A 57,671-nucleotide genomic window follows, 5' to 3' on the forward strand; every position below is an offset into this window, starting at 1 on the left:
TCCGGAGACTGACTGAGATCCACTCCATTTGCTGCCCAAACCGCGCCGCTCACCACCAGGGCCAGCAGGGCCGTCCATTGACACAGCACTTTTTTCAGGTCATGGCTTTTCATGATTTCGCTCCCGAACTCCATCGTGTAGTTATTGTAAAAACATCCTCAGAACAGACATCGACACAGCGACCGCAGGTCATGCAGTCACGGCTGGTCACCTGCACCGGGCTTTGCTCATCCAGCACCGGCGCACGTAGCACATGCGGTTCCGGGCAAACATGAAAACAATCCATGCAGCGGTTACATTTCTGTCTGTCAATCGCTGCAACCGTTAACGCACCTTTACTCCCTATCGCGCCGTACAGTGCGCCTAAGGGACAAAGATGCCCGCACCAGCCGTGTTCAACGACCAGTAAATCAAATAAAAACAGAGCGATAATCAGCAGAGCACCGCTACCGAATCCCATCACCAGGCTTCGTCCGAGCAGGGAAACGGGGTTGATCCATTCCCACAACAGCGTTCCTGTCAGCGCTGAACCTGTCAGCACCACGACCAGGAGGACGTACCGTATATGGCGAGGGATCGTCGCGGACTGATTCAGGTCAAACCGTCTGCGCAACCCGTTAGCTAAATCGGTAACAGGGTTTAGCGGGCAGACCCAACTACAGAACAATCGCTTTCCTGCCAGTGCATACAGCACCGTAATAATCACAGCCCCCGTCAGCGCAACCGTGGCGGGCAGATGTCCGCTCGCCAGGCTTTGCAGGGTAATGAGCGGGTCGGTCAGTGGGATGGTATCGAACAGCAGGCTGCTGCTGTAATTCCCATGCAGGATCCAGACACCTAGCCACGGACCGCTAAGAAACATCCCCAGCACCACCAGTTGACTGATGCGACGCAGTACCAGCCAGCGGTGACTGCGCCACCAGCCTTTTTTCGCCTGGGCTTCACGCCCGACGTCACGTTTACGGTTTGCCATCTTTCCCCTCCAGCCAGCCGAAGCGGTAATGGTGCCCCAACTCCCCTTTCGCCAGAGACAGCGGCAAAACTTTTATTGCCGGCTGCTCCAGGACGCAGACCTTCTCGCATTTGCCGCAGCCGGTACAGGCGTCGCTGTGTACGGTTGGCAAAAATCGTGCGTGCTTACCGGTACGCATATTGCGATCCAGCTCCAGCGTGATGGCCTCATCAATTTTCGGGCATTCGCGGTAACACACGTCACAGCGCAATCCCTGGAAGTTAAGACAGTTCTCCTGATCCAGCAGAACCGCCAGCCCCATACGCGAATCATCAATGGATTCGATTTCCCGATCTAACGCCCCGCTGGGGCAGACTTTGGCGCACGGAATGTCTTCACACATTTCGCAGGGGATATCACGAGCAACAAAGTAAGGCGTACCAGCCGAAAGCCCGGAGGCCAGCGTCGCCAGTTTCAACGTGTCATAAGGGCATGCCTGGACGCACTGCCCGCAGCGGATGCAGGCGCTGGCAAACGCATCCTCACTCAATGCGCCAGGCGGGCGCAACCGCACACCGGTTGCACGTGCGGTTTGCTGTTGTAACCCCAGCGCCACGCCAACGGCAACCAGCCCGCCCGCTGTGCGAACAACATCGCGCAGGAAGCGGCGGCGGCCATTTTGAGGTTTCGCTGACCGGGACATGACGGCTTACACCTTCGCCAGTTTAACGGCACACTTCTTGAAATCCGTCTCTTTGGAGAGCGGATCCGTCGCATCCAGCGTCAGGTTATTCACCAGCTGTGCGGCGTCGAAGAACGGCATATAGACCAGCCCCTGCGGCGGTCGGTTACGACCACGCGTTTCCACGATTGAAATCACTTCGCCACGACGGGAAATCACTTTCACCTTATCGCCACGACGCAGATCGCGTGATTTTGCATCCAGCGGATGAATAAACAGTACCGCTTCCGGGAACGCACGGTGCAGCTCAGGGACGCGGCGCGTCATGCTGCCGGTGTGCCAGTGCTCCAGTACGCGACCCGTGGAGAGCCACAGGTCATACTCTTTGTCCGGCGCTTCCGCCGCGGGTTCGAACGGCAGCGCGAAAATCACCGCTTTGCCATCTGGCTTACCATAGAATTTGTAACCCTCACCTGCTTTCACGTACGGGTCATTCCCTTCGCTGTAGCGCCACTGTGTCTCTTTACCGTCAACCACCGGCCAGCGCAGGCCGCGTGCTTTGTGGTAATCGTCAAACGGCGCCAGATCGTGACCGTGTCCGCGACCAAACCAGGCATACTCTTCGAACAGCCCTTTTTGCAGGTAAAAACCCAGCTCGCGGGATTCATCATTCAGCTGATCTTCCGCAATCTCGCTCAGCGGATATTTCGTCACTGCAGGCGTTGCAAACAGTACGTCGTACAGGGTTTTGCCACGCAGTTCCGGTTTTTGCGCCAGTAGCTCTTCCGGCCAGACCTCTTCCGTTTTGAAACGACGCGCAAACTGCACTAACTGCCACAGATCCGATTTCGCCTCGCCTGGCGCGGTAATCTGCTGATGCCAGAACTGGGTGCGGCGCTCGGCGTTGCCGTAAGCCCCCTCTTTTTCAACCCACATCGCGGTTGGCAGGATAAGATCCGCTGCCAGCGCGCTGACGGTTGGGTACGGATCGGAGACAATGATAAAGTTACGCGGATCGCGCCAGCCCGGCATACGCTCTTCATTGATGTTCGGGCCTGCCTGCATGTTATTGGTACACATTGTCCAGTAGACATTCAGCTTGCCGTCTTTCAACGCACGATCCTGTGCTATCGCATGCAGACCGATTTTTGCCGGAATGGTCCCGGCAGGAATATTCCAGTGTTTCTCACAGATTTCACGATGCTTATCGTTGGTCACCACCATGTCCGCAGGCAGACGGTGGGAGAAGGTTCCCACTTCACGGGCGGTACCACAGGCAGAAGGCTGACCGGTCAGGGAGAACGGTCCACAACCCGGCTGGGCAATTTTTCCCGTCAGCAGGTGGATGTTGTAAACCAGGTTGTTGGCCCACACGCCGCGCGTATGCTGGTTAAAGCCCATCGTCCAGTAGGAGATGACCTTCTTATTCGGATCGGCATACAGTTTTGCCAGCTGTTCCAGCTGATCTTTCGGCACGCCGGTCATTTCGGCGGTTTTATCCAGCGTGTACTCGGCAACGAAGGCTTTGTAGTCTTCAAAGCTCATCGGCTCGGAGGCATCGGAACCCGGGTTTTTCGCCGCTTTTTCCAGCGGATGGGTAGGACGCAGGCCGTAGCCGATATCCGTAACCCCTTTACGCAGGTTGACGTGCTTGCTGAAGAAGTCCTGATTGATCGCATCGTTCTGAATGATGTAGTTCGCGATGTAGTTGAGGATCACCAGATCGGTTTGCGGCGTGAAGATCATGCCGTTATCCGCCAGCTCAAAACTACGATGCTGGAAGGTGGACAGTACGGCGACAGTCACATTTTGGTCAGACAAACGACGGTTGGTGATGCGCGACCACAGGATCGGGTGCATCTCCGCCATATTGGCGCCCCACAGGACAAACGCGTCAGCCTGCTCGATATCGTCGTAGCAGCCCATCGGCTCATCCATACCAAAGGTACGCATGAAGCCCACTACCGCTGACGCCATGCAGTGACGCGCGTTCGGGTCGATGTTATTGGAGCGGAAGCCTGCTTTGAACAGTTTGGCGGCGGCATAGCCTTCCCAGATGGTCCACTGGCCGGAACCGAACATCCCGATGGACTCCGGGCCTTTCTCTTTCATGGACGTTTTGAATTTCTCTTCCATGATATCGAACGCTTGATCCCAACCGATCGGGGTGAAATCGCCATCTTTACTGTACTGACCCTCTTTCATACGCAGCATCGGCTGCGTTAAGCGGTCCTTTCCATACATGATCTTTGGCAGGAAGTAACCTTTGATGCAGTTAAGACCACGGTTAACCGGTGCCTCCGGATCGCCCTGGCAGGCCACAATACGACCCTGCTGAGTTCCGACCAGCACACCACAACCGGTACCGCAAAAACGGCACGGCGCTTTGTCCCACTTAATGGCTTCCTGCTGGCCCACAACCGCGCGGGCCACGCCCGGCACGCTTAGCCCGGCAGCCGCCGCAGCGGCCGCAACGGCGTTAGCTTTCATAAAGCTACGACGACTGAGTTTCATGGTGTTTCCTCACCTTGCTCATCCTGCTGGTGATAAACCAGCGACACCGCCAGTACGCCCGCAACGTTGCGCACCGACTCAATTGTTTGCATCAGCGTTTCGCTGTGTTCTGCCTCAACCACCACAATCAACTGACCGCTTTCCCTGTCACTCACGGCGACTTCACAGCCTGGAAATTCGCTCAGTTGTGTGCTGATATCCTGTAAATGCTGGCCTTTGGCCTGAACGATCAGGCTGCAGACCTGCCAGTTAGTGTCCATGGTTGTACTCCGCAGTAATGGCTGATACCGGACAGCTGGCGGCACAAGCCCCGCATCCGTTGCACGCCTGATTGTCGAGTTGTGGTTGATATATACCGGACAGCGTGGGACGAAAAGTAATCGCCAGGGGTTCACAACTGTCCTGACAGCGACGACATTCCACGGACTGATACGCCAGACAATCTTGCCCGATAGTGAAATCCAGCTCCCATGCCCTAGTGTGGCGCGGAGAAAAAAGGGATTCCGGGCAAGCCTGCGCACAGGCGTAGCAGAAGCTACATTCGTTTTGGGTGAAATTGATAACCGGATACCCACCCGAACCGCGTTGCAGAATGGCGTTTTCACAGGCCTGTATGCAGGCGTCGCAGCGGGTACAGTGACGCAGAAAGTGGGTCTCTTCGCCAGACCAGGGCGGACGGATCCCGATGCTGGCGTTGCGCCAGCTGCCGGTCAGTATGCCTCGACGGGATAGATCAACCATGACATTGTCCTTCCAGATACAACGCTCACCCAGGGCGGGTTAAAAATCGCACAACAACTACTCATTCATTATTATGATTGGTAAGATATTTCAGGATGTGTGGCAGATGCATACCCCGATTGGGGTAAATGCGGGAGTGGGATCAAAAGAGTGTGTATTTAGCCCGTTTTAACGTGCTTTTGCTCACATTTCAAAGTGTTATGTAATTATTTATATAACGAAGATTTAAAAAGAGAATAATCTTATTGGCAGAAATATATTCAGCATATAAAACCATTAAAATAAAAAAAACCAACCTGGCACTCTTTAAATATAAGTAAATGTAGATTAATAGGCGAAATGAATATGTTAATCTCAGGCCAAACCGTTCATGAGACAAAAAGGAAAAACTGTGAACAATAAAATGAAGACAATTGTCCCTGCCGTTCTGTTCGCCGCTTTCGCCAGCACCTCTGCGTGGGCAGCCAACAACGACGCCAGCGCGCAGCCTCTGGAAAAAGTCGCGCCTTATCCGAAAGCGGAAAATGGGATGAAGCGTCAGGTCATTCAGTTAACCCCACAGGAGGACGAATCTACCCTGAAAGTGGAACTGCTGATTGGTCAGACGCTGGAGGTTGATTGCAACCAGCATCGCCTGGGTGGAAAACTGGAAAGTAAAACGCTGGAAGGCTGGGGATATGACTACTATGTGTTCGACAAAGTCACCTCCCCGGTTTCCACGATGATGGCCTGCCCGGACGGTAAAAAAGAGCAGAAATTCGTGACGGCTTATCTGGGTGACGATGGGATGCTGCGTTATAACAGCAAGCTGCCAATTGTGGTCTACACCCCGGCCAACGTGGAGGTGAAATTCCGGGTCTGGAAAGCGGACGAAACCGTGCAGAACGCCGTAGAGCGTTAATTCAGAACGCCTGATGACAGCGTAAATGGCTTATCAGGCCGACACAGAGCAACGTGCAGGCCTGATAAGTGAAGCGCCGTTGGCAGTGCGATTACAGCGCGATATCCGCCACTTCTTTGCGCTCTGGCTGCGGCTGAGCCTGCGGTTTCAACTGCGGTTTTGGCGCGGCATCCACCACCTGCGGCTTGTCATATTTCAGCCCCAGCACTTCGCTGGTGTACTGCAACTCTTGCTCCGTTGCCTCCACGTCGCCGTTCAGCTTTGTTCCATAAGACGGAATAATCGCCTTCAGCTTCGCCTGCCACTCCGGCGTCGCTACTTTATCTTTGAACACGGTTTCCATCAGATGCAGCATGATCGGCGCAGCGGTAGACGCGCCCGGTGATGCGCCCAGCAGCGCCGCAATGGTGCCCTCTTTATCGCTCACCACTTCGGTCCCCAGACGCAGCACGCCGCCTTTATCCGCATCACGCCTGATGATCTGCACGCGCTGGCCCGCCTGCCATAAACGCCAGTCCTCTTTTTTCGCCTGCGGATAGTACTCCTTCAGCGCTTCAAAACGATCGTCATCACTGAGCATCACCTGCCCTATCAGATATTTCACCAGATCGAAGTTATCCATCCCGACGTTAACCATCGGCATAAAGTTCGACGTGGTGGTCGAACTCAGGAGATCCCACAGCGAACCGTTTTTCAGGAATTTGGTTGAGAAGGTGGCAAACGGTCCGAACAGCACGACGCGTTTGCCATCCAGTACGCGGGTATCAATGTGCGGAACAGACATCGGCGGTGCGCCAACGGAGGCCTGACCGTACACCTTCGCCAGATGGCGATTAACCACCTCCGGGTTTTCGGAGACCAGGAACTGCCCGCCTACCGGGAATCCGGCGTAATCTTTCGCTTCAGGAATACCGGACTCCTGTAGCAACTTAAGCGCCGCACCGCCAGCACCGATAAAGATAAACTTCGTCTTTATCGTATGCTCCGCTTCGCCGCTTTTCAGATCGGCAACGGTTACAGTCCAGGTGTTGTCAGCATTGCGTTTAAAGCCCCGCACTTCGGTGTTCAGCTTCAGCGCAAAGTTTGGTTTTTTCTGCAACGATGCAATTAACTGGCGCGTAATTTCACCGTAGTTGACGTCAGTGCCGATCTCCGTACGGGTTGCGGCGACCTTCTGCTGCGGATCGCGACCTTCCATCACCAGCGGCGCCCACGCTTTGATTTGCGCGTGGTCTTCGGAGTAACGCATTCCACGGAACAGTGTGCTCTGCTGCAACGCGGCGTAACGGGCGCGGAGGAAATTCACATTTTCATCGCCCCAGACAAAACTCATATGCGCAACCGTATTGATGAAGGTACGGGGGTCATGCAGCACGCCGCTGTTGACCTGATGCGCCCAGAACTGGCGGGAAACCTGGAAGGCTTCATTAATTTCGACTGCCTTTTCAATACTGACAGAGCCATCGGCCTTCTTCGGCGTGTAGTTCAGCTCCATCAGCGCAGAGTGCCCCGTACCGGCGTTGTTCCAGCCGTTGGAGCTTTCCTGTGCCACACCGTCAAGGCGCTCGACCATGGTCATAGACCAGTCTGGCTGAAGTTCCTGTAAGTACGTCCCCAGCGTGGCACTCATGATGCCGCCGCCAATTAACAGAACATCCGTCTCCTGCTCTTCGGTCGCTTTCGCTTTTGCCGCCATCGAGACAGCATTCAGCCCCACGGCCATTGAGAAGAGCATGGCAGTCACTTTTTTCATAATGTTAATGCCTTACTTTTAGTATCGTTTTTTGCTTTTTTGCAGGTGAAACTCGAGCGGCATTAACGGTAACACTTAAGTTAAAATATTTAAATATTGTTTATAAATTATATTAAATTTTTAAAAATATTATGAATAAGTTGATTTTTTATAGGGTTATTAACACTATTTTCTGGAAACCGATCGTCAGGCAGGGGCCATCTGCGCCTGCTGGTTCGCGAGACGCTGGCGGGAAATCCGTGTTGTTCTGTCATGCGGCATCTAACGCTAACGAGCGGCTACATCAGAAAAAGCGTCGCCAGCCCAAGAAAAATAAAGAACCCGCCGGTATCCGTAATGGCGGTGATCATCACGCTTGAGCCGACCGCCGGGTCGCGCCCTAGCTTGACCATTGTCATGGGGATGATCACCCCCATCAGCGCCGCCATCAGCAGATTAAGCATCATTGCCAGCGTCATCACTGCGCCAAGCGGCATATCATCATACAACCACCAGGTAACGCCGCCCATTATCCCGCCCCAGACAAGGCCATTGACCAGCGCCACGCCCATTTCACGCAGAATAAGAAACGTCAGGTTACCCGGCTGGATATTCTGCAACGCCAGCGCACGGACAATCATGGTGATGGTCTGATTTCCGGTGTTACCGCCAATCCCCGCCACGATGGGCATGAGTGAGGCCAGCGCTACCAGCTGTGAAATGGTATGCTCAAAGCCGTCAATAACCCGCGAGGCGATAAATGCCGTACACAGGTTGATCGCCAGCCACGCCCAGCGGGTTTTTACCGCTTTGGGAACAGGGGCGAACACATCCTCTTCCGTACTCAGGCCGCCCATCCGACGCAGATCGTTATCCGTCTCTTCGTACACCACATCGACGATTTCATCGATGGTCAAACGCCCCATCAGTTTTCCGGAAGGATCGACCACGGCAGCACTTACCAGGTTGTCACGTTCGAAGGTGCGCGCCGCGTTTTCCGCAATATCTTCCGGGGCAAACGTCAGCGGATCGTCATCCATCACTTCGCTGACTTTCTTTTGGACATCATTAAGCAAAATACAGGTCAGCGTCAGTTCGCCGACGAGGATTTTATTGCGGTTGATAACAAACAGTTTATCGGTATTCTCCGGCATCTTTCCCAGACGCCGGAGATAGCGCTGAACCACCTCCAGCGTTACGTCCGGCCGCACGGTGATAACGGCAAACTCCATGATCGCACCGACGCGATTTTTCTCGAAATGCATCACCTGCCGAACGCGGGCCCGCTCTTCCGGCGGTAACCGGGAAAGTAGGCGGCCAGTCAGGTTACGCGGCAGGTGCTGAACCAGGTAAATCTGTTCATCGATATCAAGATATTGCAGCGCATCCAGCAGCTCCCGGTCTGACATTTCGTCGATCAGGTCGTCCCAGACGTTCTCCGAGGCCTCAAGCAGCACGTGGCCACGTTTTTCACTATCAATCAGCCGCCATAATGCATGGCGTTCTTCGGAGGGCAGCGCTTCGAGGGTATCGGCCAGATCGGGCGGCGGAAGATGAGCAACCAGCACCCCTACCTCAGCAATATCGTCGGCCAACGTACCGACATCATATTGCTCAGCCAGGGTCAGCTTGCCTAACAGTGTGGAAATAATAGCTTTATCGGTGGTGAGCAACCAGATAAGGCGCGCACGCTCTTCATCGCGCAATCTGGCGCTGTTTTTATGTTTTGGCAGCATAAGTGATCAATCCATGGAATAAGATGCCATCAAGCATGGCTCCAGCTTATGTAAATAACAATAAACGTTGAAACTGAATGGATAAAAAAACGGCAAGGATAGTGATAATTCGTCGCCGGATGGCGGTTACCCACGATCCGGCCCGGCAATGAATCCATTATGTTGTTCGCGCTACCGCATCGCGGGATGCAGCGTCACGCTCATCTCCTGTCAGCTCGCTCAGCTGGCCGTTGCGCATTTCAAGCAGACGGTCAGCATGAATGAAGTAGTGATCATCATGGCTGATTGCGAAAATCGTTTTCCCCATCTCCTGCATGAGCGGCAGCAGCACCTGGTAGAATTCGCGGCGGAAATGCGGATCCTGGTCGGCGGCCCACTCATCCAGCAGGATGATGTCGCGCTCTTCCGCCAGCGCCAGCAGCAGCGCCACACGCTTTTTCTGCCCTTTCGATAGCTTCAGATTCAGAATACGTCCGTCATTCAACTCAAGCTTGTGCGCCATTTTCAGGTGCTCCAGCCATTTTTCGACCAGTGCAGGATCCGCCGGTTTTCCTTCTGGCCCCAGCAGCTGGTCAAACAGCCAGACATCGGTGAACACCGCCGAGAAAAGCTTACGATAATCTTCCGGTTTCTGTGCCGATACCGGTTTACCGTCAAGCAGGATCTCTCCGGATTGGGGCTGGTAAAGCCCGGTCAGCAGCATCGCCAGCGTTGACTTCCCGCTGCCGTTACCGCCGATCAGAAACAACAGTTCGCCGCGGTGAATCGTCAGATTGACCGGCCCTACGGAAAACGCATTATCCTGATAGTGGAAAACCACGTCACGCAGCGTCAGGGTTTTCCAGTCCGGGAACGCCTGCGGGCGCGGAAATTCTGCTTTAAACGGCGCGAGCGCAAACTTGTTCAGCTTGTTAAACGCCACCTGCGCGGTGAGCAGCGTGGGCAGCGCACCGACAGCAGAAAGCAGCGGCGTGCGCAGGAACAGCAGCGTCAGTGAGTACGTCGCCGCAACGGCGGTGTCCGCCCAGCCGAGGCTATTCGCCATCCAGAACACCAGCCCGATAGCGCCGAGCATCATAATATTCGACCAGTTTACTGCGCTCAGATGGAAGGTGTCGGCGCGAATAATATGGTGGCGGTACTCTTTGGCATCCGGAACATACAGGTGACTGAAGATATGCTCTGCACGTTCGCGGTTGAGGGTCAGCTCTTTGCGCCCCTCCAGCACCGTCTGGTAGTCGTTATACAGCTTATCCTCAGTCTCTCTGAGGGTCGCCATATGCCTGTAAACCCGCGCCACCAGCACAAATCCGCCCCAGATGGTTATCGCCATCCAGATAGCCGTCACCAGCAGCATTTTCGTCGAGAGCATGGCCAGATAGACCGCAGATCCGAGGGTCAGGATGATTCCCTGTACCAGTTCCGGCAGACGGACAAAGGCGATGGTGATGTTACGAATGTCGCTGGTCAGGCCGGCCAGCAGCGAGGCGCTGCCCAGTTGCTCAATCCGCTCGACGTGGGTATCGAGAATACGTTTAATGAATTCACTGCGCAGACGGTAAACAAAGTGATGCCCAAGCGTAGTCAGCGCCAGCTGCGATCCCAGCGTCACCGCCATCAGCAGTAACAGTAGCCCCAGAAACTCTGGCAATACCATCAGCGTGGTATCAACCGTTTCAATCAGTCGCTGATTGATAAAGGCTATCAGCCCAATCCCCAGCGCTGCGCTGGCGAGGCTGAGCGCCATTACGCTGATAAATGGCCAGCGATACTGCCGCCAGACAAGAAGAAGTAGTTCCATTCAGACAACCCGGACAACGAAAAACAAGCCCGCAGTTTAAACATCTCGCCGCACACAGCAATAATAATTCTTATTTTTATTCTTTATTACCCGCCTGGCGGAAGGTCAGATTATAGCGGCAGTCGGCGGTCAGAGGGTGAAATCCGGTTTTAAGCGGCTGGATCCCATGATAACGAAGCCGCGACTCGCCGCCCCAGACCACCACATCGCCATGCTCCAGCAGCAGACGTTTTAGCGGATCGCTACGCCGCAGCCCGCCAAACTGAAAAATCGCTGGCAGACCTAAAGAGACCGAGACGATTGGCGCACGCAGATCCGGCTCATCTTTATCCTGATGCAAAGAGAGCTTTGCCCCTGGCGTGTAGCGATTTATCAGACAGGCATCCGGCTGAAAATCCGGGTAACCGGCAGCCGTTGCCGCCTGATGACACAGGTGAGCAAACGACGCAGGAAGGGCTGGCCACGGATGGCCTGTGAGCGGATCGACAGAAGAATAAAGATACCCGTACCGATCGGTGGTCCAGCCAAGTTTTCCGCAGTTGGTCATCGCCACCGACATGGTATATCCGCCTGGCGTAACCATCTGACGAAACGGCGACTGCCGGGCTAGGATGTCAATCTCCTGCACCAGCTCTTGCGCGGTGCTGAAGGCAAAACGGCGCAAAATTAACGCGCCAGGGGCCAGCGGCTCCTGCCAGGGTTGCGTATCAGCAAAAAGATCCAGCATCAGCCCTCCTCACTCGCTGCCTCACGTTTCAGGAGCTGCGCTTTACGCGCCACGCCCCAGCGATAACCTGACAGTGAGCCATCACTGCGCACCACCCGATGACACGGAATCACAATTGCCAGCCTGTTGGCACCACAGGCGCTGGCGACCGCCCGAACCGCCTTCGGTTTACCCAGCACATTCGCCAGCTGCTGGTAGCTCACTGTTTCGCCGCATGCGATAGTGCGCAATGCCTGCCAGACCTGCTGCTGGAAAGCGGTTCCCTGAATATCTAATGGTAGCGTTAACGGCGCATTCCGCGCGTTGATACTGGCGATCACCTGACGAACGCGCTGTTGAAAATCCGGATCTGCCGGGGCGTACAGGGCGGCCGGAAAGAGTTGATGCAGTTCGGCAACCAGCGCGTCATCGCTATCGCCGAGTAAAATGGCACAAATCCCCCGCTCGCTCTCCGCCACCAGGCAACGTCCCAGCGAGCAGTCCACTACCGCATAGCGGACGGCAAGATTATCACCGCCTTTACGAAACTGTTTTGCCGTCATGCCCAGCGCGGCATCGGCCGTTCTGTAATAGCTGCTGCTGTTGGGAAATCCGGCATCAAAGACCGCTTGCGTCACGCTGTCGCCTTTCACCAGCGCCTCACGCAGACGACGGGCCCGGAACGACTGCTGCCATGCTTTCGGCGTCATCCCGGTGGTCGCTTTGAACAGGCGATGCAGATGAAATGGACTCATCGCCACCTCTTGCGCCAGTGCCTCAAGGGTGATGGGTTTATCCTGCTCCAGCAGCTGACAGGCGCGGGTGATTTTATCCAGACGGTGCTGCTGCGCATTTTGTTTATCCGGCTGGCAGCGCTTACAGGGACGATACCCGGCAACCTGCGCTTCGTTCGCACTGGTGAAGAATGTGACGTTTTTACGCAAGGCATGTTTTGCCCGGCAGGACGGACGACAGAAAATGCCCGTTGTCTGTACCGCGAAGACAAACTGACCGTCGGCGTCCGGATTACGTTCCAGCACCGCCTGCCAGCGTTGTTCATCATCTACTCGTAAAGCGTTTTTCATTATGGACTCCTTCGTTAAGCATAGCGCTTAGTCTCAGTCTGTCCGCAACTCACCCCAGGAAAACCCGCAATCTTGCTTTTTAATTTTTATCGCTGATAAGAAAGCTTTTAAACTGCGGTGACATCCAGGTTTTAAATCCGTCGCTCTCTTTGGTGATCATATAAACCGCCAGCCCTTCGCGACGGGCCACCTCTTTCGCCTTCTGCGCGCCAAGCACCATTAAACCGGTATCCCAGCCGTCGGCTTCCAGGGCGGTCGGTGCAATCACCGTCACCGAAACCAGATTGTGCTCGATCGGCCGACCGGTTTGCGGGTCGATCACATGGGAAATACGTTTCCCCTCAAGCTCATAGTAGTTGCGATAGCTTCCGGAGGTGCTGATGCCGTGACCATTAATGTCGACAACCGCCTGCACCGCATTTTCCTGATCCGTCGGTTTCTGAATCGCCACCCGCCACGGATGCCCTTCCGCATTCATTCCGCGGCTGTTCAGGGCTCCGCCAACCGAGACCAGATAACGGGCAATGCCTTCCTGCTCCATGAGACGCGCCAGATGATCCGCCGCGTATCCCTCGCCCACGGTTGAGAGGTCAACATACAGCTCAGGGATATTTTTTTGCAGATACTGCTGGTGAGATCCATTAATGACCGTCAGGTGTTGAAGCCCGGTTATCGCCTTCGCCGCATCGATTTGCGCTTGTTCCGGCACCTTAACCGGCTGCTTATCCGGACCAAATCCCCACAGATTCACCAGCGGCCCCACGGTCACATCCATCGCGCCGCCCGTTTTGTCACCAATGCGCAGCGCGGAGGTCACAATATCCGCCATGGCTTCACTAACAGGCCAGGGAGAGAGGCTCTGCGAGTGGTTAAAACGCATCAGCGCAGAATCATTTTTCCAGGTTGAGAGTAGCTGATCGTCGGCATCCAGTTGAGTCTGAATCCGGGTCTGTAATTCCGGGGCCAGCTTAGCATCGACCCCAACCACGCTGACACGCCAGAAGGTGCCCATCGTCTTCCCTTCGAGCACCGTTGTTTCAGGTGCAGAGGCGTTAGCGGATTTCGGGGCTTCATCACACCCAACAAAAAAAAGTGTGGTGGCTAATAGCGCTATACGAGCGAACGTCATTTCCATACGTAATTATCCTCATGCGAACGGGCGCAAGAGTACACCAAAATCCACTTTTTGTACGCTGGAATTGGGCACAAAAAAAGGCCCCGCAGGGCCTTTTGACGATTCAGGAAAGAATCAGAACTGATAAACCAGGCCCAGCGCAACGATGTCGTCGGTGCCAATATTTGCATCATTAGTGAAGCGGTTATCGTCCAGCAGGTTGATTTTGTAATCAACGTAGGTGGACATGTTTTTGTTGAAGTAGTAAGTCGCGCCAACATCAACATATTTCACGATGTCCCGATCGCCGTAGCTCCCCATGTCTTTACCTTTAGACTGCAGGTAAGCGACGGACGGACGCAGACCGAAATCGAACTGGTACTGAGCAACCACTTCGAAGTTCTGCGCTTTGTTAGCCCAGCCCAGTTCGCCCGCACGCGTTGCGTTATAGGTCTGGGTGTACTGTGCTGCCAGGTAAACGTTGTTAGCGTCGTATTTCAGACCACCGGTGTAAGTCTCAGCGCGATCGCCAGTACCGAAGTTAAGCTTGTTCTGCTCGTCAGTACGTTTGGAGCTGGTAACTGCAGTACCCAGAGAGAAGCCTTCACCGATATCATAAGTGATAGATCCGCCAACGCCGTCGCCGTTCTGTTTCAGCGCTTCACGACCATTGTTGGTCACACCGGTCATGCCCTCGCCAGACGGACTACCATTTTTACCCTGATACTGCAGGGCAAAGTTCAGGCCATCAACCAGACCGAAGAAGTCGGTGTTACGGTAGGTCGCGAAGCCGTTACCACGCTGCTGCATGAAGTTGTCAGCGCCATAGGTATCACCGCCAAATTCTGGCAATACGTCGGTCCAGGAGGTGACATCGTAAACAACGCCGTAGTTACGACCGTAGTCGAATGAACCGGCATCGGCGAATTTCAGACCAGCGAACGCCACACGGGTCCAGGAGTTATTTCCACTTTCAGCAGAGTTCCCCTGAATCTGGTATTCCCACTGGCCGTAGCCGGTCAGCTGGTCATTAACCTGAGTTTCGCCTTTGAAGCCGATACGCATGTAGGTCTGATCGCCATCAGCGCTTTTATCATCGGAGAAATAGTGCAGACCGTCGACTTTACCGAACAGGTCTAATTTGTTGCCGTCTTTATTGTAAATTTCAGCCGCATTTGCTGCGCCTGCTACCAGCAGAGCCGGTACCAGGAGGGACAGTACTTTAACTTTCATGTTATTAACCCTCTGTTATATGCCTTTATTTGATTTTTTATGCCACTGCGTACTGATTAACCCTCATTAATCAGTCGGCAACTTCATTCTCCTCAAAATGACAGAATAATCCAATACGAATATGATACGAAAACTTTTAAGATGTTTCATTCATGCCAATAGCTGTTTCAAAATGTAAAATCAGGGGAACTTTTTTAGAGAAACAGAAAGACAAAAATAAGCATCAATTAACAAGAAATAATGATATACGTTTTAAAACATGTAGTTACAAATACAAATACCGTCGCACTGAATGTTAAAACAAAGTTTTCACTCGCAACTAAAATAGTGTTGCTATCATCATTAACTTTATTTATTACCGTCATTCGTTTCTGAATGTCTGTTTACCCCTATTTCAACCGGATGCTCTGCATTCGGTTTTTTTTTACCCTTATCTTACCTCTCGATTTATCATCATTTGTTACCCCTGAAGAACAATAACGGTAATTTATCATTAAGTTTGTTTAATCAAACTTATAACTGTCTGAATATTTTCCTGTTATTAAGGATAATTTTATGGCACACCCGGTAAATATTTGTACTCGCCACCTGAATTTGTACACTTTCACAGCGTAACAACGGCAACAGCGTCACTGGCGAAAAATGCGCCACGGTGGCGCGTAGAGAGTCTGGAAATTCACACCGTTCCCTTTATACTGCCCTTTCACCTTTTGCGTTGTTTTAACAGGTCATAACCACGAATGAGTCAGTCTGATACAACGGCCACGTCCCGATTCTCCCTTCTGCCGGGAAGCATTACCCGTTTCTTTTTACTACTGATCATTGTGTTGCTGGTGACCATGGGCGTCATGGTACAAAGCGCCGTCAATGCCTGGCTGAAGGACAAAAGCTATCAGATCGTCGATGTCACTCATGCGATTCACAAACGGGTGGATACCTGGCGTTACGTCACCTGGCAAATCTATGACAACGTTGCAGCCACCGCGAATCCCTCCACCAGCGAAGGATTACAGGAGACGCGTCTGAAGCAGGATGTTTACTACCTTGAAAAACCGCGACGCAAAACGGAAGCGTTGATTTTTGGCTCCCATGATAGTTCCACGCTGGAAATGACCCAGCGCATGTCGACGTATCTGGATACCTTGTGGGGGGCGGAAACCGTACCCTGGTCAATGTATTACCTGAATGGACAGGATAACAGTCTGATTCTGATCTCCACGTTACCGCTTAAAGATCTCTCTTCCGGATTTAAAGAGTCGACGATTGGCAACATTGTCGACTCGCGCCGAGCGGAAATGCTGCAACAGGCTAATGCGCTGGATGAGCGAGAGAGCTTTTCCTCGCTGCGTCGGCTGGCCTGGCAGAATGGGCGCTACTTTACGCTACGAACGACTTTCAACCAGCCGGGTCATCTGGCGACGGTGGTCGCGTTTGACCTGCCGATTAACGATCTTATTCCGCCCGGGATGTCGCTGGACAGCTTCCGTCTCGAACCAGACACCTCACCAACAACGGCCCGTACCAGCGATAAAGAGTCACCGGACAGTGTGAGCATCAGCTTCAACAGTTCCAAAATTGAGATTTCATCATCGCTGAACTCAACGGGTATGCGCCTGGTCTGGCAAGTTCCATTCGGCACGCTGCTGCTGGACACGTTACAAAATATTCTGCTACCGCTGTTGCTCAACATCGGCCTGCTCGCCCTGGCCCTGTTTGGTTATACCACTTTTCGCAATCAGCCCGGGCGAACGACGGAGGTCCCCCCCGCAACGGCGGCTAACAATGAGTTACGTATACTGCGGGCGATTAACGAAGAGATCGTCTCCCTGCTTCCGCTTGGTCTGCTGGTTCACGATCTGGAGGTGAACCGCACCGTCATCAGCAACAAAATCGCCGATCACCTGCTGCCACACCTGAACCTGCAAAATATCACCAGCATGGCGGATCAGCATCAGGGAGTGATTCAGGCAACGGTCAACAATGAGCTTTATGAAATTCGCTTGTTCCGCAGCCAGGTCGCCCCCCGGACGCAGATCTTTATTATTCGCGATCAGGACAGGGAGGTTCTGGTTAACAAAAAACTGAAGCAGGCGCAGCGGCTGTATGAGAAAAATCAGCAGGGTCGCGCTGCCTTTATGCAGAACATCGGCAACACACTGAAAGATCCCGTACGCGCGCTCGCCGTGAGCGCAGCAGAATTAAATACGCCGGAGAGCCAAAAGCTCGCCAGCCAGGCCGATATGCTGGTACGCGTCGTCGATGAGATTCAGTTAGCGAATATTCTGGAAAACGACAGCTGGAAAAGCGAGCCAACGCTCTTCTCGATTCAGGATCTGATTGATGAAGTCGTCCCGGAAGTTCTCCCGGCGATGAAGCGTAAAGGTCTACAGCTGCTGATAAATAACCCTCTGAGCGCCAGCGACGAACGTCATGGTGATCGCGAGGCCCTGCGACAGATTTTACTGTTGCTAATGCAGTATGCGGTAACCACAACCCAGATTGGTAAAATCACGCTGGAAGTGGAAAGCGATGAATCCGTTGCGGAACGCCTGACTTTCCGTATTCTCGATACCGGCGAAGGGGTGACGCTCAGCGAAATTGATAACCTGCATTTCCCGTATATCAGCGAAACGCAGGGCGACCAGTATGGCAAAGCGGATCCGCTGGCCTTCTGGCTGTGCGATCAGCTGGCGCGCAGGCTAGGCGGTCATCTGAATATTAAAGCGCGCGATGCGCTAGGCACTCGTTACATCGTTCATGTTAAGATGACTCCCCACGACCAACATGTGGAAAATGAAGAGCGTCTGCTGGACGATGTCAGCGTGATGATAGACGTCACGTCGAATGAAGTGCGCAATATCGTACTTCGTCAGCTAGAAAACTGGGGAGCGACTTGCCTCACGCCGGATGAAAGAGTCCTGAGTCAAGAATATGACCTCTTTTTAACTGATAATCCGTCTAATCTTACTGCCTCAGGGTTGCTTTTAAGCGATGATGAGCCAGGCGTGCGGAAAATGGGTCCTGGTCAGCTGCGCGTCAACTTCAATATGAGTAACGCGATGCAGGAAGCGATACTACAACTGATTGAAGAGCAACTGGCACAGGAAGAAATTCCTGAATCCCCTCTCGGGGGAGATGGAAATGCCGAGCTTCATGCCAGCGGTTATTACGCGCTATTTGTAGACACAGTTCCGGATGATGTTAAGAGGTTGTATACTGAGGCAGCAACCAGTGATTTTTCCGCGCTGGCACAAACGGCTCACCGTCTGAAGGGTGTGTTTGCCATGCTAAATCTGGTACCCGGCAAGCAGTTATGTGAAACGCTGGAACATCTGATTCGTGAGAAAGATGCTCCAGGTATAGAAAAATATATCAGCGACATTGACACCTACGTCAAAAGTTTGCTGTAGCAAGGTAGCCTACTACATGAACAATATGAACGTAATTATTGCCGATGACCACCCGATTGTACTGTTCGGTATTCGCAAATCACTTGAGCAGATCGAGTGGGTGAATGTTGTTGGCGAATTTGAAGACTCCACAGCACTGATCAACAACTTACCGAAATTAGACGCGCACGTGTTGATTACCGATCTCTCCATGCCAGGAGATAAATACGGTGACGGGATCACCCTGATCAAATACATCAAGCGTCATTTCCCGAGTCTGTCGATCATTGTTCTGACGATGAATAATAATCCGGCGATCCTGAGCGCCGTGCTCGATCTGGATATCGAAGGGATTGTACTGAAACAGGGTGCCCCGACCGATCTGCCGAAAGCGCTGGCCGCCCTGCAAAAAGGCAAGAAATTCACGCCGGAAAGCGTCTCTCGCCTGCTGGAGAAAATCAGCGCGGGTGGGTATGGCGACAAGCGTCTGTCACCGAAAGAGAGCGAGGTACTGCGCCTGTTCGCTGAAGGTTTCCTGGTCACCGAAATCGCCAAGAAGCTGAACCGCAGTATCAAAACTATCAGCAGCCAGAAAAAGTCGGCAATGATGAAGCTGGGCGTCGAGAACGATATCGCCTTGCTGAACTATCTCTCATCCGTGACCCTGAGCCCAGCCGACAAAGACTGACCCCATTTAACACCGAAATGCCTGATGGCGCGCAGCCTGAAGGCCTACAAATAACACATCGTTGTGCATTTTCTGTAGGCCGGAGAAGTGAAAGCGCCATCCGGCATTTTTTATGCCCGCGTTTTCCTGACCCGCTCCGCATACACCGCCAGCGTCTGTTTCAGCACATCTAACGTCACCGGCTTGGACAGACAACTATCCATACCCGACTCAAGGCAACGCTGCTTCTCTTCCGCCAGCGCGTTAGCCGTCACCCCAACTACCGGCAGCGTCAGCCCCAGCTGGCGAATACGCTGGGTCAGCCGGTAGCCATCCATATTGGGCATATTGACGTCGCTTAAAACAATGTCGATATGGTTTTTACTCAGCACATTAAGGGCATCAACGCCATCATTCGCGGTCTTGCACTGATACCCCAGCGATCCAAGCTGATCGGCCAGCAGGCGACGATTGATCGGATGATCGTCCACCACCAGGATCATCATATCGTCGTTAGAGGTCAGCATTTTCTCCGGCGCAGGCAGCGCTGCGGAAAGCTCTTCGCTGCTCAGTTCAATGCTGTAGATCCGCGCCAGCAGCGCCGGGAGTTCATGCGGAGACGCCACGCTATGGACCCACTCGCCTGGCGCTCTTTCCAGCGGGATGCCAATATGGCGACGGCAGAAGGTGACAGCCGCTCTCCCCTGCCATTTCTGCTCAAGCGCGTCATCGGTAATCAGTACGTCGTCCGCCGATGGCTCCTGCCCTTCATAGCGCAACACGTCCACATCACTACGTTGCAGGCTGGTTTCGATAAAATGACACAGCGATGCGTTACGCACGGCCAGCCAGCAGCGCGTCCCGGCCAGCCCTTCGACGCCTTTTTTCACCGGGTACTGCGCGCCATACAACGGAATGCGTAGCGTAAACTGGCTTCCCATGCCCGGCTCGGAATCGACAGAGATATCGCCATCCATCATGCTGATCAGCTTCTCGCAGATAGCCAGCCCCAGCCCGGTCCCCTGGAAATTGCGCTGCACGCCGGTTCCTACCTGGAAGAAGGGATCAAACAGGCGCACCACTTCTTTAGCCGGTATCCCTACTCCCGTATCGCGGACACGAATGCTCAGGTAGTCGCCATCGCAGCGCACGTGCAGAACGATACAGCCGATATCCGTGAATTTAATCGCATTACTGAGCAGGTTGGAAATGACCTGCTGCAAACGCATCGGATCGCCATTGAGCGCAACCGGTACATTCGGATCGATAAAGCAGTACAACCCAAGCTGCTTACGCACCACCAGCGGCAGATAGTTGGCGGTAATGTGATTCATCACCTCTCTGGGTGAGAACTCACGTGGCTCAATCTTCAGCTGTTCAGATTCAATTTTCGAGAAGTCCAGAATGTCGCTGATGATCTTCAATAGCAGGCTTGACGAGTTATTCATCGCCGTGACCAGCCGGTCGACCCCTTTCGGCAGCTCTTTCGTTTGCAGCAGGTCGAGGTTACCGATAATGCCGTACAGCGGCGTGCGCAGCTCGTGGCTCACGGTTGCCAGGAACATCGATTTTGACTGGCTCGCCTGCTCCGCCGCCTGCGCCATTTCCTGTAAAGACTCTTCCATCTTGACGCGCGCAGAAACATCAACCAGCACGCAAATGGCTACGTTTTCATTGCGATAGCGGGAATGAACAAAGCTGATTTGCAGGTTGGTATTATTGCTGGTCAGCACATCCACAAAGTTAACCTGCTGGCCACAGATAATCTGGGTTAATCGTTGCCGATCCTCATGGGTGAGCATATTCAGATAAGTATGCGCCAGCTCATTACTGAGGATATTTACGCCATCAATGGTGCGCAAAATACAGATCCCCACCGGGGCAGAGGCAACAATTTTACGGTTGAACTGTTCATGCTCTTCCAGTCGTTGGGCATCGCTTTCCGCCGGAATAAAAATCCGCCGTTCATACATACGTGCCAGCGTGAACAACGCCGCCCCGACCAGGACGTTCAGTACAATCGCGTTGAGGATAAGCATCCGGATACGTTCAAGCACTAAATCAACGGGCACCGAGTAGACGATGCTTAATGACGACGGCGGCAGGTTTTTCTTTAACACCAGTTCACGAAAGCCGGGCGTGTAACCGAACCAGGAACGCTCCTGCATCCAGCGCGGCTCTGCTTTGATACTACTATCCGGCCCGGTCAGCGAAATCAGGGCATGACCGTTTTCATCGAGGATGGTCACTCCCATCGGCAGGTTGCCCGGCGTAAAGAAGTTTTCCATGCGAATCGACTGCTCAACGCCGACCATCGCCTGCAGGCGATTGGCAAGATAAACCGGCGTCAGCGCATAGAAATAACCGATTCCAGGACGCGGCCCCTGGTCAATCCAGAAAATGTTATTACCGGTTTCATCCTGCGGCGTATTGCGGTATTTCACAATTCTCTCATGCAGCGCTTTCAGGGCGCTGTCGCGTTCCACCGGCATATCGCGCAGACCAAAGTTCGCCATGCACAGATTGTCGCTGCCGATCAAAAAAACGCGATTCAGATCGTAAGCCGCAGAAAAGTTGTCGCGCCAGTAGCGCATAAACCACGCCAGCGATTCCAGCGAACCGCGCCAGGCGTTGCCCATTGCCGCACAGTCAGAATCGGCAAACAGCGGCTCAAAGGTCGGCACCACGGTTTTATCATCACGCTCCCGCGAGGCCATCATCACGCCGCCTTCCATTATCAGGCGATTCTCAGCGACATATTTCAGCTCTTTCATCACATCAGATGTGCGCTGAATATAGCGCTGAGCCTGATCGGAACTGAGGTTAAACTCCTGGCGGATCTCAGATTCCTTCTGGTGCAGCGCGTTGACAATGTAAAATACCGAAACAAAGGCAATCAGCAGCCAGATCAATAGCGCCAACGCTCTGAAGAGGTAGCGTGAAACTTTCAGGGTTGTACGAAAGGAAGCAAGGTATTTCAAAAGGGCGATGCTCCGCCTCAGGCGATAAATAGAGTGTGGTTAAGGTAGCGGTAAATGCCCGACGTCGCAATGCCCTCTCTTTGCGGGAATATGATACTCCGCTGAGAAACCTGCGCCTCACCCCCCGATAATAGGCGTTTGCTGAAAGGACCACACGGATGTCTGCATGCGCTACCTGAGACGAATGTACCCACGCCGCTTACGCAATCAAATGATTCTGATGGCTATCCTGATGGTCATTGTGCCAACGCTTTCTATTGGTTATATCGTAGAAACCGAAGGCCGGTCAGCGGTGCTGTCTGAAAAAGAGAAAAAATTGTCAGCGGTTGTACACCTGCTCAACGAGGCGCTGGGCGATCGCTTCGCTCAATTCGCCGGACTTCCCCGCGAGGAGCGTATCCGCGCGCTGAATGCGGAATTAGCGCCAGTAACCGAAGGGATCACCCGCGCTTTTCCAGGGATCGGAGCCGGCTATTACAACAAGGCGCTGGATGCGATTATCACCTACGCCCCTTCAGCGCTGTATCAAAACAATGTAGGTGTCACCATCGACGTCGACCATCCCGGAAGAGAGGTCATGCGCACCAACGCGCCGGTGGTGTTTTCCGGCAGACAGGTGCGCGGCGATATCCTCAATTCCATGATCCCGATAGTCCGCCATGACGAGGTGATCGGCTACATCTGGGCGAATGAGCTGACGGAAGATATTCGCCAGCAGGCCTGGAAAATGGATGTCCGTATCATCGCCGTTCTGGCGGCAGGTCTGATTAGCAGCCTGTTGCTGATCGTCCTCTTCTCGCGCCGTCTTAGCGCCAATATCGACATCATCACCGACAGCCTGCCAACGCTTGCGCAAAAGACCCCGGCGCAATTACCCGAGCTGCCGGGCGAGCTGGGGCAAATCAGCCGCAGCGTTAACGCTCTGGCGCAATCGCTGCTGGAAACCAAAACGCTCAACGATCTCATCATAGAAAATGCCGCCGACGGGGTTATCGCTATCGACAGGCAGGGAAATGTCACCACGATGAATCCCGCGGCGGAGATGATCACAGGCTACAGGCTGGATGAACTGGCCGGGCGTCCCTACGCAACGTTATTCGCCGATCCCCACTTCTCCAGCCCCGTGCTTGACACTCTGGAGCACGGCACCGAGCATCTGGCGCAGGAGGTCAGTTTCCCTGCCCATGACCGCACAATAGAGCTTAGCGTCACCACCAGTCGTATCCACAACGCCAGCGGCGAAATGATTGGCGCTCTGGTCATTTTCTCCGATTTAACCGCCCGCAAAGAGACGCAGCGCCGTCTGGCGCAAACCGAAAGACTCGCCACACTGGGCGAGCTGATGGCTGGCGTGGCCCACGAGGTGCGCAACCCGCTTACCGCGATCCGGGGCTACGTGCAGATTATCCGCCGGCAAACCAGCCTGCCGGTGCATCAGGAGTATCTGTCGATCGTCCTGAAAGAAATCGATTCGATTAATAAAGTCATCCAGCAGCTGCTGGATTTCTCCCGCCCACGACAAAGCCAGTGGCAGCAGGTACCGATCAATGCCCTGATCGAGGAGGCGCTGATCCTGGTACAAACCTCCGGGGTTCAGGCGCGGATCGACTTCAATACAGCGTTCGATACAACGCTCCCTTCGCTCGTTGCCGATCGCGAACTGCTCAAGCAGGTGCTTCTGAACATGCTCATCAACGCCGTACAGGCGATAGGCGCACGCGGCGAAATCCGCATCCGGACCTGGCGCGACACGCCGACGCAGCTGGCGATCGCAATTGAAGACAATGGTTGCGGCATTGATACGGCCCTGCAGAAAAAGATCTTTGATCCCTTCTTCACCACCAAGGCGTCAGGAACCGGACTAGGGCTGGCGCTCAGCCAGCGCATCATCAATGCGCACCAGGGCGACATCCGCGTAACCAGCCAGCCCGGATGTGGCGCGACCTTTATCCTTATTTTACCGATTAACCCGCAGGAAACCTCGTCAGAATGAAAACCCGCTACCGTATTCTCATCGTCGATGACGAAGATAACGTTCGCCGTATGCTCGCCACCGCGTTTTCGCTACAGGGGCATGAAACCCACTGCGCCAGCCACGGTCTGGCGGCGCTACAGATTTTTACCGACGCCCCGCCTGACGTGGTGTTGATGGATATTCGTATGCCGGAAATGGATGGTATTGAAGCGCTGAAAGTCATGCGCACCCGGCACCCGCGAATCCCCGTTATTCTGATGACCGCCTATGCCGAAGTGGAAACCGCAGTAGAAGCGCTACGCAGCGGCGCATTTGATTATGTGATTAAGCCATTCGATCTGGATGAGCTTAATTTGTTGATTCAGCGCGCCCTGCAACTGCAGGCGATGAAGCAGGAAATCCGCAGCCTGCATCAGGCATTGAGCACCAGCTGGCAGTGGGGACATATCCTGACCAACAGCACGGCAATGATGGATATCTGCAAAGATACGGCGAAAATCGCGCTTTCCCAGGCCAACGTGCTGATCAGCGGGGAAAGCGGCACCGGGAAAGAGCTAATTGCCCGCGCTATTCACTATAATTCGCGGCGGGAAAACGGTCCCTTTATCAAAATAAACTGTGCGGCGCTGCCGGAATCACTGCTGGAGAGTGAGCTGTTCGGTCACGAAAAAGGGGCGTTTACCGGAGCACAAACTGTACGTCAGGGGCTGTTTGAACGAGCCCATCAGGGAACGCTACTGCTGGACGAAATAGGTGAGATGCCGCTGGTATTGCAGGCTAAGCTGCTGCGCATTCTCCAGGAAAGAGAGTTTGAACGTATTGGCGGTCATCAGACCATTCAGGTTGATATCCGCATCGTGGCTGCCACCAACCGTGATTTGCAGGCAATGGTAAAAGACGGCACCTTCCGCGAAGATCTGTATTACCGGCTGAACGTCATCCATCTGACGCTTCCTGCGCTTCGCGAGCGGCGGGAAGATATTCCCCTGCTCGCCAACCATTTTTTGCAAAAATTCAGCTCAGAAAATCAACGGGATATTATCGAAATCGATCCCGCCGCCATGTCGCTACTCTGCGGCTGGTCGTGGCCGGGTAACATTCGTGAATTATCCAATGTGATTGAACGCGCGGTGGTTATGAGCACCGGTGCGGTGATTTTCGCGGAGGATTTCCCCGCCCCGTTCCGCCACCCGACAAGCCACTCCACCGAGGCTAAACCGACGCAATCAGGTGAACGCAACCTGAAAGAAGAGATTAAACGTGAAGAGCGACGAATCATTATGGAGGTGCTGGAGCAACAGGAAGGAAACCGGACGCGCACCGCATTGATGTTAGGCATCAGCCGACGTGCGCTGATGTACAAATTGCAGGAGTACGGTATCGAACCGGCGGGTCTCTGATACCAGAATTTGCTATGCAGAATTTTGCGCACTGTGCAAAATTCTGCAACCTTCTCAACGCATCCCCCTCATCCTGACATCATAAATTAATCTTTATATTCAGATAGTTAATTATTTTATTTGCGATTTGTCCGTTCTGGCATCCCGCTTGCTATTCCCTTCGTGCACCCAAAATGGAGTATGCAAAAGGGAAACATAATGAAAACAAAACTGATTACCTTACAGAATGCCTCAGACTTCTTTCGTGACGGCATGACCATCATGGTTGGCGGCTTTATGGGGGTAGGCACTCCCCCCCGCCTTGTTGAAGCCCTGCTTGAATCTGGCGTCAGAGACCTGACGCTTATCGCCAACGATACCGCCTTTGTCGATACCGGTATTGGCCCGCTCATTGTTAATGGTCGCGTCAGCAAGGTTATCGCCTCACATATCGGGACTAACCCGGAAACCGGTCGGCGAATGATTGCCGAAGAGATGGAGGTTCAACTGGTTCCGCAAGGCACCCTGATTGAACAAATCCGCTGCGGCGGCGCAGGACTGGGCGGTTTTCTCACTCCAACCGGCGTCGGCACCGTCGTCGAAGACGGCAAGCAAACCCTTCAGCTTGACGGCAAAACCTGGCTGCTGGAACGTCCGTTACGCGCAGATTTAGCGCTGATCCGCGCCCACCGCGCCGACCCGCTCGGCAACCTGACCTACCAGCTCAGCGCCCGCAATTTTAACCCACTCATTGCTCTCGCCGCTGACATTACGCTGGTTGAGCCTGACGAAATGGTTGCGACAGGCGATCTCCTGCCCGACCAGATTGTCACCCCAGGCGCGGTTATCGACCACATCGTCATCCCACAGGAGAGCAAATAATGGATGCTAAACAACGTATTGCGCGCCGCGTGGCGCAGGAACTGCAAGATGGCGATGTCGTCAACTTAGGAATTGGCCTGCCGACGATGGTCGCAAATTATCTGCCGGACGGTATTCACATCACGCTGCAATCTGAGAACGGCTTTCTGGGGCTGGGGCCGGTCACGACCGCGCATCCGGATCTGGTGAATGCCGGGGGCCAGCCCTGTGGAATTCTGCCCGGTGCGGCAATGTTCGACAGCGCCATGTCATTTGCGCTGATTCGCGGTGGTCATGTTGACGCCTGCGTTCTCGGCGGTCTACAGGTGGATGAACAGGCGAATCTCGCCAACTGGGTCGTTCCCGGCAAAATGGTGCCCGGCATGGGAGGCGCAATGGATCTGGTCACCGGCGCGCGTAAAGTGATTATTGCGATGGAACATTGCGCGAAAGACGGCTCTGCGAAGATCCTGCGTCAGTGCACCATGCCGCTGACCGCCCAACATGCCGTGCATATGCTGGTCACCGAGCTGGCTGTATTCCGCTTTATCGACGGAAAAATGTGGCTGACTGAAATCGCCGAAGGGTGTGATCCTGAAACCCTGCGGGCAAAAACGGAAGCGCACTTTGCGATTGCCGCCGATCTGGCGATCCTGCGGGGTGACGCATGATTGGTCGTATCTCACGCTTTATGACGCGAGTTGTCAGCCGCTGGCTTCCCGACCCGCTGATCTTCGCAATGCTGTTGACCCTGCTGACGTTCGGTATCGCCCTTTGGCTGACGCCGCAAACGCCGGTGAGCATGGTGAAATTCTGGGGCGACGGCTTCTGGAACCTGCTGGCGTTTGGTATGCAGATGGCGCTGATCATCGTAACCGGCCATGCGTTAGCCAGTTCCGGGCCGGTGAAAAGCCTGCTGCGTACGGCGGCATCCGCCGCCAAAACCCCCGCTCAGGGCGTCATGCTGGTGACTTTTTTTGGTTCTGTCGCCTGCGTGATTAACTGGGGATTTGGTCTGGTGGTCGGGGCGATGTTTGCCCGTGAGGTGGCCCGGCGCGTGCCGGGTTCCGATTATCCGTTACTGATTGCCTGCGCCTACATCGGGTTCCTGACCTGGGGCGGCGGTTTCTCCGGCTCAATGCCTTTGCTGGCGGCAACGCCTGGCAACCCGGTCGAACACGTAGCGGGGCTCATTCCTGTCGCGGATACCCTGTTCACCGGATTCAATATTTTCATCACGCTCGGCCTGATTGTGGTGATGCCGTTTATCACCCGGATGATGACGCCAAAACCATCTGACGTTGTCAGCATCGATCCGAAACTGTTACTGGAAGAAGCTGATTTTCAGAAGAAACTGCCGCCAGATGCGCCGCCATCTGAAAAACTGGAAGAGAGCCGCATTCTGGCGCTGATCATCGGTGCATTAGGGATTGCCTATCTGGGTATCTACTTCGCCGGGAAAGGTTTCAACATCACCATCAATACCGTCAACCTGATGTTTATGATTGCCGGTCTGCTGCTGCATAAAACGCCGATGGCCTATATGCGCGCCGTCAGTGCTGCCGCACGCAGCACCGCCGGAATTCTGGTGCAGTTCCCCTTCTACGCCGGGATCCAGCTGATGATGGAACACTCCGGACTCGGCGGTCTTATTACTGAATTCTTCATCAACGTCGCCAACAAAGACACCTTCCCGCTGATGACCTTCTTCAGCTCTGCGCTGATTAACTTTGCCGTGCCATCCGGTGGCGGACACTGGGTTATCCAGGGACCGTTCGTCATGCCTGCCGCTCAGGCGCTGGGGGCGGACCTCGGCAAGTCGGTGATGGCCATCGCTTACGGCGAGCAGTGGATGAACATGGCGCAACCGTTCTGGGCGCTACCCGCGCTGGCCATCGCCGGTCTCGGAGTACGCGACATTATGGGCTACTGCATCACCGCCCTGCTCTTCTCCGGGATCATTTTTGTCATTGGTCTGACCTTGTTCTGACGACAATCCCCTCACTTTTAAGGAACAGAAGATGAAAAACTGTGTCATCGTCAGTGCGGCACGTACCGCAATCGGCAGCTTTAACGGCGCACTGGCCTCCACCAGCGCTATTGACCTCGGCGCAATCGTCATTAAGGCGGCACTTGAACGTGCGCAGCTTGACCCCCGGCGCGTGGATGAAGCGATTATGGGCAATGTGCTGCAGGCGGGGCTGGGACAAAACCCGGCCCGTCAGGCACTGCTCAAAAGCGGCCTCGCCGAAACGGTTTGCGGTTTTACCGTCAACAAAGTATGCGGCTCCGGCCTGAAAAGCGTGGCGCTTGCCGCACAGGCGATTCAGGCCGGACAGGCGCAGGCGCTTGTTGCAGGCGGGATGGAAAATATGAGTCAGGCACCGTATTTGCTCGATGCCAAAGCCCGCTGGGGCTATCGCCTCGGTGACGGGCAATTGTCAGACGTTATTCTGCGCGATGGTCTTCTGTGCGCGACTCACGGCTATCATATGGGCATTACCGCAGAAAACGTGGCCCGGGAATACGGCATCAGCCGGGAGATGCAGGATGAACTGGCCCTGCTTTCACAGCGTAAAGCCGTTGCCGCAATAGAGTCTGGCGCATTCCAGGCTGAAATTGTGCCGGTCAGCGTCACATCCCGCAAAAAAACCGTTATTTTCGAGCGCGACGAGTTCCCTAAGGCCGACTCCACCGCAGAAGGTCTTGCCGCATTGCGTCCGGCCTTCGATAAAGCGGGCACGGTGACGGCAGGTAATGCCTCAGGGATCAACGACGGTGCAGCGGCATTAGTGATAATGGAAGAATCTGCCGCACTGGCGGCAGGGCTAAAACCGCTTGCGCGTATCAAAGCGTATGCCAGCGGCGGCGTCGCCCCGGCGTTGATGGGCATGGGGCCGGTTCCCGCCACGCAGAAGGCACTGCAGCTGAGCGGCTTACAGCTTTCTGATATCGATCTGATCGAAGCCAACGAAGCGTTTGCCGCACAGTTCCTTGCCGTCGGTAAGACGCTCGGTTTTGATCCGCAGAAGGTGAACGTGAACGGCGGGGCTATCGCGCTCGGACACCCTATCGGCGCCAGCGGCGCGCGCATTCTGGTGACATTGCTGCACGCCCTCTCCGCACGTGATAAAACGCTCGGACTGGCCACACTATGCATCGGCGGCGGTCAGGGCATTGCGATGATAGTGGAACGAATGAATTAAACTCTGCGGTCCCTTCGGTTAGACACAAAGTCATTCAGGATGCATCTGTCGGGTAAGAATGGCGAGTCTCAGGGATGAGACGAGTCATTCACCAACCAGCACAGAGGCTGCCTGAAGAATGAAGTGTATACTCGCCATACTTCAGGTTGCTGCTGCGCTGGCTTTGTTACCCGGCCTGTCCCCGGGCCTCGCCCCTTCGGGGCCAGCGCAGGCGCTGTTCAAAACGACGATGCCGTTTTGTCCCGCAACTCGAATTATTTAGAGTATATATGTCATAATAAACAAAACCGACCGGGGGACCTTAATGAACATTATCGAACAACTTCAGTTATTGGTAAAAACAGGTTCGCATACCGAACAAACTATTAGCCGTTACATTCTTGCTACATTATCGGCTGCGGAAAAACTGACGTCGACGGCAATTTCAAAAAAGGCCCATACCAGCCAACCTTCTATCGTCCGTTTTGCTCAGGCTCTCGGTTATACCGGATTTACGTCATTTAAATATGATCTCATTAAATGTTTGCGTAGTCAGCCTGAAGTACTGCTTCCGGCTCAGGCGAGTAAAAACAACGCTATTCCTGGCGAGTTTATTAATAATAATAATCCTGCGGCACTCAATACATTTTTTGAAATTATTAATTCCAGCCGTCATCTTTATTTCTGTCATCCACGGGAACTGAGTTCTTTACTCAGCGAGATCATTCAGGATTATAGTGATATTGGTAAGGTTTGTATTCCCGTGGAGTATAAAAACGCCCATTTGCTGCTGGCAAATAGCCTGACAGATTGTGATTCGGTGATCCTGCTGCCGGGACTCAAAGAGGAGCCGGATAATCAGCTGATTACATTGATTCGCGAGCACGAAGCGGCTTCGCTGGCTGTCGCCTGTCATCAAAGCGGAACGTCACTGGCCGATGTGACGCTGTACACCCCGCAGTCCAGCGCCAGTCCACTTAGCTTCGCCGCACTGAAAGTGTCATTACACACGCTTTTTTTCCATGCGCTGCAATACTGCTACCTGAATATGAATAATGAAAAAACGTCCCATAAGCGATGATAATTGGCCAGGGTCAGGGGGAATATAAAACCCGGCCTTAATCAGAGAAGTTAACGTCAAAAAATGCTTATGAGACGTATACCCAATGGATTTCGGGTTGCATCAAGGCGGCAACGCAGCGAGTCTCCCGGAGCGTACATGAGTGCGTGACTGGGATGGGCCGGGTAACAAAACCAACGCATCTGCAACCTAAAGTATGACGAGTATAAAAATTAAATTTATTGCAGATGAATAACCGTTCCTGTTGATAACGAGTGATGCACCGCTTCACAAATTAATGTGGCCTGCAACCCGTCATCTGCGGTTGCCAGATAAGGTGTATCAAATAATATATGCTCTACAAAATCATGGATTGGCTGAATACCGTATCCACTGGCCCTGTTATTAACGTAATTTATAAAGTTATAATTTGGCGTTGCACTACGTTGTGGCGTAAACATTTCATAGCCGCGCAGCTGCGCATCGGCACGATAATAATTATTCTCGGTGATCACAAAACTACGGCCATCATTCGCTTTGGGAAAGGAAGGGGGTAAACACCATCCCACTTCAACGGTCCACTGCGCCCCATTGTCAAACGTCACAAAGGACTGAATGGTGTCCCAGGTATCGATGCCTTCCGCAATCAGCTTCTTTTTTTGCCCAATCGCGTAGACGCTCACCGCATTGGCGCCGTTCATGTAATAGCGAATTAAATCAAAACAGTGTGTGCCAAGAAAATGGACGGGAGAGCTCTCATTCGCCCACGACAGCCAGTTTTTCGGCACGTCGATAATATCATCCATGCTCATATAGCCGCGCAGCACCTGACCGGTTTCGGGCTTCAACAGTTCATGATGGATATGCTGCGCCATCCCGTCCCAACGTTTATGGTAATCGACGCCAATTTTCACGCCCCACTCGTCGGCACAGCGGATAATTTCCCGACATTCCGCGGACGTTGTCGCCATCGGTTTCTCAATCAGCACATGTTTACCCGCCTTGATTGACTCAATTGTGGCATCAAAGTGGAAAGGGTCCGGCGTGGCAATCGACACCAGATCGACCTCCGTGGCGGCAAACAATTCTGCGAGCGAGCCATAGCCGGGAACATCAAATTCAGCCGCGACCTTTTCGCGGATCTGCGGATTTATCTCGCAAAAACCCACCAGATTAACCAACGGGTTATAGTGATAGGCGTTAATGTGATGTTTGCCGTAAATACCAGCCCCAACTACGGCGGCATTGATTTTGTTCATGACACAATTCCTCAGTTAAACAAGCCAAAAGAGAACAGGTAGCCGATGGCAACCGCCAGCGGGGCGGTGATCATCCGTGAAAGCAGGAAAGAGGGAACCCCAAGCCGAATGGTTTTTTCTTTCGCCTCCTGCATGGAAAGCCCGACGGGAATAAAATCAGCGCCGACCTGTACGTTGATAGCGAACAGCGCCGGTAACGCCATCAGGGGCGAAACCACCCCGCTACCGATTAACGTCCCTACCAGCACGCCCACGACCTGTGCAATGGCTGCGCCGGGCGCCAGAATGGGAGAGATAAACGGCAGACCACAAATAATGGCAATCACAAACAGACCGGTTAACGATCCGGCAAGCGGTGACAGTGCATTCCCGGTCCACTGACCAATCGCCGTTTCCTGAACCAGGGCTATCAGAACTGAGATAAAAGCCATAAACGGGATAACATTTTTAATACACAGCTCCACTGACTCACGCGCAGAGGAGTAAAGAAGGCTGACAAAGTTACCGATGCTCGTCGCGAAACGGGTCATCAACTCCAGCGCCGTATTGGCTACTGAACCGCGCGGATTTGCGTCTGCACGAGGACTGGCCGCGGTCGGGGCGCTACCTGCGGGCAATGGCTCGACAAGATCAACAACGTCACCGGCATTAACCGACTGATTAATGGTTTCAATCAGCGAAAGTGAGTCGCTGCAGACATCCGAAATGTAGATATCCTCAGTGATGTACTTCGCCAGGGGCCCCATTGCCCCGGTAGGGAGCACGTTGATCGTCTTGATTCTTTTTTGCGGATAGATGCCACAGCGTAAGGACCCCCCGCAGTTGATCACCACGCAGAGAATTTTCTTGTCATCCGGCATTGCATCAAAGCCGTTAACAACCGGCATCTCCAGCATTTCGCCCAGCTTTTTGGCAACCGGATCGATAGTTTTCCCGGTCAGAGACAGGATCACTTTGCTGGTATCACGAGATAAATACATATCGTCGCCAATACCTGAATGACCTTTTTTAATCAGTACCGTTTTCATTGGTTTTCCTCATTATTGTTAATGGGCCAATCAATTCATTAATCGCTGGGGAACAATGACTCTTTACGTGTAATGATCCATAGGCTATTGGTTTTTCTGCCCCGTCAAATACCACCGTCATATGACCAAGCTCGCATAAATTTTGCCATGCGGCATCGCCCCAGCAGGTTATATTCCAGCGCTGGTTATTCATCTGTAATACATAGTCCGCTATTTTTTCTGGCGGGGCGGTATCACAGACAATATTCTTAATAACCAGCACATAGTCGAGATAATCTTTCGGGGCCAGCTCGTTAAATGTTATCAACATGCCATTAAGCAGCCCCTCTTCCACTTTCCTTCCAGCCTTTACAACGTCAGCCGAAAATAATACTTTCATTGTTTTCCCTTATTGCTGATTAAGTTCGCGCTTCTCCAGTCTGGTGAAGATATATTCGGTTAGAAAACCACGGATAAAGCCGAGTAAAATGCCAGCGGCGATATAGCGCAATGCCAGATCGGCAACGGGCAGGTCCAGTCGGGTAATCCCCGCCGCAACCCCCAGCCAGATAAACAGCTCCGATGGCACAATGTGCGGAAACAACGAAGTCAGCGGATGTACAGTGCTGCCCAGCGCATCCTGGTACGCCGGCTTACAGCGTTCCGGTAAAAATTTGCCCATTGTCAGCGCGCCAGGGCTACTGAGGAAGAACCAGGCAAAACTGGGTAAAATCCCATAGGTCAATATTTTGGATTTCCCCATCAGGGTTGCGACTTTTTCCATTCGCTGTTGACCAATTAACTTCATAATGAAATTAACCGTCAGAATTAACGTTATCAGCATCGGAATGGTACTGACGATCATCCCGGAGAATATCTTGCCCGCGCTCTGGAAAAGATGGATAAAGCCTTCCGCTATTTCAACTATCATAGTTAACTCCCAACGCCGAGGTAAAAGTATATTCATCCATCAGAAAGGAACTGACAGATAAAGGCAGCCAACGCTTTTGTCTTTAACGCTTCAGGTCTTTTTTAAATAGTTTTCAGTTCTCCTGTTCGCAATGAGTCTTATACTTTAAATAATTCGGGTTGCGGGACAAAACGGCATCGTCGTTTTGTACAGCGCTTGTGCTGGCCCCGAAGGCCGGGTAATAAAGCCAGTGCACCAGCAACCTGAAGTATGACGAGTATATAAATTTGTTATCTTCCAGAGGCAAGTTAACGGTAAAAGACTGAACAAACAGTGAGCACCTTCACAAACTAATAATTATTCATTAATTTGTGTATTTTTATACATGACATACATGGATACCCATAAATGCGTAGCAACAGAGCGTAAAATAAATCTTCAGGACGTAAAAAAGGGAGGCTAAGCCTCCCTTTTGTGCAGTATTTACAGCAGAAAATTACTCGTCAGCGTCGTCCGCTACGTCGTCGTCACTTTCCGCTTCCGGGGCAATATCGTCATCCCCTTCTGCGACGCTACCGTCGATAGAATCAAGTTCTTCATCATCAACCGGTTCAGCAACGCGTTGCAGACCCACAACGTTTTCATCTTCCGCTGTGCGGATAAGGATCACGCCCTGAGTATTACGACCCACCACGCTGATTTCCGACACGCGAGTACGCACCAGCGTCCCCGCATCGGTGATCATCATGATCTGGTCAGCATCGTCTACCTGCACCGCGCCGACCACGGAACCGTTACGTTCGGTAACCTTGATAGAGATAACGCCCTGGGTCGCACGCGACTTGGTCGGATACTCTTCAGCAGCAGTACGCTTACCGTAGCCGTTCTGCGTAACGGTCAGGATTGCACCCTCACCGCGCGGAACGATCAGGGAAACCACAGAGTCCTCACCCGCCAGTTTGATACCGCGCACGCCGGTCGCCGTACGACCCATTGCACGCACGGCGTTCTCTTTAAAGCGCACCACTTTACCGGCGGCAGAGAACAGCATGACTTCATCAGAACCGGAGGTCAGATCCACGCCAATCAGCTCGTCACCGTCGTTCAGATTCACCGCGATAATACCGGCAGAGCGCGGACGGCTGAATTCGGTCAGCGCCGTTTTCTTCACGGTACCGCTGGCGGTCGCCATAAAGACGTTCACGCCCTCTTCGTACTCGCGTACCGGCAGGATGGCGGTGATACGTTCATTCGCCTCCAGCGGCAGCAGGTTAACGATCGGACGACCACGCGCACCACGGCTCGCTTCCGGCAGCTGATAGACTTTCATCCAGTACAGACGACCACGGCTGGAGAAGCAGAGGATCGTATCATGGGTGTTGGCCACCAGCAGGCGGTCGATAAAGTCTTCTTCTTTAATACGTGCAGCTGATTTACCTTTCCCACCACGACGTTGCGCTTCGTAGTCGGTCAGCGGCTGATATTTGACGTAACCCTGGTGAGACAGCGTTACAACAACATCTTCCTGGCTGATCAGGTCTTCGATATTGATATCAGCGCTGTTGGCAGTGATTTCAGTACGACGTTCATCGCCAAACTGATCGCGAATTAGCTCCATCTCTTCGCGGATCACTTCCATCAGGCGATCGGCGCTGCCCAGAATGTGCAGCAGTTCTGCAATCTGTTCCAGCAGCTCTTTGTACTCATCGAGCAGTTTTTCATGCTCCAGACCGGTCAGTTTTTGCAGACGCAGATCCAGAATCGCCTGTGCCTGCTGTCCGGTCAGGTAGTACTGGCCGTCACGCACGCCGAATTCTGGCTCCAGCCACTCCGGACGCGCGGCATCATCACCGGCACGCTCCAGCATCGCAGAAACGTTACCCAGCTCCCACGAACGCGCGACCAGCGCCGCTTTCGCTTCTGCCGGGGTCGGCGCACGACGGATCAGTTCGATGATCGGATCGATATTCGCCAGCGCAATCGCCAGTGCTTCAAGGATATGCGCACGGTCACGCGCTTTACGCAGTTCGAAAATGGTACGACGCGTCACCACTTCACGACGATGGCGCACGAACGCTGAAATGATGTCCTTCAGGTTCATGATCTTTGGCTGACCGTGGTGCAGCGCAACCATGTTGATACCGAAGGAAACCTGCAGCTGAGTCTGGGAATAGAGGTTGTTCAGCACCACTTCCCCGACCGCATCACGCTTAACTTCAATCACGATGCGCATCCCGTCTTTATCAGACTCGTCACGCAGCGCGCTGATGCCTTCAACGCGTTTGTCTTTCACCAGCTCGGCGATTTTCTCGATCAGGCGCGCTTTGTTTACCTGATACGGAATTTCGTGAACGATGATGGTTTCACGACCGGTTTTGGCGTCAGCTTCCACTTCTGCACGCGCACGGATGTACACTTTGCCGCGACCGGTACGATAGGCTTCTTCAATACCGCGTCGACCGTTGATGATCGCCGCCGTCGGGAAGTCCGGACCCGGAATGTGTTCCATCAGCCCTTCAATGCTGATGTCTTCATCGTCGATATAGGCCAGACAGCCGTTGATCACTTCCGTCAGGTTGTGCGGCGGAATGTTGGTCGCCATACCCACTGCGATACCGGACGAACCGTTCACCAGCAGGTTAGGAATTTTGGTTGGCATAACGTCTGGAATACGTTCGGTGCCGTCATAGTTATCGACGAAATCAACCGTTTCCTTTTCCAGGTCAGCCATCAGCTCGTGAGCGATTTTCGACATACGGATTTCCGTATAACGCATCGCTGCGGCGGAGTCGCCATCGACAGAACCAAAGTTACCCTGACCATCCACCAGCATATAACGCAAGGAGAATGGCTGCGCCATACGAACAATGGTGTCGTAAACGGCGGTATCACCATGAGGGTGGTATTTACCGATTACGTCACCAACAACACGGGCAGATTTTTTATAGGCTTTATTCCAGTCATTGCCCAATACGTTCATGGCGTAAAGTACGCGACGGTGTACCGGCTTCAGGCCATCTCGGACATCTGGTAACGCACGGCCAACAATGACCGACATCGCATAATCCAGATAAGAGCTCTTCAGCTCCTCCTCAATGTTGACCGGTGTAATTTCTCTCGCAAGGTCGCTCATCTAACCGCTATCCCTCTACTGTATCCCGGATTCAAAGGTCGCAAATTATAACACAACCGCAGGGTTATAAACCAATTTGGTTTACTAACTGATATACTTTGCTGTCTTGCTAAACTGAGGAGTAGAAGTCCCCATGAATGCCGAAAAACCGCCGGTAAACCACAACGTTGACCACGAAGAAATTGCCAAGTTTGAAGCAGTCGCGTCACGCTGGTGGGACCTGGAAGGCGAATTTAAGCCGCTGCATCGTATAAACCCGCTGCGCCTGGGCTACATTGCGGAGCGTTCTGGCGGTCTGTTTGGTAAAAAAGTGCTCGATGTCGGCTGCGGCGGCGGCATCCTGGCCGAGAGCATGGCGCGTGAAGGCGCGACGGTCACCGGGCTGGATATGGGTTCTGAACCGCTGCAGGTGGCAAAACTGCACGCTCTGGAAAGCGGGATTCAGGTTGATTATGTGCAGGAGACGGTGGAAGAACATGCGGCTAAACACGCCCATCAGTACGACGTCGTAACCTGTATGGAGATGCTGGAGCACGTTCCGGATCCGCAATCGGTGGTCAGGGCCTGCGCACAGTTGGTCAAACCGGGCGGCGACGTCTTTTTCTCGACCCTTAACCGTAACGGCAAATCCTGGCTGATGGCCGTTGTGGGCGCAGAATACATTTTGCGCATGGTGCCAAAGGGCACGCACGATGTGAAAAAGTTCATAAAACCCGCCGAGCTGTTGAGCTGGGTCGATCAGACAGTGTTACAGGAACGTCACATTACCGGTCTGCATTTTAACCCCATCACTAACATCTTTAAGCTTGGCCCCGGTGTTGATGTTAATTATATGTTGCATACAAGCGCAAAAAACGCCTGACGTTAGTAAAAAATCTTATAAAGATTGTGTCTGGTCATAAGGCACAATCTTTACCTTCGATGAAGAAATCAGCACTCGATCAAATTTTCTATTTTTTTTATGAATTATTGACATCCCCGCCAGCCCTTATAAGACGCGCACTTAGCGATTCTTACCCTTTTGCAACCTCAAATTAACCTCAAAATCAACTCTTGTACTGAAAAGATTCCCTACTAGAATACTCACCATATAGCGTTTTCATTAACACCCAACCCCTATATATAGTATTTATCCACAGAGTTAGTCACAAGCCGACATTGTGGATAATACAGGGGACATTTTTCTTTCACGGACAGGTAAAAAACCCCATGAATCAGAGTCTGCTGGTGACAAAGCGTGATGGTAGTACAGAGCGCATCAATCTCGACAAAATCCACCGCGTTCTGGATTGGGCGGCAGAAGGACTGAATAATGTATCGATTTCTCAGGTCGAACTGCGCTCCCATATCCAGTTTTATGACGGTATCAAGACGTCCGATATCCATGAAACTATCATTAAAGCCGCCGCAGACCTGATCTCCCGCGACGCGCCGGACTATCAGTACCTGGCCGCCCGCCTGGCGATTTTCCATCTGCGTAAAAAAGCCTACGGTGAGTTCGAGCCGCCTGCGCTTTATGACCATGTAGTGAAAATGGTGGAGATGGGCAAATACGACAATCATCTGCTGGAAGACTACACGGAAGAAGAGTTCAAGCAGATGGACTCGTTCATCGAGCACGATCGCGATATGACCTTCTCCTACGCTGCCGTTAAGCAGCTGGAAGGTAAATATCTGGTGCAGAACCGCGTGACCGGTGAGATCTACGAAAGCGCCCAGTTCCTTTATATTCTGGTGGCGGCCTGCCTGTTCTCCGGCTATCCGCGTGAAACACGCCTCGATTACGTAAAACGTTTTTACGACGCGGTTTCGACGTTCAAAATTTCTCTGCCGACGCCCATTATGTCCGGCGTGCGTACCCCTACCCGCCAGTTCAGCTCCTGCGTACTGATTGAGTGCGGCGACAGCCTGGACTCCATCAACGCAACCTCCAGCGCGATTGTGAAATATGTCTCCCAGCGTGCCGGTATCGGCATTAACGCGGGCCGTATTCGTGCGCTCGGCAGCCCGATTCGCGGTGGCGAAGCGTTCCATACCGGCTGTATTCCGTTCTACAAACACTTCCAGACCGCGGTGAAATCCTGTTCTCAGGGCGGCGTACGCGGCGGCGCGGCGACGCTGTTCTATCCGATGTGGCATCTGGAAGTGGAAAGCCTGCTGGTGCTGAAAAACAACCGTGGCGTCGAAGGCAACCGCGTTCGTCACATGGACTACGGCGTGCAGATCAACAAACTGATGTACACCCGTCTGCTGAAAGGCGGCGATATTACGCTGTTCAGCCCGTCCGACGTTCCGGGGCTGTACGATGCTTTCTTCGCTGACCAGGACGAATTCGAGCGCCTGTATGTGAAATACGAGAACGACGACAGTATCCGCAAGCAGCGCGTTAAAGCCGTTGAACTGTTCTCTCTGATGATGCAGGAACGTGCCTCTACCGGACGTATCTACATCCAGAACGTGGATCACTGCAACACCCACAGCCCGTTCGATCCGCAGGTCGCCCCGGTACGCCAGTCCAACCTGTGCCTGGAGATCGCCCTGCCGACCAAACCGCTGATGGACGTGAATGACGAAAACGGTGAAATCGCGCTGTGTACCCTCTCCGCATTCAACCTGGGCGTCATCAATAGCCTCGACGAGCTGGAAGAGCTGGCAGTGCTGGCGGTACGCGCGCTCGACGCGCTGCTGGATTATCAGGATTACCCGATTCCGGCGGCCAAACGCGGGGCAATGGGTCGCCGCACGCTGGGCATCGGCGTGATTAACTACGCTTACTGGCTGGCGAAAAACGGCAAACGTTATTCCGACGGCAGCGCCAATAACCTGACCCACAAGACGTTTGAAGCCATCCAGTACTATTTGCTGAAAGCCTCTAACGAGCTGGCCAAAGAGCAAGGCGCGTGCCCGTGGTTTAACGAAACCACTTACGCCAAAGGCATTTTACCTGTCGATACCTACAAGAAAGATCTGGATGCGATCGTCAGTGAAGCGCTGCATTACGACTGGGAAGCCCTTCGCGAATCCATCAAGACCCACGGCCTGCGTAACTCCACGCTCTCTGCCCTGATGCCATCCGAGACCTCTTCGCAGATCTCCAACGCCACCAACGGCATTGAGCCGCCGCGCGGCTATGTCAGTATTAAGGCCTCGAAAGACGGTATTCTGCGTCAGGTGGTGCCGGATTATGAGCATCTGGGCAACGCTTATGAGCTACTGTGGGAGATGCCGGGTAATGACGGGTATCTGCAACTGGTCGGCGTGATGCAGAAATTTATCGATCAGTCGATATCTGCCAACACCAACTACGATCCGTCACGCTACCCGTCCGGGAAAGTGCCGATGCAGCAGCTGTTGAAAGACCTGCTCACCGCCTACAAGTTTGGGGTGAAAACGCTGTACTATCAGAACACCCGTGACGGTGCGGAAGATGCTCAGGACGATATGGTGTCTTCCATTCAGGACGATGGCTGCGAAAGCGGCGCATGTAAGATTTAATCTTTTGCCGGATGGCAGCATAAATGTCTTATCCGGCCTGCAAAGCAATTCGCGGTATTGCAGGCCGGATAAGCAGAGTGTCATCCGGCGTTACCTTCCAGACAGGACTCACTTCAATGGCATATACCACTTTTTCACAGACGAAAAATGACCAGCTTCTGGAACCGATGTTTTTCGGCCAACCGGTGAACGTGGCGCGTTACGATCAGCAAAAATATGACATCTTCGAAAAACTGATCGAAAAGCAGCTCTCTTTCTTCTGGCGTCCGGAAGAGGTTGACGTCTCCCGCGATCGTATTGATTACCATGCGCTGCCCGAACACGAAAAACATATCTTCATCAGCAACCTGAAATATCAGACTCTGCTGGACTCCATTCAGGGACGCAGCCCGAACGTGGCGCTGCTGCCGCTGATCTCCATCCCTGAGCTGGAAACCTGGGTGGAGACGTGGGCGTTTTCCGAGACCATCCACTCACGCTCTTATACCCATATCATCCGCAACATCGTCAACGATCCGGCGATTGTGTTTGACGATATCGTCACCAACGAGCAGATCCAGAAACGTGCGGAAGGGATTGCCAGCTACTACGACGAACTGATTGAGATGACCAGCTACTGGCATCTGCTGGGCGAAGGCACGCACACGGTGAACGGTAAAACCATCACCGTCAGCCTGCGGGCGCTGAAGAAAAAGCTCTATCTGTGCCTGATGAGCGTTAACGCACTCGAAGCCATTCGCTTCTACGTGAGCTTTGCCTGTTCGTTCGCTTTTGCCGAACGTGAACTGATGGAAGGTAACGCCAAAATCATTCGTCTGATCGCCCGTGATGAAGCGCTGCACCTGACCGGCACCCAGCACATGCTGAATCTGCTGCGCAGCGGCGTGGACGACCCGGAGATGGCGGAAATTGCCGAAGAGTGCAAACAGGAGTGCTACGATCTGTTTGTTCAGGCTGCACTACAGGAAAAAGAGTGGGCAGACTATCTGTTCCGCGACGGTTCGATGATCGGCCTGAACAAAGATATTCTTTGCCAGTACGTCGAGTACATCACCAATATTCGTATGCAGGCTGTCGGACTCGATCTGCCGTTCCAGACCCGCTCGAATCCCATTCCGTGGATTAACACCTGGCTGGTTTCGGATAACGTACAGGTCGCTCCGCAGGAAGTGGAAGTCAGCTCTTACCTGGTCGGCCAGATCGATTCGGAAGTCGATACCGACGACCTGAGCAACTTCCAGCTCTGATGGGACGCGTCACGCTTCGCATCACTGGCACACAGTTGCTGTGCCAGGATGAACACCCTTCCCTGCTCGTCGCGCTCGAATCGCATAATGTTGAAGTGGAATATCAATGTCGCGAAGGCTACTGCGGCTCCTGCCGCACGAGGCTGCTCGCCGGTCAGGTTGACTGGATAACCGAGCCTTTAGCGTTTATTCAGCCGGGTGAAATTTTGCCCTGCTGTTGCAGGGCAAAAGGGGATATTGAAATCGAGATGTAGTGCAGGTTACAGCGCGTAGTAGAAGGCTTTCACCTGCTCCCAATCCGCCTTCGGGATCGGATCCAGATACTTTTCCAGCTGTCTGAAATCGTGGTTAGCCGCCTTGTGGCGGCGAAGACGGCGACGCGATTTTTCCAGATCGAGAAACCCCGCCTCCACCACGCCTTCAGTTTTAACGTAAATATGCCGCACATAGCAGCAGCCATGCTGGCGGTTAACGCTGTGCATTTTTTTGAACGCCAGCGCAACCGCTTTGAGCATCGCGTTGCGCACGTCATCCGGCCAGGGAGTGACGGCATGGCGTTTATACCAGTCAGCAATACAGATAAACCCTGCCATATCTTCCGTGACCAACAGCGCGCGCCACTCTCCCTCAACCTTCATCGCCTTACCGTAGACGATTTTCGGCACAATCACGCCAGCCTTTTCCAGCTCTTTGATCACATCAATTTCGCGCACGATGGTCGGACGCCCAAACGGATAACGCACGGAGTGAAAAAGATGCTGAGTCATTCGCTTTACGTATAGTTTCTGGCCATTGCGCTCGACACACTGCACACCACTCATTCCCTTACGACGATAGTTAGGTTCTTCAACCCAGTCGCCTTCCGTCGCCCACCACTGGCTAAATTCATCGTCTTTTACTGCCAAACTCATACGATACCGTCCGTTATAGTGCCTGTAGAAACATTCAGACGGTAAATATAAATGTTTCTCTTAAGGAAATCTTAAGCTATTTATGTTTGTTCCCGGACTTATATTGCTAAAAGCTGCGGCGGTAAGGGATTTTCCCCTCATCTGTGCGGTGTAAATCTCTACGACGAGGGGTAGTAAAGGCAGGAAATAAGCCGGATGGCGGCGTAAGCACCATCCGGTCAGACTTTTACTCTTTTTTCAGAAACATCACGGCTTTATCGGGGAAGTCGGTGAACAGCCCGTCAACGCCCGCCTGGTGATACAGAATCTCATACAGCTGATTAACGTCCGTCGCATAATCAGGAAGCTGGTCAGCACGTACGGTATACGGATGCACCACCATCTTATTCTGGTGAGCATCTTGTACCATGCCGGTCAGCGCAATTTTCCCTTTCTGTGACGACTCATCTACCAGCATATGGTAGTCCGGTCCGATGCCGTCCGCATATTCCGCGACCTGCTTCATCGCCCCCGGCTTAAACATCCAGTCGTAGCTGTAATTTACCCAGCTACCGTCCGGCTGTTTCTGCTGCGTCTCATTCCAGTCGGTATACGCAATCAGCTGTACCAGATTGAGATCCATCCCCATCTTCGGTTCCAGCTCATTTTTAATGCGCTTAAGCTCAGCCACATCAAAACATTGCAGATAGACCTTATCCTGCTTGTTGGTGTAGCCGTACTTTTTCAGCACTTCCAGCGTTTTTGCCGCAATGTCCTTCCCTTCCTGGTGGTGGAACCACGGCGCTTTAATTTCTGGATAGATGCCGATATTTTTGCCCGTTGAGTGATTCAGCCCCTGAACAAATTCAATCTCCTCTTCGAAGGTATGAACCCGAAAGTCAGATTTACCCATCGGGAATCGTCCCGGATAACTCTGTACCTTCTTACCGTTTTCAATGTCGAACCCTTCGGTGAACTTCAGGGATTTAATTTCGTCCAGCGTAAAGTCAATGGCGTAATAGCGCCCGTCTTTACGCCCCCGGTCCGGGAAACGTTCGGCGACATCGGTTACCCGGTCAAGATAATGGTCATGCAGGACGACCAGCTGGTCGTCCTTTGTCATCACCAGATCCTGCTCCAGATAATCTGCGCCCTGTGCATAGGCCATCGCTTTCGCTGGCAGCGTATGTTCAGGCAGATATCCGCTGGCGCCACGGTGAGCAATCACAATCTTATCGCCAGTATCGGCGGCAACCGCGCTGCTTCCCATCACCATTCCGGCCATCATCAGCGCCATGCTCAGGTTTTTCAGCGTCGTTTTCATCCGGTTAGCCTCCGTTGCGTTTCAGCAACATCTGATCGTGATGACGTTTTTCCCCGATCATTACGACCACCAGCAGGATCACCGCGAGGATGCTACCGCCGATCATCACCATAAAGCCGCCATCCCAACCGAAGAAGTCAACGGTATAGCCGACAATGGCGCTCGCCGCTACGGAGCCACCGAGGTAACCAAACAATCCGGTGAAGCCCGCCGCCGTACCCGCCGCTTTTTTCGGTGCCAGCTCCAGCGCGTGCAGGCCGATCAGCATTACCGGGCCGTAGATCAGGAAGCCGATGACGATCATGCAGATCATATCAACGTTTGGATTGCCAGGAGGGTTCATCCAGTAAACGATAGTCGCGATAGTCACCAGCGTCATAAAGAACACACCGGTTGCGCCACGGTTGCCACGGAACACCTTATCCGACATCCACCCGCACAGCAGAGTGCCCGGAATCCCCGCATACTCATATAAGAAGTAGGCCCAGGAGGATTTATCCAGCGCAAAGTGCTTCACTTCTTTCAGGTAAGTTGGTGACCAGTCGAGAATGCCGTAGCGCAGCAGATAGACAAACACGTTGGCAATCGCGATGTACCACAGCAGTTTGTTCGGCAGCACGTACTGCATGAAAATCTGCTTCGCAGTCAGCTCTTCTTCTGCTTTTTCGTTGTAATCGTCCGGATAATCGTTTTTGTACTCTTCAATCGGCGGCAGACCACAGGACTGCGGCGTATCGCGCATCAGAGCGAAAGCGAAAATCGCGACCAGGATCGCGCCAAACGCAGGCATATACAGCGCGGCCTTCCAGTCATTGAACCAGGCCATACCGAGCAGGAACAGCAGCGGAGGAATACCGCCCCCGACGTTGTGCGCGCAGTTCCATACCGACACAATCCCGCCACGCTCTTTCTGCGACCACCAGTGCACCATCGTACGACCGCACGGCGGCCACCCCATTCCCTGGAACCAGCCGCAGAGGAACAACAGCACGAACATCACCGCAATGCTCGATGTCGCCCATGGCACAAAGCCCATAAACAGCATGACTGCCGCAGCAAGAATCAGACCCGCAGGAAGGAAAACGCGCGGATTCGAACGGTCAGATACGGACCCCATGATAAATTTCGAAAATCCGTAAGCGATAGAGATTCCCGACAGGGCAAATCCCAAATCACCACGAGAGAATCCCTGCTCAACCAGGTATGGCATCGCCAGATGCAAAGTTCTTGCGCACCAGATAGTACGCGGCATACCCAAAGAAAATCCCCAAAAAAATCTGCCAGCGCAGCCGACGATATGTCGGATCGATCTCCGCAGCAGGCAAGCGCGCTTTGTGTGGCGCGGGTTTAAATATACTCATCATAATGTCGCCTCCGTGGCCCGTCTCTTTTAGTAGTAAACACCGCAGTTCGTGCAAACAACCCCGTTGTTCCTGGTGTGGCCGCGATGTTAAGTAAAGATTCATGCCGTTAATGTGAATTACAGCACATATTGTTACAGATTTATGACAAATGTTCAGAAAGGCGCACGGAATCACGTTTCATTTTCGAATAGCGAGCGATTATGCGCGAAATCAAACAAAACATGTTTTTTCTGTGGCTAAATGATAAAAAACGAACTGTGAGGGAAAACAATGAAAATTCGCGACTCGCAAACAGGTGACGTGATAATCATTGGTGGAGGTGCCACAGGCGCAGGGATTGCCCGTGACTGTGCGCTGCGTGGACTGCGCGTCATCTTAGTTGAGCGTCATGACATCGCCACCGGCGCCACGGGTCGTAACCACGGCCTGCTGCATAGCGGTGCCCGTTACGCCGTTACCGACGCGGAATCAGCCCGCGAGTGCATCAGTGAAAACCAGATTCTGAAACGTATCGCTCGTCACTGCGTCGAACCGACGGACGGTCTGTTTATTACATTGCCCGAAGATGACCTCTCTTTTCAGGCCACCTTTATTCGCGCCTGTGAAGAAGCCGGAATTCGCGCTGAGGCCATTGACCCACAGCAGGCGCGCCTGATCGAACCTTCGGTCAACCCTCAATTGACCGGGGCGGTGAAAGTACCGGATGGCACCGTTGATCCGTTCCGTCTGACCGCAGCCAATATGCTTGATGCCAGAGAACATGGTGCCATTATCCTGACCGCTCATGAGGTTGTCGGCCTTATTCGCGAAGGCGCGACCATTACCGGCGTACACGTCCGTAATCATCTCACCGGCGAAACGCAGATTCTGCACGCTCCGGTGGTGGTGAACGCTGCCGGGATCTGGGGCCAGCGGATTGCGGAATATGCCGACCTGAACATCCGTATGTTCCCGGCGAAAGGATCGTTGCTGATCATGGATCACCGTATTAATCAGCATGTGATCAACCGCTGCCGTAAACCGTCAGATGCCGACATTCTGGTGCCCGGCGACACCATTTCGCTCATCGGTACCACGTCCACACATATTGATTACAACGATATCGACAGCAACCGCGTGACCGCCGAAGAGGTCGATATTCTGCTGCGTGAAGGCGAGAAACTCGCCCCTGTAATGGCAAAAACGCGCATCCTGCGCGCCTACTCCGGCGTGCGTCCGCTGGTGGCAAGCGACGATGACCCAACCGGGCGTAACGTCAGCCGCGGCATCGTGCTATTCGATCACGCCGAACGCGATGGCCTGGAAGGGTTTATCACCATTACCGGCGGAAAGCTGATGACCTACCGGCTGATGGCGGAATGGGCAACCGACGCGGTCTGCCGCAAGTTAAGTAACAGCCGTCCCTGCGTTACGGCTGAGACTCCGCTGCCGGGTTCGCAGGAATCCGCTGAACATACGCTGAAACGCGTTATCTCCCTGCCTGCGCCATTACGCGGCTCGGCGGTGTACCGCCATGGCGATCGTACACCGGCATGGTTAAGTGAAGGCCGCCAGCACCGTAGCCTGGTGTGCGAATGCGAAGCCGTCACCGCGGGCGAAGTCCAGTACGCGGTGGAGAACCTGAACGTGAACAGCCTGCTGGATCTGCGCCGCCGTACCCGCGTGGGGATGGGGACCTGCCAGGGGGAGCTCTGCGCCTGCCGCGCCGCCGGTTTGTTGCAGCGTTTTAATATCACCACTTCCGCACAATCCATCACTCAGCTTTCTGATTTCCTGAACGAGCGCTGGAAAGGCGTTCAGCCTGTTGCCTGGGGGGACGCGCTGCGCGAAAGCGAATTTACGCGCTGGGTTTATCAGGGGTTATGCGGTCTGGAGAAGGAACAGCACAATGAGATTTGATACGGTCATTATGGGCGGTGGCCTTGCCGGTTTACTCTGTGGCCTGCAATTGCAGAAAACCGGCTTACGCTGCGCGATTGTCACCCGTGGTCAAAGCGCGCTGCATTTTTCTTCCGGTTCACTGGATCTGCTTAGCACATTACCGGACGGTCAGACGGTGAGCGACATCGCTACCGGACTGGATGCGCTGCGCGTACAGGCGCCAGAACACCCTTATACCACGATCGGCACACAACATGTCCTGGCGCTGGCCCAACAGGCACAGGCACTGCTGGCAGAATGTGGCACAAACTTACAGGGCGATGTCGGACAGGCACATTTACGCGTCACGCCGCTGGGGATGCTGCGTTCAACCTGGCTCAGTTCACCGGAAGTCCCGGTCTGGCCGCTTGCCGCAAAGCGGATTTGCGTGGTCGGGATCAGCGGGTTAATGGACTTTCAGGCCCATCTTGCGGCGGCCTCCCTGTGCCAGCGCGGTCTGAATGTGGATACGGCGGAGATTGACCTGCCCGAACTGGACGTTTTACGCGATAACCCTACCGAGTTTCGTGCCGTCAATATCGCGCGTTTTCTGGATAACGAAGACAAATGGTCATTGCTGTATGACGCCTTGCTGCCAATAGCAAAAACGTGCGAAATGATAATGATGCCTGCCTGCTTTGGTCTGGCAGATGACAGCCTCTGGCGCTGGCTCAATGAGCGCCTCCCCTGCTCGCTCACGCTGCTCCCCACCCTGCCGCCTTCGGTGCCGGGAATGCGTCTGCACAATCAGCTTCAGCGGAAGTTTGTTCGCCAGGGCGGGATCTGGATGCCGGGCGACGAGGTGAAAAAAGTAACCTGCAAAAATGGCGTGGTGAGCGAAATCTGGACCCGCAACCATGCCGATATTCCTTTGCATCCGCGTTTTGCGGTGCTCGCCAGCGGCAGTTTTTTCAGTAGCGGGCTGGTGGCTGACCGTGAAGGCATTCGCGAACCCATTCTGGGGCTGGATGTTCAGCAAACGGCAACCCGCGCCGAATGGTATCAACGTGATTTCTTTGATGCGCAACCCTGGCAGCAGTTTGGCGTCACGACGGATAATGCGCTGCGTCCAAAACTTGCCGGGAAAACGGTGGAAAACCTGTACGCTATCGGCTCTGTGCTTGGCGGATTCGACCCGATAGCCCAGGGATGCGGAGGCGGCGTGTGCGCAGTCACTGCTTTACATGCCGCGCAACACATTACAGAACGTGCAGGAGGTCAGCAATGAGCGATACCCGTTTTGAAAGTTGCATCAAATGCACGGTGTGTACCACGGCCTGTCCGGTCAGTCGCGTAAATCCGGGCTATCCGGGCCCCAAACAGGCCGGACCGGACGGAGAACGTCTGCGTCTGAAAGACGGCGCGCTGTATGATGACGCGCTGAAATATTGCATCAACTGTAAACGTTGCGAAGTGGCCTGCCCGTCAGATGTGAAGATTGGCGATATCATCCAGCGCGCGCGCGCGAAATACGACACGACGCGCCCGTCGCTGCGTAATTTTATCCTGAGCCACACCGATCTGATGGGCAGCGTCTCCACCCCGTTCGCACCGGTGGTGAATACAGCCACAGCGCTGAAACCCGTGCGGCAGCTGCTTGATTACGCATTGAAAATCGATCATCGCCGTACGCTGCCGAAATACTCTTTTGGCACCTTCCGCCGCTGGTATCGCAGCGTCGCCGCGCAGCAGGCGCAGTATCAGGATCAGGTCGCCTTCTTCCACGGCTGCTTCGTTAACTATAACCATCCCCAGCTTGGTAAGGATCTCATTAAGGTTCTGAATGCGATGGGTACAGGCGTGCAACTGCTGAGTAAAGAGAAGTGCTGCGGCGTACCGCTGATTGCGAACGGCTTTACCGACAAAGCGCGTAAGCAGGCGGTCATTAACGTCGAATCCCTGCGCGAAGCCATCGGCGTGAAAGGGATCCCGGTCATTGCCACCTCCTCAACCTGCACCTTTGCGCTGCGCGATGAGTATCCCGAAGTCCTGGATGTGGATAACTCAGGGCTGCGTGAACACATTGAGCTGGCGACCCGCTGGCTGTGGCGAAAACTGGATGAAGGGAAAACGCTACCGCTGAAAACGTTGCCGCTGAAGGTGACCTACCATACGCCCTGTCATATGGAAAAAATGGGCTGGACGTTATATACGCTCGAACTGCTGCGCCGGATCCCCGGGCTGGAACTGACGGTGCTGGACTCCCAGTGCTGTGGGATTGCCGGCACCTACGGCTTCAAAAAGGAAAACTATCCGACATCACAGTCTATCGGCGCTCCGCTGTTTAAGCAGATTGAAGAAAGCGGCGCGGATATCGTGGTCACCGACTGTGAAACCTGTAAATGGCAGATTGAGATGTCGACAAGCAAACGCTGTGAACATCCCATTACGCTGTTAGCAAAAGCGTTAGGTTAAAAGCCGGAGCCTGGCCCGTCAGGCATAACGCGGCCAGGCTCCCGGTGGCGCTGTGCTAGCGGGCATTTTTGCGTATGCCGTTGCACATAACTGAATACGTTGCAGCCGGACGTATTTATCTCTGACTCCTCCACGCAAAGAATCAATTCCTCGAATGCAGCCCGCGTCATCCGTGGGTACCGTCACGCCATCTTCTCCCTCTGGTGACGGACTACCATGGCTAAATCAGCAACATCAACACCGCATGATGCGGTTTTTAAAAAGATAATTTCTTATCCTGAGAATGATTATGTGAAGCACACAAACCCAACACTTACAGGCTGTAACCAGATTGCTGTGGCAATCGTCAAATAAATTAGCCTTCAGGTTAATTTTAAATGGTTATGAATTAGCCTATGAGCTAACATTTATTTGGAGTGGGCGGCCCTATGTTTAGCGTTGTTTATCACCCTGAGGCCAGGGAAGAAGCAACTGCATTACCCGTAAAAATTCGGGTTAAGTTCGACCGGCTCATTAGTAAGCTGGAACATAACGCCCGGTTGTTGCGGGAGCCGGATACGAAACCCCTTGGCGATGGACTTTTTGAGATCCGCACGATGGGTACTGAAATAGCCAGAGGTATCTGGCTATACCATAAAGGCAACACTATCATCATGCTCCGCGTTTTCATCAAGAAATCACAGAAAACGCCAGCAAAAGAAATCGAACTCGCCAAAAATCGGTTAGCGGAGGTACTTAATGAAACTGGTAAGCCATAAAGAACTGCATAACGAATGGATGCAGAATGATGAGTATCGTGCTGCATGGCGGGAAGAAGAACGCAAGGAGATGCTCAGAGAACTACTTGCAGAATGGCGGAAGCATAACAACCTGACGAAAGCTCAGGTTGCCGAACGTATGGGGGTGACGCCTCCGGTTATTTCCCGCCTTGAAAATAACATTACCAAAGCCAGTATTGATACATTGACTCGCTACGCCTACGCCTGCGGCATTAAAAAACCAGTCATCACCCTGTATTGATTAACCCGTTGCTCCGGAGCCGGTCTGTTGGAGAAAATCATCTCCGGGAATGTTTCGTGGTAAGAATATTATGTGGATTAATAAAACATCAGACGGCGCACGGGAACTCAAGCTTCATCTGTCAACTTCACATCAGTTTCCGCTGGGGATATCACGGTCGTATCTGACGACGTGACAGAGCATAACCATCAGGAGCTGTTTCAGGCCCGATGGCGCTACACCACCGGGCCCGATATTAGTAACTGCTTTTCAACGTTTGCGCAGTCTGGCCTGGCTTAAACATTGCCAGCCTGCGATCCAGCGCTTCGGTATAAAGCATGGTATCAACGCCTACCGCGACAAAATTCGCCCCCCACTGCAGGCATTTTTGCGCCATTGCCGGATCGACAGCGAGGAAACCCGCCGCTTTTCCGGCAGCGCGGATACGGCGAATGCTCTCCTCAATGATCCGCTGCACCTCCGGGTGTCCGGCATTATCCGGATAGCCCAGCGACGCAGAAAGATCCGCCGGACCAATAAAAACACCGTCAATGCCTTCGACATCCAGAATCGCATCCAGATTATCCAGCGCCGCTTTACTCTCAACCTGTACCAGCAGGCAAAGCGATTCATTGGCCCGTGCCATATAATTGTCGATACGTCCCCAGCGCGCCGCCCGTGCCACGCTGGCGCCGACACCACGCTCGCCGAACGGTGGATAACGGGTGGCGGAAACCACCTGACGCGCCTGCTCTGCGCTGTCGACCATCGGGACAAGCAGCGTCTGTGCGCCAATATCCAGCACCTGCTTAATCAACGCCTTACTGCCTTCCACCGGACGAACCACAGGCTGGCTGGCATAAGGCGCAATCGCCTGCAGCTGATGGTAGAGATCCTGCACCGTGTTCGGCGCGTGTTCTCCATCAATCAACAGCCAGTCATAGCCCGACGTCGCCGCAATCTCAGCCATGTAAGAGGTGGTCGAACTGAGCCACAGGCCGATCTGGACTTCCCCTTTCAGCAGGCCTTCTTTGAAAGGGTTTGATAACAATGCGTTCATAACGATCCTTACAACGTAGATAAGATTAATGATGCGCAGCGCCCGTTTGTGAAACCGAACGGTTTACACTCAGCGTAAAGATAATGAACGAGCCAATAATCGCGACCCCCGCCAGAGCCAGCAGACCTGCCGCATCGCTGGCAAACATCGTTTCCGCTTTGACGCGCAGAATGGGAGCAATAAAGCCGCCGACGGCACCAAACAGGTTGACGAAGCCAATCCCCGCCGCCAGTGCAGTACCAGAAAGAAGTTGCGTTGGCATCGTCCAGAACACCGGCTGTACCGCGATGAAACCGACGGCCGCTACGCACAGCGCCACTATCGCCAGTACCGGTGAAACCAGACCGGACAGGCCAACGCCGATCCCTGCCGCCAGTAGCGTCAGCGCGGCAACATTACGCCGGTCGCCGGTGCGATCGGAGTAGCGGGGAATAAGCCAGGTACCAAACAGCGCCGCCACCCACGGTATTGCCGTCACGACCGAAGCCGTAAAGCCCACTTTTGTCCCTAACAACGCAGCAACCTGAGTTGGCAGGAAGAAGATCAGGCCATATACCGCCACCTGGATCGTCAGATAGATAATCGCCAGTTGCCAGACACGACCATTACGCAGCGCATCCGAAAGGCGTGAAGTGACCTTTTTCTCTTCTTCACTTGTCAGCTGGCTAATGAGTACTGCCTTTTCCTCCGCGCTAAGGAAACGCGCCTGCTGCGGGGTATCATCAAGCCAGAAGAAGGTAAAAATACCCGCGCCTACCGCCAGTAAACCTTCGATAACGAACATCCAGAACCACCCCGGATGCCCCATAAACCCGTGCATCTCCAGCAGCGCGCCAGAAAGCGGCGATCCCAGGGTTAATGCCAGCGGCGCCCCCATGTAGAACAACCCCATGATGCTGGCGCGGTTGCGCTGTGGGAACCACTGGGACGTCAGGTAGATCATACCGGGGAAGAAACCCGCCTCTGCCGCACCCAGCAGAGTACGGATAATCAGGAACTTCGATTCAGTATCCGCCCAGGCCATCGCCGCAGAGAGGAATCCCCACAACAACGTGGTAGTGCCAATCCAGGTTCTGGCGCCAAATTTACGCATCAACAGGTTGGCAGGAACGCCCAGAAAGGCGTAAACCACAAAGAAAATCCCCGCGCCCAACGCATAAGCTTCGTTGCTCAGACCGGTATCAATCTGATAGGTCTCTTTGGCAAAACCAATATTCGAGCGGTCAAGAAACGCCAGCACATACAGCGCCAGCATAAAAGGAATCAAACGGGCGCGGTTTTTCTTCACAACGCCGTCAAGTAACGTGGTACTCATAGCAAAATCCTCAATAAAATGAGGGCGTTGCCTAAATTCCGGCAACGCACAGGTCATTAGTGGCTATAAGGGCGCTTCAGATTGCAGTCGCGGTTAAGCTCGACGCCAAATCCCGGATTATCGAGCACGGACTTATGAATGCGCCCATTGACCGGCACAGGTTCGTCCAGCAGGATGGGGTCAAACTGCGGACGCATCGTTGAACAGTCAGGGCTGGTCATCAGGAACTCGCTGAACGGGGTGTTGGTGAAAGTGATCACCGCGTGGTGCGAGTAAACCGAGGAACCATGCGGCACCACCAGCTGTCCGCGCGATTTAGCAATAGCGGCAATTTCCACCAGCGTGGTTAACCCACCGCACCAGCCCACATCCGGCTGCATGATATCGATGCCGGTTTCTGAGAGCGTGCGGAAGGACTGCAGCGTCCCGTGGTGTTCACCGCTGGTGACCATCATCCCCGCCGGGGCGTTACGTTTTAGCTCGCGATAACCTTCATACTGCTGCGGCGGCAGACACTCTTCGATCCACTTCAGGTTGGACGGTGCGCAGGCATGGGCCAGTTTGGTGGCATAGTTCACGTCCTGACTCATCCAGCAATCGAGCATCAACCAGAAATCCGGACCGCATTTCTCACGCATGTCGGCTACCATTGCCGCATCTTTGCGGATCCCCGCATCCCCATCGTGCGGCCCCCAGTGGGTCGGCATTTTGCCGCCAATAAAGCCCATCTCTTTCGCCAGATCAGGACGCGCACCGGTCGCGTAGAATTGAATTTCGTCGCGTACCGCGCCACCCAACAGTTTGTAGACCGGTAAACCCACCACCTTGCCAAACAGATCCCACAGCGCCAGATCCACGCACGAGATGGTGTTCATCACCAGGCCGCCGGAGCCGGAGTAGTACATCGTTGCGCCCAGCATCTGGTCGTGAATGAGTTTGATGTCGCTGACGCATTTCCCTTCAATAAAACGATTGAGATGTTTTTCAACGATGAAGCATCCCATCTCTCCTGCTGTCGAAACGGCAAAGCCTGTCTGTCCGTTCTCGGCTTCCACTTCAACAATCAGTGTCCCTAATACGTTGATGCCAAAGGACTGGCGCGATTGCTCATATTCACGATATTTGCTCATTGGCGTGGCGATATGATCGTCAATCCAGTGGTTAGCGCCTTGATCGTGATAGTCACCGCCGCCGGCACCTTTATCCGCCGTAGCGCCACCGGTAAACCAGGCACGAACGTGTTTAATTTTGGGTAGGGTCATGATGTTCTCCTTTCTATGAGGCGAGTGAGTCGAAGGGACTTTTCCATCCCAACAGGCGTGAAATATCTTTGGCGCAGGCAATCGCTTTCCCGGCCAGATAGTCACGGTTCTCTTCGTTGATTTGTAAGCGGGTACCCACCACCGAGATCGCGGCAGTCAGTTCATTACTGGCATTAAAAACGGGAGCCGCAACGCAGCGGACATCCGGATAATCTTCGCCATTATCAAAGCTCCATCCACGTTGTCGAATACGCTCCAGCTCATCATTCAACTGCTGTGGCCTGGTGATGGTGGTCGGTGTTGCCTGTTCCCATATCAGCTGTTCAATAATGGCTTTCCGTACGGCGGCAGGTTGCCAGGCCAGCAGGCACTTGCCGATACCAGAGCGATACAGCGAAAGGCTTTTACCTTCATGAGAGCGCACGCTGATAGTGGATGACGATTCCACTTTCAGGATGTAATACGCGCTTTCGTGGTCGATGATCCCCAGATGGCACAGCAAACCGGTCTCATCCATAAGCTGTGTCAGCCGCGGACGCGCCAGTTCACGCAGATCCATCTTGCTCAGCGCATGCCCCGACAGTTCGACCAGCTTGGTCCACAGACAGTAGTTCTCCTGGTGATCGATACTGATAAAGCGCTGACGCTTCAGCTCATTGAGCAGGAGGTAGGCGGTACTTTTTGGGATCCCCAGAGTTTCAATGATCGTGGCGGCGCTGCATGGACCGACTCGCGCAATGAGATTGAGAATTTCGATCGCCCGGGTAAGAGCGGGAACTTTGCTTGATTCCAACATACTGGACTCCAGTCTGAGATACTGGAATCAGTGTGATCGGTTGGCATGGTTTAAATTGTGAAGTGCATCAAATCCCCTCGTTCTTCCAGAGGGCTGGAGAAATAACGCGCAGAATTGTGATGTAAAGCACGGATTTTTTTACAGAGAGTACAACAGGCTGGACTGGTGACGGGAAGGCCGGGATGCCTTCCCGGAAGAAGCGATAGCGTGCGCTATCGGCAAATGACGCGCCTGGCCCACCTGGCGCGTCATTGTTGCGGGCAGCTTGAACCCGGACAGCGCGGAGCAACCGGAGCGTACACGGAGTAGGTGAGGATGATTCTCTCCCCTCCCCCTTCGGGCCGCTGCCAGCGGCGTGCAAACGCTGTCGGGTTTTGTGCGAGCACGGCCGGGTTCGAAATAGCCTATGGGCCAGGCGCTAAGACGACAACGTCAGTGATTCAACCACCTCAATCCAGCCATGTTCAGTGGCGATATCCTGACCATTCAACCAACGACGCAGCATATTGAGCGCCATCATCGCACTGACCTCCTGACGCGTCTGCAAACTGTAGCGCGTCACGCCGAAATGCACGCGCAGCGCAAACGTTCCGTCCGGCGTCGCCAGCGCAAAATTAAGGTGTTCGTTTTCCAGTCCGGAGACCGCCAGCGCCAGCCCGGCATAATGATTGCTGCGACGTTCCGTGATCCAGTGCGCGGTCTGCGCCAGGGTCTCTTCCTGGGAGGGCACCACCTCGCTGGCCAGTAGCGGAGTCCCCGCACGTGACAGCTGTAGCGCCAGCAATCCCGCCGTATACTGCTCGCTTAACGTCAGACTGAGCTGCCTTTCCTGCAGTTTCCGGGCAATTTGCGCAGGCAAGCCTTCGGTTCCCTCAAAGATCATGCTGTGTCCGGCAACCCGCTTCACTTCCTGCCACAGCGCCTGCATCGCGTCACGCCGGGCGTACGGTCCGGTGAGCTTCAGTTCAATAATCGGCATTGATGAGCGATATCCCATCGTCACCCCTTCCGGCAGCGGCAGCGAGTCCAGACTTTGCGCCAGATCGCTCTCCGAACGTCCAAAAGTGGTTAAACGCAGGCACAGCGGCGGCTCGGCGAGCGAAAAACGCTCACGTAAACGCGGCAGAATTTCGTATTCGACCATCACTTTAAATTCAGATGGGACGCCCGGCGTAAAGAACATCAGGCAGCGGTTGAGCTGGACGGCAAACCCGCAGGCGGTACCTACCGGATTATTGATAAACTCCGCGCTGGCAGGGAGTTCAGCCTGCTTGCGGTTGCTTGGCGCCATCACGCGTCCGCGCTCACGGAAATAGCGTTCCATCTCAGCAAGCCAGGGCTCATGCAGCACCAGCCCCTCGCCTTTTGCGGTGGCAGCAGCCAGCGCGCTTAAGTCATCGCCGGTCGGACCCAGCCCGCCGTTAACAATCAGTACATCGGCATGCTGGCTACGCTCACGCAACACAGCAACAAGATCATCCAGGTTATCGCCCACCGTATTACGACGGGTCAACGGCAATCCCTGGTTGAAGAAAAAATCGGCCAGCCAGGCAGCATTCGTGTCGACGATTTGCCCGTGCAACACTTCATCCCCGGTGGATAACATCTCCACGTTTAACATCGTGTTCTCCTGCTTTTGTCATGGAAACACTATAACGCAAAGGGGGATGTGGCGTGGAAGGAAAAAATCCTGAAGGCGATAAAACCGGCACGGCAGGCCGCCGCGCCGGTGAAAATCAGAAGCTGGCGTTAACCCCTACGAACGGGCCGTCCGCAATCGCATTATCACGATTGCCGTCTTTACCGGCCAGATTCAGATAGCGATAACCTGCTTCAATGCTTAACGGACGCATGATGGTCCAGCGCACGCCAGCATTCGCCTCTTCATAGCTGTCGATACCGCTGGAAAGCGAGTCCGGGGAGTAGTAGTACTCGCCAAACAGACGGAAGCTGTCGCCAATTGGCCATTGCAGTCCCCCGCCAACCGCAGCGGCATAACCTTCATCACCATCGTTAGGATTAGTGTAAATCCCTTTGCCGCCAACGGTCGCCAGCAAGGGTCCCAGCGGGATGTTCAGACCCAGCCCCAGCCCTGCAACATCCCCATCGTCATCGTTATGCATCCAGTTACCGCTCAATGCCAGCCCCGTCGATTCGGTACCCAATCCCACACCAATGTTGGTGTAATCTTTGCCAGCCTGACCGTTGATACTGATTGCGTGAGCCGATGCAGAGATGAGCAACATTCCGGCCAGTCCTGCTAATACGTTTCTTTTCATTTTAACCCTTTCCTGCAAGCAAATAGATAAAGCGCCCCAAAACTGCAGAATTGTACTGCCAGATACAAAGGAATCAATGCGCTAAAAAAGCGATCTAATAACATTATGTAACTAAATACTACTCTGAGCGGTTCACCAAACCTCGTGTAAGAAATAAAAATAATCGCTTTAACGAGGCCTCTGGCTCCCGTATTCTTTAATTTCACCTCAACATGGAAGGAGCTGGTCGTGCGTCAGAGAACCATTGTTTGCCCGTTGATTAAAAATGAAGGTTGCTATCTGCTATGTAAAATGGCTGATGA

48 protein-coding genes and 1 pseudogene (2 of these 49 running past the window's edge) are annotated in these 57,671 nt (G+C 53.7%); 21 read left to right on the plus strand and 28 right to left on the minus strand.

The features are described 5' to 3' along the window. The 6 genes in view from napB to napF are tightly spaced (at most 6 nt apart) and all read right to left on the minus strand, a layout consistent with a single transcriptional unit that may run on beyond the window. On the minus strand, positions 1 to 113 hold the start of the coding sequence (napB, locus tag C3432_RS03190) for a nitrate reductase cytochrome c-type subunit (RefSeq protein WP_103775230.1). The gene continues 337 nt to the left of window position 1, outside the view; the window shows 113 of its 450 coding nt (coding positions 1-113); it begins with the start codon at positions 111 to 113; its stop codon lies off the left edge, out of view. Then, on the minus strand, positions 110 to 973 hold the full coding sequence (napH, locus tag C3432_RS03195; protein WP_103775231.1) for a quinol dehydrogenase ferredoxin subunit NapH: 864 nt from the start codon (positions 971 to 973) through the stop codon (positions 110 to 112). Before napH ends, napB begins: the two co-directional genes overlap by 4 nt. Then, positions 960 to 1,655: a ferredoxin-type protein NapG gene (napG, locus tag C3432_RS03200; protein ID WP_103775232.1), complete on the minus strand. Its 696-nt coding sequence runs from the start codon at positions 1,653 to 1,655 to the stop codon at positions 960 to 962. Before napG ends, napH begins: the two co-directional genes overlap by 14 nt. A 6-nt stretch (positions 1,656 to 1,661) precedes the next feature. Beyond that, a complete protein-coding gene (gene napA / locus C3432_RS03205) occupies positions 1,662 to 4,148 on the minus strand; it encodes a nitrate reductase catalytic subunit NapA (RefSeq protein ID WP_103775233.1) in 2,487 nt (828 codons plus the stop codon). After that, a complete protein-coding gene (gene napD / locus C3432_RS03210) occupies positions 4,145 to 4,408 on the minus strand; it encodes a chaperone NapD (protein WP_103775234.1) in 264 nt (87 codons plus the stop codon). Before napD ends, napA begins: the two co-directional genes overlap by 4 nt. After that, complete coding sequence (gene napF, locus C3432_RS03215) at positions 4,398 to 4,889, minus strand: ferredoxin-type protein NapF (protein ID WP_103775235.1); 492 nt, start codon at positions 4,887 to 4,889, stop codon at positions 4,398 to 4,400. The genes napD and napF overlap by 11 nt, the downstream gene beginning before the upstream one ends. 403 nt (positions 4,890 to 5,292) lie before the next feature. Between napF and eco the strand changes: the two genes are divergently transcribed. Beyond that, positions 5,293 to 5,790: a serine protease inhibitor ecotin gene (gene eco, locus C3432_RS03220; protein WP_103775625.1), complete on the plus strand. Its 498-nt coding sequence runs from the start codon at positions 5,293 to 5,295 to the stop codon at positions 5,788 to 5,790. Between the two features lie 91 nt (positions 5,791 to 5,881). On the opposite strand, the gene mqo is transcribed toward eco, so the two are convergent. From mqo to C3432_RS03260, 7 genes are all read right to left on the minus strand, one after another. Beyond that, on the minus strand, positions 5,882 to 7,543 hold the full coding sequence (mqo, locus tag C3432_RS03225) for a malate dehydrogenase (quinone) (protein ID WP_103775236.1): 1,662 nt from the start codon (positions 7,541 to 7,543) through the stop codon (positions 5,882 to 5,884). A gap of 278 nt (positions 7,544 to 7,821) precedes the next feature. Continuing rightward, the gene (gene mgtE, locus C3432_RS03230; RefSeq protein ID WP_103775237.1) at positions 7,822 to 9,258 is read right to left on the minus strand and encodes a magnesium transporter; all 1,437 of its coding nucleotides are present in this window, start codon (positions 9,256 to 9,258) and stop codon (positions 7,822 to 7,824) included. A 157-nt stretch (positions 9,259 to 9,415) separates the two neighbouring features. Then, positions 9,416 to 11,059 carry a multidrug ABC transporter permease/ATP-binding protein gene (locus C3432_RS03235; RefSeq protein ID WP_103775238.1) on the minus strand — a complete coding sequence of 548 codons (1,644 nt, stop codon included), beginning with the start codon at positions 11,057 to 11,059 and terminating at the stop codon, positions 9,416 to 9,418. A 76-nt stretch (positions 11,060 to 11,135) separates the two neighbouring features. Further along, positions 11,136 to 11,786 (minus strand): DNA oxidative demethylase AlkB, encoded by a 651-nt coding sequence (gene alkB, locus C3432_RS03240; RefSeq protein ID WP_103775239.1) that lies wholly within the window; start codon positions 11,784 to 11,786, stop codon positions 11,136 to 11,138. Beyond that, positions 11,786 to 12,850 carry a bifunctional DNA-binding transcriptional regulator/O6-methylguanine-DNA methyltransferase Ada gene (gene ada, locus C3432_RS03245; RefSeq protein WP_103775240.1) on the minus strand — a complete coding sequence of 355 codons (1,065 nt, stop codon included), beginning with the start codon at positions 12,848 to 12,850 and terminating at the stop codon, positions 11,786 to 11,788. Before ada ends, alkB begins: the two co-directional genes overlap by 1 nt. A 79-nt stretch (positions 12,851 to 12,929) precedes the next feature. Beyond that, positions 12,930 to 13,985, minus strand: a complete 1,056-nt coding sequence (apbE, locus tag C3432_RS03250) for an FAD:protein FMN transferase ApbE (RefSeq protein WP_103775241.1) — start codon at positions 13,983 to 13,985, stop codon at positions 12,930 to 12,932. A 114-nt stretch (positions 13,986 to 14,099) separates the two neighbouring features. After that, the gene (locus C3432_RS03260) at positions 14,100 to 15,197 is read right to left on the minus strand and encodes a porin OmpC (protein ID WP_103775242.1); all 1,098 of its coding nucleotides are present in this window, start codon (positions 15,195 to 15,197) and stop codon (positions 14,100 to 14,102) included. A 740-nt stretch (positions 15,198 to 15,937) separates the two neighbouring features. Between C3432_RS03260 and rcsD the strand changes: the two genes are divergently transcribed. Then, on the plus strand, positions 15,938 to 18,607 hold the full coding sequence (gene rcsD / locus C3432_RS03265; RefSeq protein ID WP_103775243.1) for a phosphotransferase RcsD: 2,670 nt from the start codon (positions 15,938 to 15,940) through the stop codon (positions 18,605 to 18,607). A 16-nt stretch (positions 18,608 to 18,623) separates the two neighbouring features. Continuing rightward, positions 18,624 to 19,274: a response regulator transcription factor RcsB gene (rcsB, locus tag C3432_RS03270; protein ID WP_001061917.1), complete on the plus strand. Its 651-nt coding sequence runs from the start codon at positions 18,624 to 18,626 to the stop codon at positions 19,272 to 19,274. Positions 19,275 to 19,384: 110 nt separating this feature from the next. Here the strand turns inward: rcsB and rcsC are convergent, their stop codons facing one another. Further along, the gene (gene rcsC / locus C3432_RS03275; RefSeq protein WP_103775244.1) at positions 19,385 to 22,234 is read right to left on the minus strand and encodes a two-component system sensor histidine kinase RcsC; all 2,850 of its coding nucleotides are present in this window, start codon (positions 22,232 to 22,234) and stop codon (positions 19,385 to 19,387) included. 166 nt (positions 22,235 to 22,400) lie between these two features. Here rcsC and atoS point away from each other — a divergent pair, with 166 nt between their 5' ends. The 7 genes from atoS (at position 22,401) to C3432_RS03310 (ending at position 30,715) form a co-directional block, all read left to right on the plus strand. Further along, complete coding sequence (gene atoS / locus C3432_RS03280) at positions 22,401 to 24,227, plus strand: two-component system sensor histidine kinase AtoS (RefSeq protein WP_103775245.1); 1,827 nt, start codon at positions 22,401 to 22,403, stop codon at positions 24,225 to 24,227. Further along, on the plus strand, positions 24,224 to 25,609 hold the full coding sequence (gene atoC / locus C3432_RS03285) for an acetoacetate metabolism transcriptional regulator AtoC (RefSeq protein WP_103775246.1): 1,386 nt from the start codon (positions 24,224 to 24,226) through the stop codon (positions 25,607 to 25,609). Before atoS ends, atoC begins: the two co-directional genes overlap by 4 nt. A 198-nt stretch (positions 25,610 to 25,807) precedes the next feature. After that, positions 25,808 to 26,470 carry an acetate CoA-transferase subunit alpha gene (atoD, locus tag C3432_RS03290; RefSeq protein ID WP_103775247.1) on the plus strand — a complete coding sequence of 221 codons (663 nt, stop codon included), beginning with the start codon at positions 25,808 to 25,810 and terminating at the stop codon, positions 26,468 to 26,470. Next, positions 26,470 to 27,120 (plus strand): 3-oxoacid CoA-transferase subunit B, encoded by a 651-nt coding sequence (locus C3432_RS03295; RefSeq protein WP_103775248.1) that lies wholly within the window; start codon positions 26,470 to 26,472, stop codon positions 27,118 to 27,120. Before atoD ends, C3432_RS03295 begins: the two co-directional genes overlap by 1 nt. Beyond that, positions 27,117 to 28,439, plus strand: a complete 1,323-nt coding sequence (locus C3432_RS03300; RefSeq protein WP_103775249.1) for a TIGR00366 family protein — start codon at positions 27,117 to 27,119, stop codon at positions 28,437 to 28,439. The genes C3432_RS03295 and C3432_RS03300 overlap by 4 nt, the downstream gene beginning before the upstream one ends. A 31-nt stretch (positions 28,440 to 28,470) precedes the next feature. Then, positions 28,471 to 29,655: an acetyl-CoA C-acetyltransferase gene (locus tag C3432_RS03305; RefSeq protein WP_103775250.1), complete on the plus strand. Its 1,185-nt coding sequence runs from the start codon at positions 28,471 to 28,473 to the stop codon at positions 29,653 to 29,655. Positions 29,656 to 29,959: 304 nt separating this feature from the next. Next, positions 29,960 to 30,715, plus strand: a complete 756-nt coding sequence (locus C3432_RS03310; RefSeq protein WP_103775251.1) for a MurR/RpiR family transcriptional regulator — start codon at positions 29,960 to 29,962, stop codon at positions 30,713 to 30,715. 218 nt (positions 30,716 to 30,933) lie between these two features. On the opposite strand, the gene C3432_RS03315 is transcribed toward C3432_RS03310, so the two are convergent. The 5 genes from C3432_RS03315 to gyrA form a co-directional block, all read right to left on the minus strand. After that, positions 30,934 to 31,953 (minus strand): Gfo/Idh/MocA family protein, encoded by a 1,020-nt coding sequence (locus tag C3432_RS03315; RefSeq protein ID WP_103775252.1) that lies wholly within the window; start codon positions 31,951 to 31,953, stop codon positions 30,934 to 30,936. Positions 31,954 to 31,964: 11 nt separating this feature from the next. Beyond that, positions 31,965 to 32,981 (minus strand): PTS glucitol/sorbitol transporter subunit IIB, encoded by a 1,017-nt coding sequence (gene srlE / locus C3432_RS03320; protein WP_103775253.1) that lies wholly within the window; start codon positions 32,979 to 32,981, stop codon positions 31,965 to 31,967. Beyond that, positions 32,962 to 33,360 (minus strand): PTS glucitol/sorbitol transporter subunit IIA, encoded by a 399-nt coding sequence (locus C3432_RS03325; RefSeq protein ID WP_103775254.1) that lies wholly within the window; start codon positions 33,358 to 33,360, stop codon positions 32,962 to 32,964. Before C3432_RS03325 ends, srlE begins: the two co-directional genes overlap by 20 nt. A 9-nt stretch (positions 33,361 to 33,369) precedes the next feature. Next, positions 33,370 to 33,891 (minus strand): PTS glucitol/sorbitol transporter subunit IIC, encoded by a 522-nt coding sequence (gene srlA / locus C3432_RS03330; protein WP_029139609.1) that lies wholly within the window; start codon positions 33,889 to 33,891, stop codon positions 33,370 to 33,372. Between the two features lie 475 nt (positions 33,892 to 34,366). Continuing rightward, complete coding sequence (gyrA, locus tag C3432_RS03335; RefSeq protein WP_103775255.1) at positions 34,367 to 37,003, minus strand: DNA topoisomerase (ATP-hydrolyzing) subunit A; 2,637 nt, start codon at positions 37,001 to 37,003, stop codon at positions 34,367 to 34,369. A gap of 133 nt (positions 37,004 to 37,136) precedes the next feature. Between gyrA and ubiG the strand changes: the two genes are divergently transcribed. The 4 genes from ubiG to yfaE all read left to right on the plus strand — a co-directional run bounded on the left by ubiG (position 37,137) and on the right by yfaE (position 41,999). Further along, complete coding sequence (ubiG, locus tag C3432_RS03340; RefSeq protein ID WP_103775256.1) at positions 37,137 to 37,865, plus strand: bifunctional 2-polyprenyl-6-hydroxyphenol methylase/3-demethylubiquinol 3-O-methyltransferase UbiG; 729 nt, start codon at positions 37,137 to 37,139, stop codon at positions 37,863 to 37,865. 347 nt (positions 37,866 to 38,212) lie between these two features. Then, a complete protein-coding gene (gene nrdA, locus C3432_RS03345) occupies positions 38,213 to 40,498 on the plus strand; it encodes a class 1a ribonucleoside-diphosphate reductase subunit alpha (RefSeq protein WP_103775257.1) in 2,286 nt (761 codons plus the stop codon). Positions 40,499 to 40,614: 116 nt separating this feature from the next. After that, a complete protein-coding gene (nrdB, locus tag C3432_RS03355) occupies positions 40,615 to 41,745 on the plus strand; it encodes a class Ia ribonucleoside-diphosphate reductase subunit beta (protein ID WP_103775259.1) in 1,131 nt (376 codons plus the stop codon). Then, complete coding sequence (yfaE, locus tag C3432_RS03360; protein WP_103775260.1) at positions 41,745 to 41,999, plus strand: ferredoxin-like diferric-tyrosyl radical cofactor maintenance protein YfaE; 255 nt, start codon at positions 41,745 to 41,747, stop codon at positions 41,997 to 41,999. Before nrdB ends, yfaE begins: the two co-directional genes overlap by 1 nt. A gap of 6 nt (positions 42,000 to 42,005) precedes the next feature. On the opposite strand, the gene inaA is transcribed toward yfaE, so the two are convergent. From inaA to glpT, 3 genes and pseudogenes are all read right to left on the minus strand, one after another. Further along, complete coding sequence (gene inaA / locus C3432_RS03365; RefSeq protein WP_103775261.1) at positions 42,006 to 42,656, minus strand: lipopolysaccharide kinase InaA; 651 nt, start codon at positions 42,654 to 42,656, stop codon at positions 42,006 to 42,008. Positions 42,657 to 42,882: 226 nt separating this feature from the next. Continuing rightward, positions 42,883 to 43,959: a glycerophosphodiester phosphodiesterase gene (glpQ, locus tag C3432_RS03370; protein ID WP_103775262.1), complete on the minus strand. Its 1,077-nt coding sequence runs from the start codon at positions 43,957 to 43,959 to the stop codon at positions 42,883 to 42,885. Positions 43,960 to 43,963: 4 nt separating this feature from the next. Then, a pseudogene (gene glpT / locus C3432_RS03375) lies at positions 43,964 to 45,323 on the minus strand (glycerol-3-phosphate transporter). A 270-nt stretch (positions 45,324 to 45,593) separates the two neighbouring features. Here glpT and glpA point away from each other — a divergent pair. The 6 genes from glpA (at position 45,594) to C3432_RS03405 (ending at position 50,678) form a co-directional block, all read left to right on the plus strand. Continuing rightward, a complete protein-coding gene (gene glpA / locus C3432_RS03380) occupies positions 45,594 to 47,222 on the plus strand; it encodes an anaerobic glycerol-3-phosphate dehydrogenase subunit A (protein WP_103775263.1) in 1,629 nt (542 codons plus the stop codon). Further along, on the plus strand, positions 47,212 to 48,471 hold the full coding sequence (gene glpB, locus C3432_RS03385) for a glycerol-3-phosphate dehydrogenase subunit GlpB (RefSeq protein ID WP_103775264.1): 1,260 nt from the start codon (positions 47,212 to 47,214) through the stop codon (positions 48,469 to 48,471). The genes glpA and glpB overlap by 11 nt, the downstream gene beginning before the upstream one ends. Then, complete coding sequence (gene glpC, locus C3432_RS03390; protein WP_103775265.1) at positions 48,468 to 49,658, plus strand: anaerobic glycerol-3-phosphate dehydrogenase subunit GlpC; 1,191 nt, start codon at positions 48,468 to 48,470, stop codon at positions 49,656 to 49,658. Before glpB ends, glpC begins: the two co-directional genes overlap by 4 nt. 216 nt (positions 49,659 to 49,874) lie before the next feature. Continuing rightward, positions 49,875 to 50,012, plus strand: coding sequence for a hypothetical protein (locus C3432_RS27605; protein WP_181012864.1), 138 nt, complete (start codon positions 49,875 to 49,877; stop codon positions 50,010 to 50,012). A gap of 74 nt (positions 50,013 to 50,086) precedes the next feature. Further along, a complete protein-coding gene (locus C3432_RS03400) occupies positions 50,087 to 50,416 on the plus strand; it encodes a type II toxin-antitoxin system RelE/ParE family toxin (RefSeq protein WP_103775266.1) in 330 nt (109 codons plus the stop codon). After that, complete coding sequence (locus C3432_RS03405) at positions 50,397 to 50,678, plus strand: helix-turn-helix domain-containing protein (RefSeq protein WP_103775267.1); 282 nt, start codon at positions 50,397 to 50,399, stop codon at positions 50,676 to 50,678. The genes C3432_RS03400 and C3432_RS03405 overlap by 20 nt, the downstream gene beginning before the upstream one ends. Positions 50,679 to 50,913: 235 nt before the next feature. Here C3432_RS03405 and yfaU read toward each other — a convergent pair whose 3' ends face one another. The 6 genes from yfaU to C3432_RS03435 form a co-directional block, all read right to left on the minus strand. Further along, on the minus strand, positions 50,914 to 51,717 hold the full coding sequence (gene yfaU / locus C3432_RS03410) for a 2-keto-3-deoxy-L-rhamnonate aldolase (protein WP_103775268.1): 804 nt from the start codon (positions 51,715 to 51,717) through the stop codon (positions 50,914 to 50,916). Between the two features lie 25 nt (positions 51,718 to 51,742). Beyond that, on the minus strand, positions 51,743 to 53,032 hold the full coding sequence (locus C3432_RS03415) for an MFS transporter (RefSeq protein ID WP_103775269.1): 1,290 nt from the start codon (positions 53,030 to 53,032) through the stop codon (positions 51,743 to 51,745). Between the two features lie 56 nt (positions 53,033 to 53,088). Further along, the gene (rhmD, locus tag C3432_RS03420; RefSeq protein ID WP_103775270.1) at positions 53,089 to 54,294 is read right to left on the minus strand and encodes an L-rhamnonate dehydratase; all 1,206 of its coding nucleotides are present in this window, start codon (positions 54,292 to 54,294) and stop codon (positions 53,089 to 53,091) included. Between the two features lie 13 nt (positions 54,295 to 54,307). Continuing rightward, a complete protein-coding gene (locus C3432_RS03425) occupies positions 54,308 to 55,090 on the minus strand; it encodes an IclR family transcriptional regulator (RefSeq protein ID WP_103775271.1) in 783 nt (260 codons plus the stop codon). A gap of 418 nt (positions 55,091 to 55,508) precedes the next feature. Next, the gene (locus tag C3432_RS03430; protein ID WP_103775272.1) at positions 55,509 to 56,711 is read right to left on the minus strand and encodes a nicotinamide mononucleotide deamidase-related protein YfaY; all 1,203 of its coding nucleotides are present in this window, start codon (positions 56,709 to 56,711) and stop codon (positions 55,509 to 55,511) included. 115 nt (positions 56,712 to 56,826) lie between these two features. After that, positions 56,827 to 57,369, minus strand: a complete 543-nt coding sequence (locus C3432_RS03435; protein ID WP_103775273.1) for a YfaZ family protein — start codon at positions 57,367 to 57,369, stop codon at positions 56,827 to 56,829. A gap of 228 nt (positions 57,370 to 57,597) precedes the next feature. Between C3432_RS03435 and nudI the strand changes: the two genes are divergently transcribed. After that, a protein-coding gene (gene nudI, locus C3432_RS03440) for a nucleoside triphosphatase NudI (RefSeq protein ID WP_103775274.1) crosses the window boundary here: on the plus strand, positions 57,598 to 57,671 show its 5' portion. It continues 352 nt past the right edge of the window; only the first 74 of its 426 coding nucleotides appear in the window; its start codon is at positions 57,598 to 57,600; its stop codon lies beyond the right edge, outside the window.

This window comes from Citrobacter amalonaticus (assembly GCF_002918555.1).
Classification (GTDB): domain Bacteria; phylum Pseudomonadota; class Gammaproteobacteria; order Enterobacterales; family Enterobacteriaceae; genus Citrobacter_C; species Citrobacter_C amalonaticus_A.

Excerpts from the sequence above, each read along its gene's own strand:
- apbE (WP_103775241.1), bottom strand. The coding sequence starts at position 13,985 with ATGGAAATGACGTTCGCTCGTATAGCGCTATTAGCCACCACACTTTTT.
- C3432_RS03435 (WP_103775273.1), bottom strand. The coding sequence starts at position 57,369 with ATGAAAAGAAACGTATTAGCAGGACTGGCCGGAATGTTGCTCATCTCT.
- rhmD (WP_103775270.1), bottom strand. The coding sequence starts at position 54,294 with ATGACCCTACCCAAAATTAAACACGTTCGTGCCTGGTTTACCGGTGGC.
- C3432_RS03400 (WP_103775266.1), top strand. The coding sequence starts at position 50,087 with ATGTTTAGCGTTGTTTATCACCCTGAGGCCAGGGAAGAAGCAACTGCA.
- glpA (WP_103775263.1), top strand. The coding sequence starts at position 45,594 with ATGAAAATTCGCGACTCGCAAACAGGTGACGTGATAATCATTGGTGGA.
- glpQ (WP_103775262.1), bottom strand. The coding sequence starts at position 43,959 with ATGAAAACGACGCTGAAAAACCTGAGCATGGCGCTGATGATGGCCGGA.
- napG (WP_103775232.1), bottom strand. The coding sequence starts at position 1,655 with ATGTCCCGGTCAGCGAAACCTCAAAATGGCCGCCGCCGCTTCCTGCGC.
- rcsB (WP_001061917.1), top strand. The coding sequence starts at position 18,624 with ATGAACAATATGAACGTAATTATTGCCGATGACCACCCGATTGTACTG.
- C3432_RS03305 (WP_103775250.1), top strand. The coding sequence starts at position 28,471 with ATGAAAAACTGTGTCATCGTCAGTGCGGCACGTACCGCAATCGGCAGC.
- glpC (WP_103775265.1), top strand. The coding sequence starts at position 48,468 with ATGAGCGATACCCGTTTTGAAAGTTGCATCAAATGCACGGTGTGTACC.
- nrdA (WP_103775257.1), top strand. The coding sequence starts at position 38,213 with ATGAATCAGAGTCTGCTGGTGACAAAGCGTGATGGTAGTACAGAGCGC.
- nrdB (WP_103775259.1), top strand. The coding sequence starts at position 40,615 with ATGGCATATACCACTTTTTCACAGACGAAAAATGACCAGCTTCTGGAA.
- C3432_RS27605 (WP_181012864.1), top strand. The coding sequence starts at position 49,875 with ATGGCTAAATCAGCAACATCAACACCGCATGATGCGGTTTTTAAAAAG.
- C3432_RS03260 (WP_103775242.1), bottom strand. The coding sequence starts at position 15,197 with ATGAAAGTTAAAGTACTGTCCCTCCTGGTACCGGCTCTGCTGGTAGCA.
- yfaE (WP_103775260.1), top strand. The coding sequence starts at position 41,745 with ATGGGACGCGTCACGCTTCGCATCACTGGCACACAGTTGCTGTGCCAG.
- yfaU (WP_103775268.1), bottom strand. The coding sequence starts at position 51,717 with ATGAACGCATTGTTATCAAACCCTTTCAAAGAAGGCCTGCTGAAAGGG.
- napF (WP_103775235.1), bottom strand. The coding sequence starts at position 4,889 with ATGGTTGATCTATCCCGTCGAGGCATACTGACCGGCAGCTGGCGCAAC.
- C3432_RS03300 (WP_103775249.1), top strand. The coding sequence starts at position 27,117 with ATGATTGGTCGTATCTCACGCTTTATGACGCGAGTTGTCAGCCGCTGG.
- ubiG (WP_103775256.1), top strand. The coding sequence starts at position 37,137 with ATGAATGCCGAAAAACCGCCGGTAAACCACAACGTTGACCACGAAGAA.
- alkB (WP_103775239.1), bottom strand. The coding sequence starts at position 11,786 with ATGCTGGATCTTTTTGCTGATACGCAACCCTGGCAGGAGCCGCTGGCC.
- napA (WP_103775233.1), bottom strand. The coding sequence starts at position 4,148 with ATGAAACTCAGTCGTCGTAGCTTTATGAAAGCTAACGCCGTTGCGGCC.
- C3432_RS03235 (WP_103775238.1), bottom strand. The coding sequence starts at position 11,059 with ATGGAACTACTTCTTCTTGTCTGGCGGCAGTATCGCTGGCCATTTATC.
- srlE (WP_103775253.1), bottom strand. The coding sequence starts at position 32,981 with ATGAAAACGGTACTGATTAAAAAAGGTCATTCAGGTATTGGCGACGAT.
- C3432_RS03415 (WP_103775269.1), bottom strand. The coding sequence starts at position 53,032 with ATGAGTACCACGTTACTTGACGGCGTTGTGAAGAAAAACCGCGCCCGT.
- srlA (WP_029139609.1), bottom strand. The coding sequence starts at position 33,891 with ATGATAGTTGAAATAGCGGAAGGCTTTATCCATCTTTTCCAGAGCGCG.
- rcsD (WP_103775243.1), top strand. The coding sequence starts at position 15,938 with ATGAGTCAGTCTGATACAACGGCCACGTCCCGATTCTCCCTTCTGCCG.
- mqo (WP_103775236.1), bottom strand. The coding sequence starts at position 7,543 with ATGAAAAAAGTGACTGCCATGCTCTTCTCAATGGCCGTGGGGCTGAAT.
- atoS (WP_103775245.1), top strand. The coding sequence starts at position 22,401 with ATGCGCTACCTGAGACGAATGTACCCACGCCGCTTACGCAATCAAATG.
- atoC (WP_103775246.1), top strand. The coding sequence starts at position 24,224 with ATGAAAACCCGCTACCGTATTCTCATCGTCGATGACGAAGATAACGTT.
- glpB (WP_103775264.1), top strand. The coding sequence starts at position 47,212 with ATGAGATTTGATACGGTCATTATGGGCGGTGGCCTTGCCGGTTTACTC.
- C3432_RS03315 (WP_103775252.1), bottom strand. The coding sequence starts at position 31,953 with ATGAACAAAATCAATGCCGCCGTAGTTGGGGCTGGTATTTACGGCAAA.
- C3432_RS03405 (WP_103775267.1), top strand. The coding sequence starts at position 50,397 with ATGAAACTGGTAAGCCATAAAGAACTGCATAACGAATGGATGCAGAAT.
- napD (WP_103775234.1), bottom strand. The coding sequence starts at position 4,408 with ATGGACACTAACTGGCAGGTCTGCAGCCTGATCGTTCAGGCCAAAGGC.
- ada (WP_103775240.1), bottom strand. The coding sequence starts at position 12,850 with ATGAAAAACGCTTTACGAGTAGATGATGAACAACGCTGGCAGGCGGTG.
- mgtE (WP_103775237.1), bottom strand. The coding sequence starts at position 9,258 with ATGCTGCCAAAACATAAAAACAGCGCCAGATTGCGCGATGAAGAGCGT.
- gyrA (WP_103775255.1), bottom strand. The coding sequence starts at position 37,003 with ATGAGCGACCTTGCGAGAGAAATTACACCGGTCAACATTGAGGAGGAG.
- eco (WP_103775625.1), top strand. The coding sequence starts at position 5,293 with ATGAAGACAATTGTCCCTGCCGTTCTGTTCGCCGCTTTCGCCAGCACC.
- C3432_RS03430 (WP_103775272.1), bottom strand. The coding sequence starts at position 56,711 with ATGTTAAACGTGGAGATGTTATCCACCGGGGATGAAGTGTTGCACGGG.
- C3432_RS03425 (WP_103775271.1), bottom strand. The coding sequence starts at position 55,090 with ATGTTGGAATCAAGCAAAGTTCCCGCTCTTACCCGGGCGATCGAAATT.
- inaA (WP_103775261.1), bottom strand. The coding sequence starts at position 42,656 with ATGAGTTTGGCAGTAAAAGACGATGAATTTAGCCAGTGGTGGGCGACG.
- atoD (WP_103775247.1), top strand. The coding sequence starts at position 25,808 with ATGAAAACAAAACTGATTACCTTACAGAATGCCTCAGACTTCTTTCGT.
- napH (WP_103775231.1), bottom strand. The coding sequence starts at position 973 with ATGGCAAACCGTAAACGTGACGTCGGGCGTGAAGCCCAGGCGAAAAAA.
- C3432_RS03325 (WP_103775254.1), bottom strand. The coding sequence starts at position 33,360 with ATGAAAGTATTATTTTCGGCTGACGTTGTAAAGGCTGGAAGGAAAGTG.
- C3432_RS03310 (WP_103775251.1), top strand. The coding sequence starts at position 29,960 with ATGAACATTATCGAACAACTTCAGTTATTGGTAAAAACAGGTTCGCAT.
- C3432_RS03295 (WP_103775248.1), top strand. The coding sequence starts at position 26,470 with ATGGATGCTAAACAACGTATTGCGCGCCGCGTGGCGCAGGAACTGCAA.